Here is a 54329-nt window from a genome sequence, read left to right on the forward strand (position 1 = left end):
GCTTCGCCCCGCCCTTCGTCAGTCTCTTCCCCAACCAGAGCCGCGGCATCGAACGTCAGCTCGCCGACGGTGTCCGCGGGTTCATGCTGGACATCCACCAGACGCCGGACGGCGCGATCCTCTGCCACAACAGCTGCACCCTGGTCAGCAGACCCGTCGCGCTGTGGGTGGATCTCCAGCGGATCGTCGACTTCCTCCGCGCCCACCCCGGCCAGTTCGTCACCGTCTTCCTGGAGGACTACGTCGATCCCGGCGTCCTGCGCGCCGAACTCGCCCGCGTCCAAGGGTTGTCGGACGTGCTCTACCGGCCGGACCGCACCGGCGTCCGCGAGCACGGCTGGCCGTCCATGGGGCAGCTGGCCGCCGCCGGACAGCGGCTGCTGATCTTCACCGACCACGGCCGCGCCGCGGACGAGGCCGCCGGACTGACCCGGGACACCTTCGGCGTGATGTACCAGCGCGAGTGGACGGTCGAGAACCACTGGTCCATGGGCCCGGGCCTCGGCGCCTCCGACTGGTCCTGCTACAGCCGCTGGTACGACGCGGGCACCAACATCCCGCTGACCCGCACCGAGCCCGGCTTCCGCCCCCTGTTCGTCATGAACCACTTCCGGGACACCACGGTCGCCTCGACCGCGGGCACGGACAACTCCAAGCTCGCCGACCGCGCGGGCCGGTTCTGCCGGCCCGCGGCCCGCAAGAAGCCCAACTACCTCGCCGTGGACCGCTACGACCTGGGCGACCCGGCGGCCGCCGTCGCCTCCCTGAACACCTACACGTATCCGTGACCACCTCGCCGTACCCGCTCCGGGGCCCGTCCCGGAGCGGGAACTGGCGCATCCGGTGGTTTTACGTATAACCTCTCCGGTCAATCACACCTGCGAGAGGTCACGATGAGACGCGTTCCCCTGGTCACCCTCGTCGTCGACGACTACGACGAGGCGATCCGCTTCTACACCGGGGCGCTCGGTTTCCGGCTCGCCGAGGACTCGCCCCGGCCGGACGGCGGCCGCTGGGTCGTCGTCGAGCCGGACGCCGGCCACACCGGTGCCGCGCTGCTGCTCGCCCGCGCCAAGGGGGAGTCCCAGCGGGCCCGGGTGGGCGACCAGACCGGCGGGCGGGTGGGCTTCTTCCTGCACACCGACGACTTCGCCCGTGACCACGCGCGCATGACCGCCGCGGGCGTGACCTTCCTGGAGGAGCCGCGCCACGAGCCGTACGGCTCGGTCGCCGTCTTCCAGGACCTCTACGGCAACCGCTGGGACCTGCTCCAGCCCGCCGTCTGACCCCTCCACCGCTTCGAACCGCCAGCCCGAGGAAAGCCCGCCATGACTGCTACGCGCGTAGACACCGAGCTCGTCCGCCGCCTCCCCAAGGTCGTCCTGCACGACCACCTCGACGGCGGCCTGCGCCCCGCGACCGTCGTGGAACTGGCGGAGGCCATCGGCCACACCCTGCCCACCACCGACCCCGACGAGCTCGCCGCCTGGTACGTGGAGGCCGCCGACTCCGGCGACCTGGTCCGCTACATAGCCACCTTCGAGCACACCCTCGCCGTGATGCAGACCCGCGAGGGCCTGCTGCGCACCGCCGAGGAGTACGTGCTCGACCTGGCCGCCGACGGCGTGGTCTACGGGGAGGTGCGCTACGCGCCCGAGCTGAACACCAGGGGCGGGCTGACGATGCGCGAGGTGGTGGAGACCGTCCAGGAGGGTCTCGCCGCCGGCATGGCCAGGGCGGCCGCCGCCGGAACGCCCGTCCGGGTCGGCACCCTGCTCTGCGGCATGCGGATGTTCGACCGTGTCCGCGAGGCCTCCGGCCTCGCCGTCGCCTTCCGGGACGCCGGAGTCGTCGGCTTCGACATCGCGGGCGCCGAGGACGGCTTCCCGCCCGCCGACCACCTCGCCGCCTTCGAGTACCTGCGCCGGGAGAGCGTGCCCTTCACCATCCACGCCGGTGAGGCCCACGGCCTGCCCAGCATCCGCCAGGCGCTCCAGGTGTGCGGCGCCCAGCGCATCGGCCACGGCGTGCGCATCACCGAGGACATCCCCGACCTCACGGCGGGCAAGCTCGGCCGCCTCGCAGGCTGGGTCCGCGACCGCCGGATCGCGCTGGAGATGTGCCCCACCTCCAACCTTCAGACCGGAGCCGCCACGTCGATCGCCGAGCACCCGATCACCGCGCTGAAGGACCTCGGCTTCCGGGTCACCCTCAACACCGACAACCGTCTCGTCTCGGGCACCACCATGACCCGGGAGATGACCCTGCTGGCCGAGCAGGCCGGCTGGACGGCCGAGGACCTGCGCACGGTCACCGTCAACGCCGTGAAGAGCGCCTTCCTCCCGTTCGACGAGCGGAGCGCCCTCCTGCGGGACGTCGTCCTGCCCGGCTACGCGTCCGCGCTCCGGACCAGCCCGCCCGCGTAGGCGGCCTGTCCGACGTGCTGGAGATCGTCGGACAGGACGCTGACCAGCCGTACGCCCAGGGTGACCGGTGGATCCCAGCGCTCGTCCACGACGCGTTCCAGGTCGCCGGCGGCCAGCGCGCGCAGCGCCCCGAGGGTCTGCTCGTGCACCGCGTCGTGGTACCCGGTCAGCAGGGCGCCGTCGTCGACCCGCACCCGGGCGACCTCCGCCGGGGTGTGGCCGTACCCGGTGTCGTGGCGCGGCAGGCCGAGGTCCAGGCGCTTCTCCCACCCCTGGGAGAGCCACACCTGGTCCAGGCCGAAGGCGTCCGCGACATGGTCGTCCTGGATCCGGGTGAGGTGCCAGACCAGCCAGGCGACGGAGTTGGCGTCGGGGCCAGGCCGGGCCCCGAGGCCGTCGGGGCCGAGGCCCTCCACGGCGGCGTGGACCTCTTCCCGGACGCGGCCGAAGCCGTCGATGAGGATGTCCTTGGCAAGCATGGGTCCACCCTCGCGCATTCCGGCGCCTCACGCGCCCCCGTGGTCCAGCAGGGACATCAGGGCACGCGCCGCCGGACTGGTCGCCCGCGGCGACGGCACCAGGGCGACCGTCTCGTAGGCCGCCTCGCCGGTGTCCTTCAGCGGGAGCGCCGTGAGCGCCTCCCGCTTGTGCCGGAAGTGCCGCGGCACGACGGCGACCCCCAGGTTCTCGTCGACCAGGTCGAGCAGGCTGTGCACGTCGTTCACCTCCAGCGCCACCGTGCGCCGGACCCCCGCGGCGGCGAAGGCGGCGTCCGTGGCGCGGCGCGGACCCCAGTCCGGGTGGAAGTCGACGAACACCTCGCCGGCCAGGCCGGCCGGGGTGAGCGGCAGCCCGGCCCGCGCGAGCCGGTGCTCCGGATGGCACAGCACCGTCATCGGCTCGGCCGTCAGCGGCACCGACCGCAGCTGGTCCGGGTCCGCCTCCGTGCGGTAGGCGAAGGCCAGATCCAGCCGCCCCGCCGCGACCTCCTCCGCCAGCGCCGCCGACCCCCACTGCCGCAGCCGGATCTCCACGTCGGGGTGGAGCCGCCGGAACGCGGCGAGCAGCTCCGCCACGTTCACCCCGGCGATGCACTGCTCGGCGCCCACCGTCAGGGTGCCGCGCAGCACGCCCTGGACCGCGGCCACGGCCTCGTGCGCCGCCCGCACCTGAGCCAGGATCCGCTCGGCCTCCGCCAGCAGCGCCCGCCCCGCCTCGGTGAGGGTCACCCGGCGGGTCGTCCGCACGAACAGCGGCGTCTGCAGTTCGCGCTCGAGGGCGCGGATGGACGCGGACAGGCCCGACTGGGAGACCATCAGCCGTTCCGCCGCGCGGGTGAAGTGCTGGTCCTCGGCCACGGCGACGAAATGCTGGAGGTGACGCAGTTCCATGATTGAGAAGCGTATCCGCTGAATTCCATCGGATTCTTCTGTTGGACCACTGCCCGCAGGTCACGACAGAGTGGAAGGGCGGTTTCGACGGAACCGCCGAGACATGTGCCAACCCCTCAGGAGTCGTGTTGTACACCGCACACCCCGACCGTTACGCGGACATGCCCTACCGGCGCACCGGACGCAGCGGCCTGAAGCTCCCCGCGCTCTCGCTCGGCCTGTGGCACAACTTCGGTCCCGACCGCCCGGCCGAGACCCAGCGCGCCATCCTGCGCCGCGCCTTCGACCTGGGCGTCACCCACTTCGACCTCGCCAACAACTACGGGCCCCCGCCCGGTGCGGCCGAGTCGGCCCTCGGCGAGGCGCTGAGGTCGGACTTCGCGCGGTACCGCGACGAGCTGGTCATCTCCACCAAGGCCGGCTACCTGATGTGGCCCGGCCCGTACGGCGAATGGGGCTCGCGCAAGTACCTGCTCTCCTCGCTGGACCAGAGCCTGGGACGCATGGGCCTGGACCACGTCGACATCTTCTACTCGCACCGCTTCGACCCGGAGACGCCGCTCGAGGAGACGATGGGCGCCCTGCACTCGGCGGTCCAGCAGGGCAAGGCGCTGTACGTCGGTGTCTCCAACTACTCCGCGGAGCAGACCCGGGAGGCCGCCCGCATCCTCGGTGAGCTGGGCACCCCGCTGCTGATCAACCAGCCGCGCTACTCCCTGCTGGACCGCCGCCCGGAGGACGAGGGGCTGATGGACGCCCTGGACGAGCTCCGGGTCGGCTCCATCGCGTACTCCCCGCTGGAGCAGGGACTGCTGACCGCCCGCTACCTGGACGGCATCCCGGAGGACTCGCGGGCCGCGAGCGACAGCCCCTTCCTGAACACCGACGCCCTCACCGGGGAACTGGTGGGCCGGCTGCGCACGCTCAACGACATCGCCGCCTCCCGCGGTCAGAGCCTCGCGCAGATGGCGCTGTCCTGGGTGCTGCGCGGCGGCCGCCTCACCTCGGCGCTGGTCGGTGCGAGCAGCCCGCGGCAGCTGGAGGACAGCGTCGCCGCGACCCGGAACCTCGACTTCGACCAGGAGGAGCTGGACCGCATCGACGCGGCCGTCAAGCGGTAGCCGCCGCGGTCACGCCCCCTCGGGGAGCCGGTCCAGGAAGCCGTACACGGCCCGGACGCGGTGCCCGGAGCCGAGCGTGATCACGTCCGAGCCCGCGACGGGGGCGGAGCCGTCCGCGGTGTTCACCAGCTCCCACGAGAAGCGGGCGGTGTCGTGGTGGCCGTCGACCGTCCCGGCGAGCCGGAAGGCGAAGCCGGGGAACCGGTCGTGCGCCGCCGCGATCACCGCGGTGATCGCCTCGTGGCCGACGGCGTCGGCCAGCGGGTCGGTGTAACGGCCGTCCTCGGTCCAGGCGGCGGCGACCGCCCTGGCGCGCGCCTGCGCGTCCCCGGCGTTCCAGGCGTCGAAGTAGCGGGCGACGGCGGCGTCGTAGCGGTGCGCGGATGTGGTCATGAGGAATCCCCCTGGGAGATCGTGGCTGCCGGTCGGACACCGGGTCCCCGTCGCGGTGACCCGGTGGTCACACCCTGCCCGCGCGCCCGCCGGCGGTCGATTACCTCCGAGGTCATCCGGCACCCGCCGGACGCACCCGCACCGTTTCGGCCAGGGGCGGCCGTGAATATGCCAGGAGACTGGCCGGAAACACATGGTGACAGTGTTTCAGCGGTGAACATACTCGACAGCGAGAGCGCTTCACACCGCGCGACGGCGCCCTCACGCACAGCATGCGAGCCACGAGGCGGGCAGCCGGCCCGGCCCGGCGGGCGAGCGACGCAGCGGGGGAGGGAACGTGCACGACGAATTCCTGTGCCATGTCACCGCCTACGGGGTCTGCGACGGCCGCCGTATCGGAGTACCCCTGGGCACCTACCGGGCGCCCACCCTCGCCCTCGCCCTGTGGTGGCTGCGCGACCGCGCCCTCTGGATCGCCGAGCGCCTCGACCCGCGGCCCGACGCCGAGCACTTACCGGCGGGCGCGCTGATGCCGGTACCCGACGGCGTGCCCGACGTACCCGCCGTGCTGCGCGCCTGGTGCGGCGACGCCGCCCGGCAGGAGGCGGTGGCCGAGGAACTCGCCGCCGGCCGGATGGTGCGCGTCGCCACCGGCGACGACACCACCGAGTACGAACTGCTGGCCGAGTCCGTGGACGCCCTGCGCATGCAGCGCGCCGCCCGGACGCTCGGCGTCCCGGTCGCCTGACCGCGCACTTCGCGACGAACGCGGGCGTCACCGGGTCAGCCGCCCGGCCCCGCCGCGTCCCGCCGCCGCACCGCGCGCGCCAGCAGCGCCCCCGCGAAGCCGGTGACCAGGCCCCACAGCAGGGCCAGGCCCACGGCGCCCCACAGCCGCGGCCGCAGCAGCACCTGCCCGGAGAAGCCCTCGCCCAGACCGCCGATGCCGAGCACGGACAGGCCCAGCCGCGCGGTGATCCGGGCCATCAGACAGATCATCAGCACCGTCAGCGCCAGCGCCACCGCCATGCGCACGGCGTGCTGCCAGGCCCGGACCCGGGCGGGGGAGCACGCCGCCGTCGCGAACGCGGTGGCGAGCAGCAGCGCCGCGACCACCACGAGCAGCCACCACCACTTCCCGCCGTCGTGCTCGACGAGCGTGCCCAGGTTCAGCACGGAGACGTCCGGTGTGCGCAGCACCTCGTCCAGGACGTGCGGCATGGGCAGCCCGAAGGGCCCCTCCACCCTGCCGTCCCAGGTGGCGCCCAGTCCGACGGTCAGCGCCAGCCAGGCGATGTTGGGCAGCCCGAGCAGGATCACGGCGAACGTCTCAGCCGGGTGGCCCCGGGTGGCGGCGACGACCAGCGCGATCACTAGGCAGATGACGACCGCGGCCAGCAGCAGCCCCACCATCCCCCACGCCGCGGGACGCACCGCCGTCCGCAGCCGCAGCAGCCCGGACGGCAGCGGGGCGTCGCGGGACACCGCCAGCGACACCACCAGCACGCCCGCCAGCCAGAGCAGACCGATGAGGACGGTCGGGACCACGTTCGTGGAGAAGCCCACCACCGGGGTGAAGCCGAACAGGTCGCCCAGGTCGCCGAGCGGGCCGTCCCCGAGGGAGAGCTCGAACGTGTGCCGCGCGACCAGCGCCAGGCCGAGCACCGCGAGCAGCCACAGGGCGGCGATCCGGGCGGTCCACCCGGCCAGTTCCGGCGCCCCGGCGCCGTCCCGGTGACGCAGCGGGCGCAGGAATCCCCCGCCGAGGACCAGCGCCCCGGCGAGGGTGACCGACAACGGGATGACCGTCAGACCGCCCTCCGTGCCGGCCAGGCCCCCGGCGTCCCCCGAGAGCTCGACCGTGCCGCCGACGGCGGTGACCACGGCCGCCGCGACCACCGGGGGGAAGGACCCCTCCGGGAGGTCCGTGGCACCGGCCGCCCACAGCCCCAGCGCGGCCACCGCGCCCATCGTGATCAGCGTGCCGAGAACCGTGGCGAGGGCCGGGCCCCAGCCGTGACGGGCGATCGGACGGCCGGAATCAGTACGTGAGCTCACGTCAGCACGCTAAGCAGCCCCGGCCGCCCCCGCCCGCCGGGAGCCCCTAACCGGGACGTCCCTGGCCCGTCCGGATCACCAGGGCGTGGTCACCGAGGCCCAGCAGGCGGCCGGGCGGCAGTTCGCCGCGGGTCGTGAGGATCGCCTCGATGCGGGCGGTGACCGGATCGAACGCCGCGTCCAGCACCGTGCCCCGCTCCTCACCGCACTCGGTGAGCACCCTGCTCCCCACCAGATCCCGGTGCGGCGGGACCTCCGCGGGGCCGCCGGACGGGCGGGCGATCAGCATGTCCGGGCCGGCCGCGCCCAGCGCGTCCCAGGCCACCACCGCCTCCTTGCGGAGCCGTCCGCGCCGTATCCGCACATGGGTGACCTCCGCGGAGGACGCGTCGACCGTCAGGGCCCGCACCACCCCGACGCGGTCCGCGTCGCCCGGGGTCAGCACCGGCAGCCCCCGCACCCGCGAGAACAGCATCATCGGTCCGCGCCCCTCCCGCGCCCGTGGTGGACGCCGGCGCGGGCCACGAAGGCCGGCAGGTCGTCGGAGACGTACGTCGTCGCCTGCGCCGGGATCACCAGCCGCCGGCCGGAGACGCTCACGGCCTCGCCCCGCGGCACGTACACCTGGTGCCGCCGGTGCCGCGATCCGGGCACCAGTTCCCGGTGCGCGGCCAGCCGGAAGGCGACCAGCCGGCCGCTGGTGCCGCCCTCCACCAGCACATCGAGCACCGTGCCCACCAGGTCGCCGTCGTCGGTCAGCACCTGCGCCCCGAGCAGCCGCCCGCGCAGCGCGTCCCGGCGCGCCGCCGACAGGGGCAGGTCGCACAGGGCGCCCTCGTCGCGGACCATCACCGCGTGCCGGCCCAGACAGTGCACGGCGGGCCAGGGCAGGTCCCGCGGCACCGGGCCGGACAGCAGGGTCCGGCCGGTCAGGGTGAAGCTCGCGATCCGCCCGGCCGCGGTGTCGAAGACGGTGTCCTTGACATGGGCCACGGCGTCGCCGCCCAGCGTCACCACGGGCAGCGTCATCAGGCTCCGCACCGCCGTCAGCTCGTTCATCGCACACGCCCTTCCCGGTCCCGCGGGATCCCGCCACGACCGGGTTCCCCGTCCCGCGCAGGCGCACACGGATCAGGTGGACTGCGCCGCCGGAGTCGGGGTACCAGGACTGGTGCAGATTCGTCCGGCCGGTCCGGCTTCGCAGAGAGAAACGCATGATCTACCACCTGGACGGGGCAGTGATACCGACTGGTTTCGACGTGCCCGTGGAACCGCTGAGGCGGGCGGCACACTTCACCGGTGAGCCGGGATGCATCGCCGAGGCGCGGGCGTTCGCCACGCGCTTCCTCGAGCAGCTCAGGACCGAGTGGTGCGCCACGATCGACGAGCGCGTCGGCGGCGCCGTGCTGCTGGTGGTGAGCGAACTCGTCACCAACGCGGACCGGCACAGCGACGGGCCGTACATCCTGGAGCTGGAGGGCACGGACGCCTCGCTCACGGTGATGGTCTACGACAGCAGCGCTACCCTGCCCCGCGTCTTCCCCCGCAACCCGGAGCGGATCGGCCGGCACGGCCTGGAGATCGTCCGCGCGCTGGCGGGAGAGGTCACCGTGGAGCGCGTGCCGGTCGGCAAGCGCGTGCGCGCGGTCGTCCACCTCGACGCGCGCTGAGGGGCCGGCCGGTGTCCCGGCCGGCCCCTCAGCGGTGTACCCGGTCTGTCAGGCGCAGCCGAGCTCGCCCAGCATGCCCACCCGCAGACGGGCGATGATCCGCTTGATCAGGCGGGACACGTGCATCTGCGAGCAGCCGAGGCGCTCGCCGATCTCCGCCTGGGTGGCCTCCTCCACGAACCGCAGGTGGAGGATCTCCCGGTCGCGCGGGCTGAGCTCGGCCATCAGGGGGGCGAGCGAGTGGAAGTCCTCGACCAGCCGGAGCCCTTCCTCCTCCACGCCGATGAAGTCGGCGAGGACGGCCTCCCCGTACTCGGGACCGTCACCGGTGAGGGCCGCGTCCAGCGACGACGAGTTGTACCCGTTCGCGGCGATCTGCCCTTCGACGACCTGCTGCTCGGTGATGTTCATCAGCGTCGCGAGCTCGGCGACCGTGGGCTCCCGGTCCAGCCGGCTGGCCAGCTCCTCGCGTGCCTTGGCCAGCTCGACGCGGAGTTCCTGGAGCCGCCGGGGCACGTGCACCGCCCAGGTGGTGTCCCGGAAGAAGCGCTTGATCTCACCGACGATGTACGGCAGCGCGAAGGAGGTGAACTCGACCTCGCGGGCCAGCTCGAACCGGTCGATGGCCTTGATCAGACCGATCATGCCGGTCTGCACGACGTCGTCCATGTCGTCGCCGCGGCCGCGGAACCGTCCCGCCGCGAACCGCACGAGTGACATGTTCATCTCGATGAGGGTGTTGCGCGCGTACTGGTACTCGCGCGTGCCCTCCTCGAGCTCCGCCAGACGGCGGAAGAACTGCCGGGACAGCTCCCTGGCGTCGCGCGGCGCGACGGCACGCGGCTGCGCCACTTCCCGCAGGGCTCCGTCACCCGTCCCGGCCTCGGCGTGCTTGTCGGCAACCTGTGCCTGCGACCGGATCACGGCGGTCCTCATTACCTCTCCCCACGAACGTCACGGATCGGGCATGCACCCGAACCCTGCGAGTACCCAGGTCGCGCCAACCCATGCCCACCAGGTTCCGGAAATTTTCGGAACGCGGTGTGCACCGGTTGTCACCCGTACGTCCGATGGTACGGCGCGGCGGCAGCTGCAGCAGCCCGGCCGGCACCCGGCGCGCCCTTCACTCAGGGCGGAACGCCGCTCCCTTCCCTCCGGCGCCGGAATTCCTAGGCTGAGCGCGTGACCAGTCAAGCGCCGAACCACGCCCGCGTCATTTCCCTGCGACCCGGCACGCCCGCGCCGGCCCCCGAGCCCAGAGAGCCCCTGTGGCGCCACCTCGTCGGCGACGTGCTGCGCAGGGAGCGGCTCGCCCAGGAGCGGACGCTCAAGGACGTCGCCGACGAGGCCCGGATCTCTATGCCCTATCTCTCGGAGGTGGAGCGGGGCCGCAAGGAGGCCTCCTCGGAGGTCCTCGCGGCCGCCGCCCAGGCACTCGGTCTGGGTCTCGGGGACCTGCTGACCCGTGCCCACGGAGAACTGGTCCGCGTCACCGCCCGGCGTGCCGGACCCGCCCGCGGAGTGTCCGGCACCGCGCACGACGGACTGTGCCTGGCCGCCTGACACCCCTCATGTGCCCCGGCGCCTCACCCCCTCGCCAGGCGCCGGGCCAGCACCTCGTCGGCCAGCCCGTACGACACGGCCTCCCGGGCGGTGAACACCTTGTCGCGGTCCATGTCGGCCCGCAGGGTCGCCGGGTCGTGGTGGGTGTGCCGGGCCAGCACCTCCTCCACCTGGGAACGGATCCGAACCATCTCCCTGGCCCGCAGCGCCAGATCAGAGGCGGTGCCGCGCGTTCCGCCGGAGGCCGGCTGCCCGAGCAGCACCCGCGCGTGCTCCAGCACGAACCGCCGTCCCGGATCCCCGCCGGCCAGCAGCACGGCCGCCGTGGACGCCGCCTGGCCGACGCAGAACGTCGAGATCGGCGCCTGCACGAACGTCATCGTGTCGTAGATCGCCATGAGTGAGGTGAACGAGCCGCCGGGCGAGTTGATGTAGAGCGCGATCTCGCTCTCCGGGGCCGCCGACTCCAGGTGGAGGAGCTGCGCGATGACCACGTTGGCGACGCCGTCGTCGATCTCCGTCCCCAGGAAGACGATCCGCTCGGACAGCAGCCTGCTGAACACGTCGTAGGACCGCTCGCCCCGCGGGGTGCGCTCGACGACGTTCGGAATCGTGTACGTCCCCATCACCGCAGCCCCATCCTGGGCCGTGCGGCGGCCGGGCGGACGTCGTCGAGGGACTCCACCACCCGGTCCACCATCCCGTACTCCCTGGCCTGCTCCGCCGTGAACCAGCGGTCCCGGTCGCCGTCCCGGGAGATGGTCTCCGGGGTCTGCCCGGTGTGCTCGGCGGTGATCCGCTCGATGGTCCGCTTGGTGAAGTCCAGGCTCTCCGCCTGGATCTCGATGTCGGCGGTGGTGCCGCCGATGCCTCCCGACGGCTGGTGCATCATGACGCGCGCGTTCGGCAGGGCGTAACGCTTGCCGGGAGCGCCGACGCAGAGCAGGAACTGGCCCATGCTGGCCGCGAAGCCCATCGCCAGGGTGGCGACGTCGTTGGGGATCAGCCGCATCGTGTCGTAGATGGCCAGCCCGGCGTGGACCGAGCCGCCGGGGCTGTTGATGTACAGGCTGATGTCGGTGCGCGGGTCCTCGGCGGACAGGATCAGCAGCTGCGCGCACACCCGGTTGGCGGAGACCTCGTCGACCTGTGTGCCGAGCAGCACGATCCGCTGCGCGAGCAGCTGGGCGGCGAGATGGTCGTCGAACCGGTTCGGCGGGGTGTCGCCCTCCTCGGCCCGGGGCGTCAGGTCCGGCCGCGGGCCGGCGGTGAGTGGGGACATGGGCGCTCCTGGTGGTCGCTGGTCGGGAACGCGGCCCGGCGGCCGCGTCCCCTCCACCATCGACCGGCCGGCGGGACGGGCGGGGACGTCTCTGCCCGTGGCAGATTCGCCACGGGCAGAGCGGGCCGCTCCCCGCCTCCGTCCGGACCGGTGCGCCGCGCGCCGATGAGTTCCGCGGCGCGCGGCGGTCCACCCCATGACCGCGTTCCACGCCGAGGAGGTACTCATGACCACCGACGGATTCACCACGTGTCTCTGGTTCGACGACCAGGCCGAGGAGGCCGCGAACTTCTACGTCTCGCTCTTCAAGGACTCGGGCGTCACCCGGATCCTGCGCAACACCGAGTCCGCCCACGGCAGCACGGGCTCCGTCCTCACCGTGGAGTTCACGGCCAACGGCCAGAAGTTCGTCGCGCTGAACGGCGGGCCCGAGTTCAAGTTCAACGAGGCGGTCTCCTTCCAGATCGACTGCGCCGACCAGAAGGAGGTCGACCACTACTGGGAGGCGCTCGTCGAGGGCGGCGGCGAGCACGGCCCCTGCGGCTGGCTCAAGGACCGCTTCGGCGTGTCCTGGCAGGTCACCCCCGCGCGGCTGATCGAGCTGATCAGCGACCCGGACCAGCGGAAGGCGGACCGTGCCCTGAAGGCCATGCTGTCGATGGGCAAGCTCGACATCGCCGCGCTGGAGAAGGCGTACGCGGGGGAGTGACGGCGCGCACCCGCCCCGGCCGCCGCACCCGCCCCGGCCGCGCCGCCGCTCGGCGCGCGGTCCGTGGCGGTGGTGGCTAGCGTGGGGGACGGACCGTCCAACCGCCCGGAGAGGGTCGCAGCCATGGCCGTGCAGCCCGAGGGGTCCCCTTGCTGGGCCGACGCGATGTTCGCCGACGTCGAGGCGGCCAAGAGCTTCTACGGCGACGTCCTCGGCTGGACCTTCGCCGAGACGTCGGCCGAGTTCGGCGACTACACCCAGGCCTTCGTCGACGGCAGGGCGGTCGCGGCCGTCGTACCGCCGATGCCCGGCCAGGAGGGCACCTCGCAGTGGTGCCTGTACCTCGCGGCGGCGGACGCCGCCGCGACCGCCGCCCGGATCCGGGAGAACGGCGGCGAACTGCTGATGGAGCCGATGCGGGTGGGCGGCTTCGGCACCATGTGCCTGGCCCGCGACCCCGGCGGCGTCGTCTTCGGCCTCTGGCAGGCCGGCACCCACGAGGGTTTCGGGGTGACCGCCGAACCCGGCGCGTACTGCTGGGCGGAGGTCTTCACCCGGGAGCCGGAGAAGTCCGACGCGTTCTTCCCCGCCGTCTTCCCCTACCGCTCCAGGGAGCTCGAGGGCGAGATGGACTTCCGGGTCTACGACCTCGGGGAGCGCAGTGTGCTCGGCCGGATGCGGATGACGGACGACTTCCCGCCCGAGATGCCCCCGTACGTCAACGTCTACTTCTCCGTCGCGGACTGCGACGAGGCGGTCGCCCGCGCGACCGCGCGGGGCGGCGTCCTGCGCTTCGGGCCGATGGACACGCCCTTCGGCCGGTTCGCGGCGATCAGCGACCCGCAGGGCGCGAACTTCTCGGTGATCGACCTCGCCCGCACCACGGGCGAGCTGCCGAGGACGGCCGCTGCGGACTGAAGCGGGTCGGGCCGGCCCGCCCGGTCATGGCATGATCGGGCGCATGCGTGAACTCGTGGTGGCCGCGTGCGACGGGGCTTCGAAGGGAAACCCCGGACCCGCCGGCTGGGCCTGGGTGGTCGCCGACGCCTCCGGGACGCCGGTCCGCTGGGAAGCGGGCGCGCTCGGCACGGCGACCAACAACATCGCCGAACTCACCGCGCTGGAGCGCCTGCTGGCGGCGACCGACCCCGCCGTGCCGCTCGAGGTCCGGATGGACTCGCAGTACGCCATGAAGGCCGTCACCACCTGGCTCCCCGGCTGGAAGCGCAACGGCTGGCGCACCGCGGCGGGCAAGCCCGTCGCCAACCAGGAGCTCGTCGTCCGCATCGACGAACTCCTCCAGGGACGCCCGGTCGAGTTCCGCTACGTCCCCGCCCACCAGGTCGACGGCGACCGGCTCAACGACTTCGCCGACCGCGCGGCCAGCCGGGCTGCCACCGCCCAGCAGGACGCCGGCAGCGCACTCGGCTCGCCCGAACCGCCCCCGGCCCCGGACCGGCCGGCAGGCGGCCCGGCGAAGCGCGGCTCCGGCGGGAAGAAGACCCCCCGGCAGCGCGGCGGCGGCTCGGCGGCCCGCACCATCAAGGCGAAGTTCCCCGGCCGCTGCACCTGCGGACGCGGGTACGCGGCCGGCGAGTCCATCGCCAAGAACGACAAGGGCTGGGGCCACCCCGAGTGCCGGACGGCGCAGAGCGCCTGACCCGGCGGCCCTCCCGCCCGCGGACCGGCCGCGGCGGATGACAGACTGACGTCCATGGACGAGCGCACATTCGACAGGTCACGGCAGCACGCCTCCGTCATCGGTCTGGGCACCTGGCAACTCGGGGCGGACTGGGGCGACGTCGACGACAAGGAAGCCCTCGCGGTCCTGGAGACCGCCGCCGAGTCCGGCGTCACCTTCTTCGACACCGCGGACGTCTACGGCGACGGCCGCAGCGAGCAGACCATCGCGTCGTTCCTGAGCGGGCGGCCCGACCTGCACGTGATGGTCGCCACCAAGATGGGCCGCCGGGCGGAACAGATCCCGCAGAACTACGTCCTGGACAACTTCCGCGCCTGGAACGACCGTTCCCGGCGCAACCTGGGCGTCGACCGCATCGACCTGGTGCAGCTGCACTGCCCGCCGACCCCCGTCTACTCCACCGACGAGGTCTTCGACGCCCTCGACACCCTGGTCGAGGAGGAGCGCGTCGCCGCGTACGGGGTCAGCGTGGAGACCTGCGCGGAAGCGCTCACCGCGATCGCCCGGCCGAACGTGGCGAGCGTGCAGATCATCCTCAACCCGTTCCGCATGAAGCCGCTGCGCGAGGTGCTGCCGGCCGCCCGTGAGGCGGGCGTCGGGATCATCGCCCGCGTCCCGCTCGCCTCCGGGCTGCTGTCCGGCAAGTACACCAAGGACACCGTCTTCGCCGAGAACGACCACCGTACGTTCAACCGGCACGGCGAGTCGTTCGACCAGGGCGAGACCTTCTCCGGCGTGGACTACGCGACCGGTGTCGAGGCCGCGGCCGCGTTCGCCGCGCTCGCCCCCGAGGGATACACGCCGGCCCAGCTGGCCCTGCGCTGGATCGTCCAGCAGCCCGGCGTCACCACCGTCATCCCCGGCGCCCGCACGCCTGAACAGGCCCGCGCCAACGCGCAGGCCGCCCGGCTCCCGGAGCTCTCCGAGGCGACGCTCGCGGCCGTCCGGGACCTCTACGACCGGCGCGTCAGGGACCAGGTGGAGACCCGCTGGTAGCCGCCGCGGACGTCACGGCTCCAGGAGCAGCTGCCGTTCCTGCTCCTGGTCGCCGGAGGCGGCGCCCTCGTCGCGCGTCGTGAAGGACCGCGCGAGCGTGTCGCTCGCCCGCCGCACCGCCCAGGGGGTGCCCTGCACGGTGACGGTCACCGGCGCCGACAGCGGCCCCGCTTCCGTCTGCCCGGAGGCACTGTGCCCCTCTCCGGCGAACGTCGCCGTACGGACGGTCGCCTCCTCGCCGGAGGGGCGCCGGTCCGGCGCCCCGAACGTACCCTCCAGGGCCCGTACGACCGCGCGGGCGTCCTCGACGCCCCCGCCGCCGATCGTCACGGTGAGCTCGGTATCGGACATGCCTGCCACGACCTCCTCGTCCTCGCTGTGGTCGCCGTCCGTGTAACCGTGCCCCGCACCGCCAAACCGGCCGCGCCCGGAGAGGACTCCGCCGAACGGGGCACCCGTAGGGGAAGACGGAGCGATCGCACACCCGGGGAGGCACGGTGCCGCAGACGGAGCACGGCGCGAACAGGCGCAGAGGGCGCGACGAGACCGAGGAGGAGAGGGCGGACCGGATGTGGACCGACCTCATCCAGGAGGTCCGCGTCGCCCAGACGGGGGTGCAGATCCTCTTCGGCTTCCTGCTGACCGTCGTGTTCACCCCGAAGTACGCGGAGCTGTCCGACACGGACCAGACGATCTACATCGTCACCGTCGTGCTGGGCGCCTGCGCGACCGGCGCGCTCATCGGTCCTGTCTCGCTGCACCGTCTCGTCTCCGGACGGCGCATCAAGGCGCAGGCCGTGCGGTGGGCCTCCCGGCTCACCCTGCTGGGCCTGCTGCTGCTGCTCGCCACCACCAGCGCCGCGCTGCTGCTGATACTGCGGGTGGCCACCCACGACGGGTTCGTCCCGTACCTGGTGGCCGGAGTGGTCGCCTGGTTCCTGCTGTGCTGGTTCGGCCTGCCGCTGTGGACCCGGCACCGGCACACCGTGAAGTGACGGGCGCCGGGGCTCAGTTCCCGGTGAGCACGTCCGCGAGGAAGTCGTCCAGGCCGACCTCCTCACGGCCCGGCGGGACCACCCGCCGGGTCTCCCGCAGGAAGTCGCCGACGGTCTCGGCCCAGGCGAACACCACCGCGTGGTGCCGGCCGCCGTCGGCGTGCGCCTCACCGAGGAACTCCATCCGCAGCTCCCGCTGCACCCCGCGGGACTCCGGCCGCAGCCGGACGTCCCCGATCCCCACCGGGCCGGTGAGGCCCTCGGTGACCATCTCCCGGTCCAGCTGCCAGCGGGCGAGGACCCGGCCGTCATGGCTGAAGACCACGGTGACGGCGAACGGGTCGGACGGGTCGTAACTCAGGTGGGCGAGCACGGGGAAGCGCTCCGTGTCGCCCGCCTGGAGTTCCACCACCAGGGTCTTGTGCACGAACGAGTTCACGAGAGGGCCTCCGGGACGTACCGACGTAGAGCCCTCTAGTACCCCGCATCCGCACAAGATGCTCAGCCTGACGGGTGAATCGCGGCCCGCGCGGGGCGGCGCCGGGGTCAGCCGAAGGCGTCCCGCAGCGCCGGCAGCAGCGTCTTCTCCGACCAGTCCAGGTACGGCGGCTGCGACGCGCCGCCGATCTGCACGAGGGCGACCTCGGTGAAGCCGGCCTCCGCGTAGGGGCGGACCGCCTCGACGAAGTCCGCCGGGTCGCTGCCGCACGGGATCGACCCGGCGACGTCGTCGGGCCGCACGAACTGGGTCGCCGCCGCGAAGGAGTCCGGGTGCGGCAGTTCCGAGTTGACCTTCCAGCCGCTGCCGAACCAGCGGAACTGGGAGTGCGCGCGCTCCACGGCGGCGTCCCGGTCGGGGTCGTAGCAGACCGGCAGCTGTCCCACCCGCGGTTTGCCCTGCCCGCCGTGCCGGTCGAAGGCGTCGAGCAGCTCCGCCTTCGGCTCCGTGGCGATCACCAGGTCGGCGAGCCGGCCCGCGAGGGCGCAGGACCGCTTCCCGGAGACCGCGACGCCGATCGGCGGCGGCTCGTCCGGAACGTCCCACAGCCGGGCCGACTCCACGTCGAAGTGCGTGCCCCGGTGGTTCACGTGCCCGCCCGCGAACAGCGCACGGATGATCTCCACCGCCTCCTCGAGCATCTCGTGCCGCACGTCCACCGACGGCCAGCCGCCGCCCACCACGTGCTCGTTGAGGTTCTCGCCGGAGCCCAGCCCCAGCCGGAACCGGCCCTCCGACAGCAGCTGCACCGTCGCCGCCTTCTGCGCCACCACCGCCGGGTGGTAGCGGAACGTCGGGCAGGTCACGTACGTCATCAGCGGAATGCGCGAGGTGGCCTGGGCGGCGGCGCCGAGCACGCTCCAGGCGTACGGCGCGTGGCCCTGGGACGCCAGCCAGGGGAAGTAGTGGTCCGAGGTCACCGAGAAGTCGAAGCCCGCCTCCTCGGCCCGCACCACATGGCCGACCAGCTCACGGGGCCCGGCCTGCTCGGTCATCATCGTGTATCCGATTCGCACCATGAGGGCCGGGTCCCCCCGCCGCGGCCCGGAAAACGATGGATCACCCGGGGGCGCCCCGGGCAGGATGCCCGCATGACCGCTGACCCGCTCCCCGTCTCCGGCCCCGCCGCCCAGGGCGTCGACGCCGCCGGAGTCGAGGCATTCCTCGACGCGCTCGAAGCCGCCCCGGACATCGAGCCGCACAGCCTGATGATCCTGCGCCACGGCCATCTCGTGGCGTCCGGCTGGTGGGCGCCGTACACCGCCGGGCGCCCGCACCTGCTGTACTCGCTGAGCAAGAGCTTCACGGCCACCGCCGCGGCGCTCGCCGAGGCCGGGGGACTGCTCGACTTCGACGCGCCGGTGCTGTCGTACTTCCCGGAGTTCGAGGCGGACATCACCGACCCGCGCAGCCGCGCGATGCTGGTCCGGCACGTGGCGTCGATGGCCAGCGGCCACGAGCGGGAGACCGTCGACGAGGCGTTCGGCACCGACCCCGCCGAACCCGTGCGCGGCTTCCTGCTCCAGCCGCCGCACCGCGATCCGGGCACCGTGTTCGCGTACAACCAGCCGTGCACGTACACGCTCGCCGCCATCGTGCAGCGGGTCACCGGGCAGTCGCTCACCGACTGGCTGCGGCCCCGCCTCTTCGACCCGCTGGGCGTCGGCGAGACGCTGTGGCAGCACGACCGCACCGGCCGTGACCTGGGCTTCAGCGGACTGCACGCCGCCACCGACGCCGTCGCCCGGCTCGGCCAGCTCTACCTGGACGACGGGATGTGGCGGGGCGAGCGGCTGCTGCCCGAGGGCTGGGCCGCCCGTGCCTCCCGCCCGCGCATACCGACCGCCGGGGCGATGGGGGAGGACGACCGGCAGGACTGGGACCGCGGCTACGGCTACCAGTTCTGGCTGTCCCGGCACGGATTCCGCGGCGACGGGGCGTACGGGCAGTTCTGCCTGGTGCTGCCCGGGCAGGACGCGGTGATCGCGGCGACGACGGCCACCGACCGGATGCAGGAGTACCTCGACCTGGTCTGGCGGCATCTCCTGCCCGCCTTCCGCCCCGCGCCGCTGCCCGGCCGGGAGGCCGCGGACGCCGCCCTGCGCGACCGCCTCGAACGGCTGGAACTGCCGGCCGCCGAGGGCGGTCCCGTGCCGCCGGAGCGGGCGCGGGACTGGACCGGCGCCGTGTTCACCCCGTACGGCGGGAGCTGCGAGGACCAGCCGGGGCTGACCGCCGCCGAGGTCACCGGGGACGACGACGGCGGCTGGACGCTGCACCTCACGGACGCCGGACGCCGGCTCGGCATCCCGCTCGGCGGCAAGGGATGGACCGTCACGGAGCGGCCCGTCCCGGTCGCCGTGAGCGGTGGCTGGACCGACGGCGGCACCCTCGCCGTGGACGTGGTGTTCCTGGAGACACCGCACCGGCTGCGGGTCACCTGTTCCCTCACCGACCGGACCTTCACCGCCCGCTGGGGGACCCGCCCGCTGAACGCGCGGCCCCTGACCGGGATGTGCGCCCCGCGCGGCTCAGCCCGGGCCAGGCCGGAAGGTCCGCAGGAGGACGCCTAACGCCTCCCGGCCGCCGGGCTCCTCCCAGCCGGCGGCCGGGGTGGTCCAGCGCAGCGAGAAGCCGCGCCCGCCGCCCAGCAGGAACCCGCGGCCGAAGGTGCGCACCCGGTCCCCGCCGGCGACGGCGTACCACTCCATGTCGGCGGCCTCGCGCCCCTGGTACGTCACCGCCCGGATCCCGCCGATCCGCCGGTAGCCGCCGGACCGCTGCAGGCCCGGCTCCACGGTGTCCCGCCACACGGCCACCGCGTCCGTCCCCACCCGCTCGCTGTAGGTGACGGCCAGCGTGCGCGGATCCCCGCCGGCGCCGAAGGTGACGCGGTAGGCCGGGCCGGGGGTGCGCGAGGTGTCCAGCCGCTCCCACCCCTCGGGCAGCGCGACGGAGAAGCCCTCGGGCGCGTGGTACGTCCGGTAGCCGGGCGGGAGACCCTCCGGGTCCGACGGGGACGGCGAGGGGGCGGGCGTCGCCGCGGCGGACGGCGGGGCCGTGCCCGGTCCGCCCGGCTCGTCCGGCGCCCCGCCCGTCGCCCCGGTACCTGTCGAGGCGGACGCGGGGGGCGCGCCCGCGGCGGACTCGCCGCCGGCGCCCGGCAGTCCCCGGGTCGCGGCGAGCACGGCGACCGCCACCGTGACGACGGCCAGCGCGGTGCCGAGGAGCATCGACCGCCCGCGCCGCTCCCGGACCGCGCGTCCCACCGCGCCGGTGTGCGCGCGGCGCGGCCAAGGTCTCGCCGCCGGGGCCGGTGCGACCGCCGGTTCCTCGCGCAGGACCCGGGTGAGCACCTCGCGGACCACGTGGCGGGTCAGCCGCTCCCGCGGGTCCTTGCGCAGCAGTCCCTGCACGAGCCGGGCGAGCGGTCCCGCCCGCACCGGGGTGGGCAGCGGCAGCCGGTCCACGCCCTTCAGCGTCGCCCCGGGGCTGCCCCGGTCGCGGAAGGGCGGACGTCCCTCCAGCATGGTGTAGAGGATCGCGCCCAGCGCCCACAGGTCCGCGGCGGGACCGATCCGCTCGTCCCGGGCCTGCTCCGGGGACGCGAACGACGGCGCCGTGAGCCGGGGCGCCGCGGTGCCGCCGGCCAGTCCGTATCCGGTGACGACGACCGGGCCGCTCTCGCGCAGGAACACCTGGCCGGGGCTGAGCTCGCCGTGCGTGATCGCCTCCGAGTGGGCGGCGTCCAGGACGTCGAGCAGCTCCAGCGCGACGCGCGCGGCCCGCACCGGGGTGAACGCGCCCCGCGCGGCGAGGACCTCGTCGAGCGGGGCGCCGTCGATCCGGGCGGTGACGGTCCACAGGAACCCGCCCTCGTCGACGGCGTCGACGACCGTGGCGGTCCGGCCGGGGCACAGCCGCTCCAGGTTCTCGGTCGTCCGCAGGACGCGGGACGGAGCGCGGCGCGCGGCGTCGGCGGGGTCCCGCGGGAGGCCGATCCGGGTGACCAGGCAGGGGCGGCCGGTCCTCAGGTCGTCGGCGTACCAGCGGACGCGGTTGGTCTCGCGGTGCGTGATCCCGACCAGCCGGTACCGCCCGGCGACCGGCTGGTCCGTGGAGACGTGCGCCCTGCCCATGGCCATGCCCAGTGGTACGGGGCAGCGGGTGGGCCGCGTTCAACGGGACGGGCACCGATTCCCGGCGGTGCGCGCGGCGCGGGCGCTCAGCGCAGTGCGAAGTGGTCCGTCCAGGCCATCATGTCGCCCGTGGTGGCGTTGCCCCCGCACACCACCAGCCCGAGCCGGGCCCCCTCACCGACCCGCTCCAGCACCCGCCGCGCGGCGGGCAGCAGACAGCCCGCGGCCGGCTCCGCCCACACCTTCGCGTGGTCCGCGAGGTCGAGCGAGCCGCGTACCGCCTCCCGGTCCGGCACCACCAGCACCTCGGTGACCAGCTCCGACACATGCGCGTACGTCAGCGGGGAGACGGCCGGGGCGCTGAGCGTGGAGACGATCGACGTCAGCTCCACCGGCACCGGGCCGCCCGCCGCCAGCGCCTCGGACATCGCCTGCGCGCCCTCGGTCTCCACGCCCCAGATCCGCACCCCGGGCCGCAGCGCGCGCAGCGCCGCCGCCACTCCCGCGATGAGTCCGCCGCCCCCGATGCTCACCAGCACGTCGGTGAGGTCACCGGCGTCCGCGGCGAACTCCAGCCCCACGGTGCCCTGACCGGCGATCACCACGGGGTCGTCGAAGGGGTGGACCAGGGTGAGCCCTTCCTGCTGCAGCCGGGTCATGAGCGCGAACGCGCCGTCCATGCCGTCGGTCAGCCGCACCGACGCCCCGGCGGACTCCGCGATCTCCACGGCCCGCACGGGCGCCGAACGCGGCATGACCACCGTGGCCTTCACGTCCAGGGCCGCGGCCATGACCGCGAGGGCGATCCCGTGGTTGCCGCCGCTCACCGCCACGACCCCGGCGGCCCGCTCGGCCTCGGTCAGCGACAGCAGCTTCGCCGCCGCGCCGCGCACCTTGAACGAACCGGTGCGCTGGAGCAGCTCCAGCTTCGTGGTGACCGGCGCCCCGAGCAGCGCCGACAGCCCGGGGCTCGGCACGGTCGGGGTCCGCACCACGTGTCCGGCGATCCGCTCGGCCGCGGTCTCGATGTCGGTGATCCCGATCACGACTGCCACCCTCTCCGGCGCGGGGGCATGATCCGCGCCGCAACCACCCTGACCCGCGGGGCGGCGCAGGTCAAGATCGTTCAGCTGTCCGCAGCCGTGGCCGGCCGTACCGTGTGCCGGCTGGAGAACAGGTCACCCTTCATGGGGGCATCCTCGCCCGGACTCGCCCCGTCCGCCAGGGCCGTGCCGGAGGGGAACCGGGTCGGCGGGGGTCAGGCGCCGAAGAGCTGGGTCCAGTACGTGCCCGCCCGGCCGCCGCCCGCGAAGCCGACCCCGATGTGGGTGAAGTCCGCCTTGAGGATGTTGGCGCGGTGACCGGGGCTGTTCAGCCACCCCTCCACGACCTCGGCGGCCGAGCGCTGTCCGCAGGCGATGTTCTCGCCGATCGTCCGCCGTGTGGAGCCCGCGGCGGCGGCCCGGTCCCAGGGCCTGCTGCCGTCGGGCGCGGTGTGCGCGTAGAAGTCGCGGGCGACCATGTCGGCGCTGTGCGCCTGCGCGGCCGCGGCCAGACGGGGGTCGGGGGACAGGGGCGCCAGCCCGGCGCCGGCGCGTGCCCGGTTGGTGAGGCCGACGACCTCGCGGGCGGTGCGGTCCAGACCGTCCGGGGTGAGCGGACTGGCCCACAGCGCCGTCCAGTAGGTGCCGCCGGACCCGTCACCGCAGGAGCCGACGGCGGCGTGGCGGAACGCCGGGTCGCGGACGGTGCGGCGCCCGGCGTCGTGGCGCAGGCAGTACTCCACGAGTTCGGCGGTGGTGCGGGGCCCGGAGACCAGATGCTCCCCGACGGCGAGATAGGGGTATCCGGCGGCGACGACGCGCTGGTGGACGGAGACGCCGTCCACGCCCTCGACGCCGAGACGGCCGCCGCGGGCCATCGAGCCGGCGTGCTCACGCGCCGCCGCGGCCAGCCGCGCGTCGTGCGTCACGGGAGGCGAACCGGCCGCCGAGCGGGCGGAGTTCACCAGTCCGAGGAAGCCGTCCGCGGTGGCCGGGGCGGAGGCCGGGCGCGGCGGGGCGGCAGGCGCCGCCGTGCGGGGAGCGGCGGGTGCCGTCCTTCTGGAGACGGTCTCCTCGTCCTCCACGTCCACGCCGAAGTCCCGGGCGAGACCGGCCAGTCCGTCGGCATATCCCTGGCCCAGGGCGCGCAGTTTCCAGCCCTCCCCGCGCCGGTAGATCTCCGCGAGGAGCAGGACGGCCTCCCGCCGGGCCCGCGGCGGGGAAAACCGGGCGAGCGGGCGCCCGCCGGCGTCGGCCAGGTGGAGCACGGGGGCGGGGAGTGCGCTCAGCGGGGTGCCGGGGTCGGCGGCGGTGACGGCCACGGTGAGCCGGGTGGCCCCGGCGCGCAGCGCGGCCGGGTCGACGGTCAGCGTGTCCCCGTCCAGTCCGGCGCCGGGCGCGGAAGGCTGGTTGTAGAACACGAAGTCGGCGTCGTCGCGCACCTTCCCGCCGTCGTCCGTGACCAGCGCGGACACGTCGAAGGGGCCGGGTACCCGGACGGTCACGCTGCCGCGCGGAAGGGCCAGATTGCCGCCGGGAACCAACTCCTGCATCACGCCGCCCTCTTGTCGTCGGACACGGACCGGTGGGGGGTGTCCGGACAACGACGAGCGGCGGCCCCGGGTTCCCGGCGCGTTCCTCAGCGGCGCAGCGAGGCCGCCCAGTCCGACGGCACCCGCCCGGCGGGGCCGGGGGCCGGCTGGTCGGCCGGGTGGCCGGTGGGCGGGGCGAGGTCGGGGCCGGACTCGTACAGCTCGTTGGTGGCGTAGTTCCAGAACCAGTCCTCGCCCGGCTCGTAGCTGCGGACCACCGGGTGCCCGCTGGAGCGGTAGTGCGCCGTGGCGTGCTGTCCGGGCGAGCTGTCGCAGCAGCCGACGTGGCCGCACAGCGCGCAGCGCCGCAGATGGAACCACCAGCCGCCGGTGGCGTCGCAGTCGGCGCAGCCCGCGCCGCTCGGCGGGACGCTCGGGTCGATGGCGTGCTCGCTGGTCATACGGGCTCCTCGGTGGTCTCGTCGGGAGGCGCGGCGGTGAGGGGGAGCAGCACCTGGAAGCGGGTGTCGCCCGGCTCGGACTCGAACCGGAGGCTCCCGTGGTGCTTGTTGACCACGATCCGCCAGGAGATGTCCAGGCCCAGGCCGGTGCCCTCGCCCACCGGCTTGGTGGTGAAGAACGGGTCGAAGACCCGGTCGCGGACCTCGGGCGGGATGCCCGTGCCGGTGTCGCCGAACTCCACCAGCAGCCGGTCGTGGTCGCGTGCCGTGCGCACGGTCAGCGTGCCCTCCGCGCCCGTGCCGTTCATCGCGGCGACCGCGTTGTCGATCAGATTGGTCCACACCTGGTTGAGCTCGGCCGGGTACGCGGGGATCCGCGGCAGCGTGCGGTCGTACTCCTTGACCACCCTGATCCGCTGCCCGAACTTCCCCGACAGCATCAGCAGGGTGCTGTCGAGGAGTTCGTGCACGTCGGCGACCTGGAAGGGGGCGCGGTCGAGCTGCGAGTACTGCTTGGCGGCGTCGACGAGGTGCGAGACGCGGCTCGTGGAGTCCTCGATCTCGTCCATGAGCAGTTCCGTCTCGACCGTGTAGCTGAGCCAGCCGACCGCCGACGGGAGCGTCGCCTCGTCCACGGCGGCGGCGACCTGGTCCAGCCAGTCCCTGTCCAGTCCGGCCTGCACGAACGTCGGCGCGATCCGCCAGCCGTCGGGGATGCCGTGGTCGTCCAGCCAGTCGCAGAGCGCGTCCTCCCGGTCCGACGCCTCCAGCGGGCTGAGCACGGGCGCCTTCGCGACCCGTTCGGCCGTCCGCTCCTGGATATCGATCAGGTTGGCCAGGGTCTCGCGGTCGTAGGTGCCCGCGGAGATGATGCGCAGCTTGTGCCGCATCCTGCCGACACGCTCGCGCAGGGCCGCGGTCGCCCGCACGGCCGCGGCGGCGGGGTTGTTCAGCTCGTGGGTCAGCCCGGCCGACAGCGAGCCCAGCGCCAGCAGCCGTTCCCGCTGGCCGATGGCGCGCTGGGTGCTCTTCGAACCGAAGAACAGCCCCTCCAGGAGGTGCACCGCCATCGGGAACCACTCCCGCATGATGCTCGCGAAGGTGTCCGCGGGCAGCACGAAGAACCGGGACGGCGCGGTCACGCGCAGCGAGTTGTTGTAGACCTGCCGCACCCGGTCCCCGAGGTACGCCTGCATGGCGCCCGCGTACACCCCGCGCCGGGAGGTGCGGCTGACCTCCACGTCGTCCCCGCCGACCCGGCGGGACAGCACGACGGTGCCCTCCAGCAGGACGTAGAAGCAGCCGGCGGGATCGCCCTCGGCGTAGACCGGGCCGGGGTCGAACCCCTCCACCCGTCCCTCCGCGCAGAGCCGGCCGAGCTGCTCCGCGGTGAGCTTCTCGAACAGGAACAGGGCGCCGATCTCCTGCGGGCTGCACGGCATCGGCCGGCCGCTCACGACTGCTCCAGATACCGGTGGACGAGCATCACGGCCATGGCTCCCTCTCCGACGGCGGACGCGACCCGCTTGGCGGACTCCGCGCGGGCGTCGCCCGCGACGAACACCCCGGGCACGTTGGTCTCCAGGTGGTACGGCGGCCGGTCCAGCTCCCAGTCCGCCGGTGGCCGCCCGTCGGGGGTGAGGTCGGGCCCGGCGAGGATGAACCCGCGTTCGTCCCGCAGCACCGTGCCGTCCAGCCAGTCGGTCAGCGGGGCGGCGCCGATGAACACGAACAGCCACTGCGCGTCGACCAGTTCGGTCTGCCCGCTGTCCGTGTCGCGCAGCGTCAGCCGTTCCAGGTGGCCGTCGCCGTGGGCGCTCTCGACGACCGTGCCGCACCGCACCGAGATGTTCGGCGCCTCGTCGATCTGCTGGATCAGGTAGTACGACATCGACGCCGACAGGTCGGGGCCGCGCACCAGCAGCGTCACCGACTTGGCGCCCCGGGCCAGGTACATCGCCGCCTGCCCGGCCGAGTTGGCGCCGCCGACGATGTACACGTCGTGGCCCCGGCAGGCGGACGCCTCCGTCAGCGCGGACCCGTAGTACACGCCGCAGCCGCCCAGCTCGTCGCAGCCCGGCGCCGCCAGCTGCCGGTAGGAGACGCCGGTCGCCAGGATCACGCTGTGCGCGGCCACCGCCGACCCGTCGGAGAACCGCACGACCCGGGCGGGTCCGCTGACCTCCAGCCCCGTCACCTCGCGCGCGGTGAGGATCTCGGCGCCGAACCGGGTGGCCTGGCGCCGCGCCCGGTCGGTGAGCTGCGCCCCCGACACCCCGTCGGGGAAGCCGAGGTAGTTCTCGATCCTGGAGGACTGGCCGGCCTGCCCGCCGGTCGCGGACCGCTCCACCAGCACGGTCCGCAGCCCTTCCGAGGCCCCGTACACCGCCGCGCCGAGCCCCGCCGGGCCGCCGCCGATCACCACCAGGTCGTAGAAGTCCGCCTCCGGCGTCGTCGCGAGGCCCACCCGGGCGGCGAGGTCCACGGCCTCCGGCTCCACCAGCGGCGTCCCGTCGGGGGTGATCACCACCGGCAGCCGCATCCCGTCCTGTCCCGCGGCGGCCAGCAGCCGCCGGCCCTCCGGCTCGTCGGAGGAGTACCAGCGGTAGGGCACCTGGTTGCGGGCCAGGAACTCCCGTACGTCCGAGGAGCGCGCCGACCAGCGGTGCCCGATCACCTTGGTGCTCGGCACCGGCCGGTGGTCGCTGCGCCGCCACGCCTCGAGGAGATCGTCCAGCACCGGGTAGAGCTTCTCCTCCGGCGGGTCCCACGGCTTGAGGAGGTAGTGGTCCAGGTCGACGACGTTGATCGCGTCGATCGCCGCGCCCGTGTCCGCGTACGCGGTCAGCAGCACCCGCCGCGCCCCCGGGTGGACGTCGAGGGCCTGTTCCAGGAACTCGATGCCGTTCATCCCCGGCATCCGGTAGTCGGCGAGGATCACCGCCACCAGGTCGCCGCGCAGCTTCAGTTCGCGCAGCGCGTCCAGCGCGGACTCGCCGGACTCCGCGCGCACGATCCGGTACGACGCCCCGTAGCGCCGTCGCAGGTCCCGGGCCACGGCGCGCGAGACGCCCGGGTCGTCGTCCACGGTCATGATGACGGTCCGCGCCGGTTCGGCGGCCTGTGTCATGCGTCCCCCACGTCGAGCGGTCGGGTCCCCGGAACGGAGGGCCCCGGCCCCGCCGCGGCCACCGCACCGGCCCTGCCCATCGTATGTTCGACTGCGCCGGAGCGCCCGGGGATGAGTGAGCCGGCCCCCTGGGGCCGCCGGGCCGGCCCGCCCGTCCCCACCCGCGCCGGACCCGTGATCGCGGCGTAGGGAAGACTGGCCCCACGCGAAGCGGACACGACACCTGGAGGAACCGCATGACGCGCCCGATCACGGCAGGGATCGACGGAACCGGGGAGAGCCTCGCCGCGCTGGCCTGGGCCGCGCGGGAGGCGGTCCGCCGGGGACTGCCGCTCCGTGTGGTGCACGCCTGGCGCTTCGAGGCGCACGACGCGGTGGACACCGGTGACCGGGCCACCCAGGAGCAGTGGGTCCGCTCCTCGGTGGAGGAGGCGGTCCGCGCCGTCGCCGGACGCCACCCCGGGCTCGCCGTGACGACGGACGTCCTGGAGGGCGACGCCGTGGAGACGCTGACCGGCGCCGCCGCGGACGCGGAGATGCTGGTGCTCGGCTCGCGCGGGCACGGGCGGATCGTGGGCTTCCTGGTCGGTTCGGTCGGCCAGCAGGTGATCGTCGGCGCCGAGCGGCCCGTGGTGTTCGTACGGGCCGGGGACCAGGCGTCGAACGAGGTGGCCGGGCACGAGATCGTGGTCGGCCAGCAGGGCGAACCGGAGGACAGCGCCGCCGCGCTCGGCCTCGCCTTCGAGACCGCGTCCCGGCGCGGGGCGGCCGTGCGCGCCGTACGGGCCTGGACCCTGCCGCCGGTGTTCGCCTACAGCCCCGCCTCGCTCCAGCTGCTCGACGAGGCCGGCGGCCTGGAGCCGTACGAGCGGAAGGCGCTGGCGGCGGCCCTCGCGCCGTGGCGGGAGCGCTACCCGGACGTGCGGGTGATCGAGCACGTGGAGATGGGCAGCGCCGGTCAGGTGCTGCTGTCGGTGGCGGGCACCGCCCAGCTGATGGTCGTCGGCCGCCGCGCCCGCCGCACCGCGGTCGGCGGCCGGATCGGCTCGGTGGCCTACGGCGTCCTGCACCACGCGGACTGCCCGGTCGCGGTGGTGCCCCCGGCCTGACGCCGGCGGCTCACTCGGCCGTCGGCTGGAGCGTCTCCCGCGCCTTCGGGAGGATGTTGCGGATGTAGTCCTCGACGGCCGTGCCGAGACCGATGTCGTGCTGGGCCCGTTCGGACAGGTACCAGCGGTGCTCCAGCAGCTCGTGGTAGATCTCCGCGGCGTCCATCGGACCGCGCAGCTCCGGCGGCACGGACCGCACGGTGGGCCGGAACACCTCCCGCACCCAGCGGTGCGCGAGGACCTCCGGCCGGGCGCCGAGGGGATCGCCCGGGGCGTAGTCGTCCTGGGTGGCCATCCAGCTCTCCAGGTCGTTCAGCAGCCGCCGGGCCTGGTTCTCCTCGGCGTCGAGTCCGGTCAGCCGCAGCAGCTGCCGCTGGTGGTGACCGGCGTCCACGACCTTGGGCACGAAGGTGACCGCGTCGCCGTTGGAGGCGTGCTCGATCTGCATCTCGGCCACGTCGAAACCGAGGTCGTTGAGCCGCCGGATGCGCCGCTCGATGTACTGGTACTTGCCCGCCGGGTAGACGGAGGTGCGGGTCAGCTCCTCCCACAGGCCGCGGTAGCGGGCGCAGATCTCGGTGCCGAACTCGATCGGGTCGACGGAGGGGTGCAGCGCCCCGGACGCCTCCAGGTCGAGCAGCTCCCCGCTGATGTTGACGCGCGCGAGGTCGAGGTCGTAGTCGCGCTGGCCGGTGCTCAGTTCAGGGTGCAGGTCCCCGGTCTCGGCGTCCACCAGATAGGCGGCGTACGCGCCGGCGTCGCGCCGGAAGAGCGTGTTGGACAGCGAGCAGTCGCCCCAGGCGAACCCGGCCAGGTGCAGCCGCACCAGCAGCACGGCGAGCGCGTCCATCAGCCGGTGCATGGTCGCGGGGCGCAGCGTCGTCTCGAACATCGACCGGTACGGCATGGAGCCGCCGAGGTGCCGGGTGACCAGGACGCTCTCCAGCGGCTCCCCGGCGGTGTCGGAGCGGCCCGTGACCACGGCGAGCGGGTCCACCGCCGGGATGCCGATCCGGTCCAGGTCGCGCAGCAGCTCGTACTCGCGCAGCGCCGGCCGCTGGGCGAGCTCCTTCACCGCGATCACCTCGTCGCCGGCGCGGGCGTAGCGCACCACGTGCCGGGAGATGCCGCGCGGCAGCGGCACCAGGTACTCCTCCGGCCACTCCTCCAGCGGCAGGTGCCACGGCAGTTCCAACAGGAGCGCGGGGTGCTCCGGGTTGGTGGCGTTGATCTGCAGTGCCATGGCGGAGGTGTCCTCGTCTCGTGGGTGATCGTCGTCTCACCCTATTGCGCGCGCTCCCGGGCCAGCAGGGCGGCGTCCCGCACCGGCCCCCTGTGCAGCGGGCCGTGCCCGGGCAGCAGCAGGTCGCCGTCGAGCGTGGCCAGGACGTCGAGGGAGGCGACGGCGGTGGCCCGCTCGTGGTGGAACATGTCCGTCAGCATCTGCGGTCCCGCGGTCCGCGAGGTGGGATGGCCGCTGACCAGGGCGTCGCCCGACACCACCACCCCCTTGCCGGGGAGGTGGAAGGCGCAGTGCCCGGCGGTGTGGCCGGGCGTGTGCACCGGCACGGGACGGCCGGGCAGGTCGAGCGGGCCCGGCGCGGGGAACGGCCGGGGCGCGGTGACCGCCACGTCCGCCGTCCCGCCGGAGCGCAGGACGTGCGCGGCCCAGGGCAGCACGCCGGGCCGCCACCCGTTGCGCAGCACCTGCCCGACCGTCACCTGGTGCAGGAAGTCCCGCCGGGCGTGGGGGACTTCCGCCTCGTGGGCGTACACGGGCGTGCCGTGGGCGGCGCTGAGGTGCTCGGCGGAGCCCAGGTGGTCGCTGTGCGCGTGGGTGACCAGTACGGCCGTCACCGCCTCCGGGGCGCTGCCCACCTCGGCCAGGGAGGCGAGCAGTCCCGCGCGGTCGCCGGGGTAGCCGGTGTCGATGAGGGTGACGGCGTCCCCCTCGGTGAGGATCACCCAGTTGGTGTTCGTGCCGTGCACCAGGTAGGTGCCGTCCGCGACGTGCCGCACCGTTGCTCGCATGACCGTCCAGAGTGCCCGTGGTCCGTGTCCGACGCGTGACAGGAAAGCAGACCGGGGCGCCGCGCGGGGACGGTGGGGCGGCCGCCCGCGCGTCGCCCGGCCCCCGGTGCGGTCCGGAGGGGAGGTTCCGGCGGGTCAGTTCACGCCGTGCGGGCGGAACTGGACGCTGATGCGCGGTCCGGCGGCCCGGGTGCTCTTGGGGACGGCGTGCTCCCAGGTGCGCTGGCAGGAGCCGCCCATGACGATCAGGTCGCCGTGCCCCAGCGGCCGCCGCACGCAGTCCCCGCCGCCCACCGGGCGCAGCAGCAGATCGCGGGGCGCGCCCACGGAGAGGATGGCGACCATCGTGTCCTCGCGCGCGCCCCGGCCGATCCGGTCGCCGTGCCAGGCGACGCTGTCCCGGCCGTCGCGGTAGTAGCACAGCCCGGCCGTGGCGAACGGCTCGCCCAGTTCGCCGGCGTAGTGCCCGCTGAGCGCCTCGCGCGCCTCGGTCAGCACCGGGTGCGGCAGCGGTTCCCCGGAGCGGTAGTACGACAGCAGCCGGGGCACGTCCACGACCTGGTCGTACATCTGGCGCCGCTCGGCCCGCCACGGCACCTCGGCGGCCAGCAGTTCGAAGAGCGCGCCGGACCCGCCGAGCCATCCCGGCAGGACGTCGATCCAGGCGCCCCGCCCCAGCTCGGTGCGGCGCAGCCCGTCGAGCGGGCCGAGCCGGGGCTGGTCCGTCTGGTCGAAGAGCGAGCCCTGAAGAGCGGGGGAGTGGCGCGTGGTCATGCCGCCAGCGTACTCCTATATCGAATGTGTGTTCTATGTCGAGCCGGGGTTCCCCGCTCCCGGGTCTTCCGATACACCGGTGTATCGGATACGTTCCCGTATCGAACGGAGGAGCGGTCATGGCGGTGGGCGGTACCGCGGGACGCGTCACCAGGCGCCGCCGGCGCACGCGCGCCAACCTGCTCGACGCGGCGTTCTCCGTGTTCGCCGCCAAGGGCTTCGGCCGTGTCTCGATCGAGGAGATCTGCGAGGCCGCCGGCTACACCAGGGGCGCCTTCTACTCCAACTTCACCGGCCTCGACGAGCTGTTCTTCGCCCTCTACGCGGAGCGCGCCGAGCTGATCGCGGAACAGGTCGCCGGCGCCCTCGCCCTGGACGGCCCCGATCTCGACGTCACCGCCGCCGTGGACCGCGTCACCGACGTGCTGCTGCTCGACCGCGACTGGCTGCTGGTGAAGACCGACTTCCTGGTGCACGCCGCCCGCGACCCCGAGGTGGCGCGCGCCCTGCTGGAGCACCGGGCGCGGCTGCGGCGGGCCGTCGCGGACCGGCTGGCCCGCGCCCGCGGCCGTACCGTGCTGCCCGCCGTCCTCGGCGGTGCCGAGGGCGCCGCGCACGCCGTGGTCGCCGCCTACGACGGTGTCACCACCCAACTGCTGCTGGACCGGGACGTCGCGCACGCCCGGGCCTGGCTGAAGCAACTGCTGACCGCGCTGCTCACCGGATGAAGGAAGGGATGGTCGCCATGGACGCCGACGTCATCGTCGTCGGAGCGGGACTCGCGGGCCTCGTCGCGGCCCACGAGCTGACCAGCAGGGGCCGCAGGGTCGCCCTGGTCGACCAGGAGAACGCCGCCAACCTCGGAGGCCAGGCCTTCTGGTCCTTCGGCGGGCTGTTCCTCGTCGGCTCCCCGGAACAGCGGCGCCTGGGCATCAAGGACTCCTTCGACCTCGCCTGGAACGACTGGCGGGGCAGCGCGGGATTCGACCGGCTCGACGACGAGGACAGCTGGGCGGTGCGCTGGGCGCGGGCCTACGTCGAGTGGGCGGCGGGGGAGAAGCGCTCCTGGCTGGACGGCCACGGCATCACGTTCCTGCCCACCGTCGGCTGGGCCGAGCGCGGCGACCTGCGCGCGGACGGCCACGGCAACACCGTGCCCCGCTTCCACATCGCCTGGGGCACCGGAACCGGCGTCGTCGAGCCCTTCGTCCACCGTGCCCGGCAGGCCGCGCGCGACGGACTGCTCACCTTCCACCACCGCCACCGGGTCGACGAACTGGTCGTGGAGGGGGGCACCGCGCGCGGGGTGCGCGGCACCGTCCTGGCCGAGGACCACGCGCCGCGCGGCGTCGCCTCCAGCCGCGAGACGATCGGCGAGTTCGCACTCACCGCCCAGGCCGTGATCGTCACCAGCGGCGGCATCGGCGCCGACCACGACATCGTCCGCCGGTACTGGCCGAAGCGGCTGGGCACCCCGCCCCGCGAGATGGTCACCGGAGTCCCGGCCTACGTCGACGGGCGGATGCTCGACATCAGCGCCCGCGCCGGCGCGCGCCTGGTCAACCGGGACCGCATGTGGCACTACACCGAGGGACTGCGCAACTGGGACCCGGTCTGGCCCGGACACGGCATCCGGATCCTGCCCGGACCGTCCTCGATGTGGTTCGACGCCCTCGGCCGCCGGCTGCCCGACCCGTGCCTGCCCGGCTACGACACCCTCGGCACGCTCAGGCACCTGCGCACCACCGAGGACCTCGCCGCACACGACCACTCCTGGTTCGTCCTCACCCGGCGGATCATCGAGAAGGAGTTCGCCCTGTCGGGCTCCGAGCAGAACCCCGACATCACCGCCAAGGACCGGGCCGGCTTCCTGCGCACCCGTGTGCTCGGCAAGGGCGCCCCCGGACCGGTGGACGCCTTCCTGCGCAACGGCGCCGACTTCGTGACCGCGCCGACCGTCGAGCAGCTCGTCGAGAAGATGAACGGACTCACCGACGAACCCCTGCTCGACGCGGCCGTGGTCCGCCGTCAGATCGAGGCCCGCGACCTGCAGATGGCCAACGCCTACAGCAAGGACGCCCAGGTGCAGGGCATCCGCAACGCGCGCCGCTACATCGGCGACCGCCTCGGCCGGGTCGCCACCCCGCACCGCATCCTCGACCCCGCCGCCGGCCCGCTGATCGGCGTCAAGTTGCACACCCTCACCCGCAAGACCCTGGGCGGCATCCAGACCGACCTGGAGTCCCGGGCGCTGGGCGCCGACGGCCGGCCCGTCGAGGGGCTGTACGCGGCCGGCGAGGTGGCGGGCTTCGGCGGCGGCGGCGTCCACGGCTACAACGCCCTGGAGGGCACCTTCCTCGGCGGCTGCCTGTTCTCGGGCCGGGCGGCGGGACGGGCGGCGGCCGCGCAGACGGCGTAGGCCGTGCCCGGTCAGCCGTCCAGGAGGCGGGCCAGCACCTCCGCGTGACTGGTCTCCGGGCTCTTGGACGCGGTCAGCAGGGTCACCGGACCCTTCCCGGCGAGTCCGCGCACGTGTTCCAGGAGTTCGGCGGCCTCGGGTGCGGCGAGTTCCGCCTCGTAGCGCTCGCGGAACTCCTCGTACGGCCGGTCGTCCGCGTGGTACCAGCGGCGCAGTTCGGTGGACGGGGTCAGCGCCTTGGGCCACTCGTCCACCCGCGCCGCGTCCTTCGCCAGACCCCGCGGCCACAACCGGTCGACCAGGACCCGGACGCCGTCGTCCGGCTCCGGCGGTTCGTAGACGCGGCGCACACGCACGCTCATGGTCGGCCCCCTTCCGGCGGTGTCCCGAGCGTACTGCGCGGCACCGGGCCGGGCGCGGCGGGCGTGCGTCCGGTCAGCCGGACGAACGCCGTGCGGCGATGCGGCGCTTGAGCGCGCGCCGTTCCGTCTCGCTCGTGCCTCCCCAGACCCCGACGGACTGCCCGGTGTCCAGCGCCCATTCCAGGCACTGTTCGCGCACCGGGCAGCGCCGGCACACGGCCTTCGCCTGTTCCGTCTGCATCAGGGCCGGCCCTGAGGTGCCGATCGGGAAGAAGAGGTCGGGGTCCTCGGTCCTGCAGGCCGCACGCCCGCGCCAGTTGTCCATCGGAAATCACCTGCGATCGGTGGGGACAGGGACAGGCACCCTTCCGGGTGCCTCCCTTCGGGTCACCCGCCGCCGCGCGGTGAAACAGCCGGAACCGCTCCGGCCGTCACTGCTCGCGCAGCCCCCACGGCGAGCCGTAGGCGGTCAGCAGATCCAGGAACGGCCCCGCGGGGAACGCCTCCGGGCCGAGTACGCCCGTGCCCGACCAGGCGCCGCCGGCGAGCAACTCCAGGGCGACGACGGGGTTGACGGCCGTCTGCCACACCACGGCCTGGCAGCCGTACTCGGCCATGGACCACTGGTTGTCGACCACGTGGTACAGGTACACCTCGCGCGGCGCCCCGTCCTTGACGCCCCGCACCCAGGTGCCGGCGCAGGTCTTGCCGTGCATCCGGTCGCCGAGCGTCGCCGGGTCGGGCAGGCAGGCGGCGACCACGTCACGCGGGGAGACCCGCACCGGGCCGTCCGGGCCGGGCACGGTCACCGGCGCGGTGCCGTCCAGACCCAGCAGGCGCAGCGTCCTGAGGGTGTCGATGAACTCGCGCCCCAGACCGTACTTGAAGGTCACCCGCCGGGCGCCGACCCAGCGGGGCACCAGCAGCACCTCCTCGTGCTCGACGTTCACGCACTCCACCGGGCCGATGCCCTCGGGGAAGTCGAACACCTCCGGCTCGCTGAACGGCTCGGTGGTGAACCAGCCGCGGTCCTTCTCGTAGACGACCGGCGGGTTGAGGCACTCCTCGATGGTGGTCCAGATGCTGAACGAGGGCGCGAAGTCGTAGCCGTCCACCGTGAGGTTCGCGCCGTCACGGACGCCGATCTCCTCGATCTCGTCGAAGAGTTCGTCGGCGGCGTACCGGGCGAACACGTCCGACAGACCCGGTTCCACGCCCATCCCGACCAGGGCCAGCGCACCGGCCTCCGCCCACTCCCCGGCCCGCGCGAACTGCTCGTCGCCGAGCTTCACCCCGCACTCCTCGTACGGCCGCTCCGCGTGCGGGCGGGACAGGGACATCGCCATGTCGACATAGGTGGCACCGGCGCGGCGCGCGGCGCGGAACAGCGGCATCACGAACCGGGGATCGGTGGCGTTGAGCAGCACGTCGCAGCCGTGCAGGGCGAGCAGCTCCGTCACCCCGTCCTCGTCGCCGGCGTCCACGCGCTCGGCGCGGAACCGGTCGCCGTCCGCGCCGAGCGCGGCGACCGCCGCCCCGGCCCGGGCCGGGTCGTGGTCGGCCACCACCATCCGGTCGAAGAACGGCCGCCGGGCCGCGATCCGGGTCACGGCGGTGCCCACCCCACCGGCTCCCACGAGCAGTACGCGCATGACGGGACACTCCCTTTTCTCACAGGCATGGATCTCGGACGTGTGCGGGGCCCCCGCGCAGATGCTCCGCCGCCCTCCGGCATAAGGTCAATGGCGTTGGCATAAGACCGGTGGGAGGAGCGGCGGTGCCGAAACACGTGGTGCCCGAGGAGCGGCGGCGGCGCCGCAGACCGACGAGGAGCGGCCGGATCCTGTCCGAGACGCTGATCGTCGAGACCGCGCTGCGGCTGCTGCGCGAGCACGGCGGAGCCGGCCTGACCGCCCGCCGCCTCGGCCTCGCCCTGGACTGCGACCCCAGCACCCTCTACCGCTACTTCCGCGGCATGGACGAGCTGACCCTCGCCATCGGCGACGCGCTGATCGGCCAGGCGCTGCGCGGCTGGCGCCCCACCGGACAGTGGCGCGCCGACCTGCGGGCCGTCGGACTGCGGATCCACGCGGCCTATCTGGCGCACCCGCAGGCCGCGGTCCTCACGGCGAGCCGGGTCTCCGGCCGGGCCAACGAACTGGCGGCGGACGAAGCGGTGCTGGACGTGCTGCGCGGGGCGGGCTTCCCGCTTTCCGAGACGGTCCGGATCTACCACGCGTTCATCGACACCACGCTGGCCTTCGCCGCACTCGACGCAGCGACCCTGGCCCTGCCCGGAGCCGCGCGCCGTGCCGACGAGGAGATGTGGCGCTCGACGTACGCCCGCCTCCCCGCCGCCACCCACCCCCGCATCGCCGAGGCCGCGCCGCTGCTGGCCACCCGCATGGTGACCAGCGCCTACCCGACGGCCCTCGACATGCTCCTGGAGAGCGCCGGGAACGGCCCGGCTAGCCGCGCAGCGCCTCCGCCGCCGCCCGCGTGACCGCGGCGGACACCGCCGCCAGGGCGGGGGAGTCCAGCTTCCACTGCTGCCAGTAAAGGGACACGTCGACCTCGCGGTCCGGGGCGAACACCGTGAGCCGCCCGTCCCGCAGCAGGGGGTCCGCCTGGGCCTCGGGCACCATGCCCCAGCCCAGGCCCGCGGCGACCGCCTCGACGAAGCCCTCCGAGGTCGGCACGTAGTGACGCAGCGCGCTCGCCCCGGAGCGCCCGCCGGTGAGCCGGCGCACGAAGCCGTCCTGGAAGTCGTCCCGCCGGTCGAACACCACCACGGGCGCCCGCCGCAGCGCCTGCGCCGGCGGCCCCGCGAGATGGCGTGCCGCGAACTCCGGGGCCGCGACCGGGAGATAGCGCATCCGCCCCAGATGCCGCACGGAGCAGCCCGGCACCGGGTCCGGCGACGAGGTCACCGCCGCCATCACCGTCCCCTCGCGCAGCAGGGCGGCCGTGTGGGACTCGTCCTCCCGGCGCAGCTCGAAGCAGAGCCGGGACGCGGCCGGCAGCCGGGTGAGCGCCCCCAGGAACCAGGTCGCCAGGGAGTCCGCGTTGACCGCCACCGACACCCGCGTCGGCTCCCCGGCCCCGCTGAGCCCCAGCTCGGCGTGCGCGTCGCGTTCCAGCCGGGCCACCTGGCGGGCCAGCCGCACCAGCACCTCGCCGGACTCGGTCGGCAGCACCGGCTTGGTGCGCAGCAGCAGCACCCGCCCCGTGCGCTGTTCCAGCGCCTTCACCCGCTGGCTCACCGCCGACGGCGTCACGTGCAGCGCGGCGGCCGCCGCGTCGAACGTCCCCTCGTCCACCACCGCGAGGAGGGTCCGTACCTGGTCCAGGGGGAGGTCGCTCATCACGAGAGCTAAGGGTACGTAAGAATCCTTAGCTGTACTGCATGCCCGTACCGGCCTTAGCGTCCTCCGCATGACCACCGCCCTGACCACCGCCGCCGCCGGATTCGGCACCGGCCTCTCCCTCATCGTCGCCATCGGCGCCCAGAACGCCTTCGTCCTGCGCCAGGGCGTCCGCCGCGACGCCGTCCTCGCCGTCGTCGGCATCTGCGCCCTGTCCGACGCGGCCCTCATCGCCCTCGGCGTGGCAGGCGTCGGCGCGGTGGTCGTGGCGTGGCCCGGTGCGCTGACGGCGGTCGGCTGGATCGGCGGCGCGTTCCTGCTCTGCTACGGCGCGCTGGCCGCCCGCCGGGTGTTCCGGCCGGCCGCCTCGGGGCTGCGGACGGAGGGCGAGGCGGCGGGCTCGCGCCGCCGGGCCGTCCTCACCTGCCTGGCGATGACCTGGCTCAACCCGCACGTCTACCTCGACACGGTGTTCCTGCTCGGCTCGGTCGCGGCCGACCACGGTCCGCTGCGCTGGACCTTCGGACTCGGCGCGGTGCTGGCCAGTGTCTGCTGGTTCGCGGCGCTCGGCTTCGGCGCCCGCCTGCTGAGCCGCTTCCTGGCCCGCCCCACCGCCTGGCGCGTTCTGGACGCGCTCGTCGCCTGCACCATGATCGTCCTCGGACTCACGCTGGTCGCCGGAGCCTGACACCGGGGGGCCGGGCGGCCGCGGCGGGTGCGATAGTGAACCCCGGCCAGAAAGATGTAATCACCAACCAGGACGGTCGTGGACACCAGCGAGAGCAGCACCGCATCCCCGGCGAAGGAACCGCGGCCCGGCACGCCCCCGCGGCGCGGATGGCGCCGCTGGGCCATGGACACCCGGCCCCTGCGCCGCCCCGCCTACCGCCGGCTGTGGTCCTCCACCGTCGTCACGGCGGTCGGCAGCCAGCTCACCGCCGTCGCGGTGCCCAAGCAGATCTACGACATCACCGGCTCCTCCGCCTGGGTGGGCGCCGCGAGCCTCGCCGGGCTGCTTCCCCTGATCGTCTTCGCGCTGTGGGGCGGGGCGATCGCCGACAGCATGGACCGCCGCAAGCTGCTGCTGGTCACCAACGGCGGCATCGCCGTCACCTCGCTGCTGTTCTGGATACAGGCCGCCACCGGCCTGGAGTCGGTGGCCGTGCTGATGGTCCTGCTCGCGCTGCAGCAGGCGTTCTGGGGACTGAACGCGCCCGCCCGCAGCGCCTCCATCGCCCGTCTGGTGCCGGCGGACGAACTGCCCGCCGCCAACGCCCTCGGCTCCACCGTGATGCAGACCGGCCAGATCGCCGGACCGCTGCTCGCCGGGGCGCTCATCCCCGTCGTCGGCCTGCCCGAGCTGTACCTCATCGACGCCCTGGCGCTGTGCGTCACGGTGTGGGCGGTGTACCGGCTGCCCGCCCTGCCGCCGCTGACGGCCGCGAAGGCCGGCAGCGCGGGCCTGCGCGGGATCCTGGAGGGCTTCCGCTACATCTCCGGGCACGCCGTACTGCTGCTGTCGTTCCTCGCCGACATCGTCGCCATGGTCCTCGGCATGCCCCGCGCGCTGTTCCCGCAGCTCGCCGCCGAGACCTTCGCCGCGCCGTACGGGGAGGGGTACGCGCTGGGGCTGCTGTTCGCCGCGATCCCGCTCGGCGCGGTGGCGGGCGGCCTGTTCTCCGGCACGTTCTCCCGGGCCCGCCGGCACGGATGGATGGTCATCGGGGCGGTGGTCGTCTGGGGCTTGGCCATCACCGGGTTCGGGTTCAGCGGCAGCCTGTGGCTCGCGGTGGTCTTCCTCGCCCTGGCGGGGGTCGCCGACATGGTCTCCATGGTGTTCCGCGGGGCGATCCTGCTGTCCGCCGCGACCGACGAGATGCGCGGGAGGATGCAGGGCGTCTTCACCGTCGTCGTGGCCGGCGGCCCCCGGCTGGCCGACGTGCTGCACGGCACCGCGGGCTCCGCCCTCGGCCCGCGCACGGCCGTGGCGGGCGGCGGGATCCTGGTCGTGGTGGTGATGCTGGGCCTGGCCGCCGCGGTGCCGGCGCTGCGCCGCTACCGGGTGTGAGCCCCGGCGCGGTCCCGGCTAGAACATCGTGCGCCGGTGCAGCGCGTACTGCTCCCTCAGCTGGCCGCGGGTCATCTCCAGCCGGTGGGCGAGCACCTCGGCGACACTGCGCACCAGGGTCAGCCCGAGCGCCGGGTCCGTCTCGCACAGCCGGAGCACGGCCGCCGATTCGAACTCGTAGGCCCGCACCGGGCTGAAGGCCACGGCGCCGAAGTCCCACCGGTACGGCGGGAACAGCCAGGACCAGCCCAGCAGATCGCCCGCGCCGAGCCCGGCGACCGTGACCCGTCGCAGGTCGTCCACCTGCTGGTCCAGCGAGACCGCCCCGGAGCGGATCACCCAGAAGCGGTCGGCGGCCCCGCCCGACTCGAAGATACGGGCGTCCTCGGGGAAGGACACCTCCCGCGCCAGCGCCATCAGGCGTTCCCGCTGAGGAGGGGGGAGTGCGGTGAGGAGTTTGATCGCTTTGGTCATGGCGCGCCTCGCCGGGCAATCGGTTCCGGTGCTTTCCCTATGCCCCATTTGAGCCGCTGCCGCCGTTCGGGGCACCTCGGCGGACGGGAGATTTCCGGTCACCGCTCCCCGGTTCCGTGTCCGGGCATGAAAAAGCCCTGGCTGGACGGGGGAAGCCAGCCAGGGCCGTAAGCGGTGATGTCCGGAGGACGGGCGTCGACTCCGTCACCACGTATGAGTGAACGATAAACCATTTTGCCGGTCCCCCGTTAACCGGGGCGCGTGACCTCTTTCACTCCCCGCACCCCTTTCACACCCCCGCGGCACCCTCCCCGACGACCCTGACGGTGTCCAGGGCGGGATCCGCCGGATCCGGCAGGTACATGCCCGCAGCCAGCCCGGTCCGCAGATACCGGAGCACGGGCTCGGTGAGCCGTTCGCCCGGCAGGACGGCGGGGATCCCGGGCGGATACGGCGTGATCATCTCGGCGGCGACCCGCCCCGCCGCCGCGCTCACCGGCACGTCCTCCGTGGGGCCGAAGAACGCGTCCCGCGGCTGCACCGCCTGCGTCATCCGCAGCTCGCCCGGCGCGGGCACCGCCACGCCCGGCCCCCGGGGCAGGCTCCGCGCCGCACGCGCCAGCTCCCGCAGCGCCGACAGCAGCTCGCCGGCCGTCTCCCGGTCGTCGCCGTGGGTGAGCTGCGCGCCGATACGGCGGTGGTCGGCCAGATGCGCGTCGATGCTCCGGTGCTCACGCAGCCAGTCGGCCGCCCGGTAGCCGGTGATGCCGAGACCCGCGACGTCGATGACGCACGGCAGCGGATCGAAGTCGTCCGCCAGCCCGGGACCGCAGAAGTCGTCGCGGTCGTTGACGTGCATCCCGTCGATCTCCTCGATCGCGGCACGGACCTCGGCGGCGAGCGCCAGCGTGGACTCCATCAGCTCCTTGCCGCGCAGCGCCATCTGCCGCCGCCAGCCGTCCAGCCCCGCGAAGATCAGCACCGACGGGCTGGTCGTCCCCAGCAGGTCGGCCCGCATGCCCAGCAGCGCCGGCGTCACCAGATCGCCGCGCAGATGGAAGACCGAGCCCTGCTCGAGACCGCTGCCCATCTTGTGGATGCTGGTCACACAGATGTCGGCGCCCGCGTCCATCGCCCAGGACGGCAGGTCGGGGTGGAAGGGCAGGTGAGCGCCCCACGCCTCGTCCACGACCAGCGGCCGCGAGCGGCGGTGGCACACCTCGGCGATCTCCCGCAGCGACGCACTGGCGCCGTACGGCGTCGGACTGGTCACCAGCGCTCCGCGCGCGTCGGGGTGGGCGTCGAAGGCCCGGTCGAACTCCTCGGCCGACGGCGGGTGCGCGAGGTGCCGTACGGCGTCCCACCGGGGCTCCACCCACACCGGCTCGATCCCGGACAGGATCAGCCCCGCCACCACGGACTTGTGCGCGTCCCGCCCGATCAGCAGCTTCTCGTGCGGCCCGGCGACCGACAGCATCGCCGCCTTGACCGACAGGGAGCTTCCGCACGTGCTGAAGAAGGTGTGCTCGGCGTGGACCGCGTCGGCCAGCAGCTCCTGTGCCTGTTGCAGCACCCTGCCCCGGGTGAGCCGATCGTCCAGCCCGCCGGTGGCCAGCACGTCGCCGAGGAACACGGAGTCCCCGAGCACCTCCCGCACCGCCGGATCGGCTCCGCGGGCCTGTTTGTGCCCCGGCGGGGTGAAGCCCAGCCGTCCGTGGCGGTGATACCGCTCCAGCGCTTCCAGAACCGGTGCCCGGCTGTGATCGACCGTCATGCGCCACCGGGTGCCCGGCAGCGGCCCCCGCCAATCCGCGCGCGCCGGTCAGCTCTGGGCCGGGCGCCGGCCGGGGGTCAGTATCTCGTCGAGTACACGCAGCACCACTCCGTACGCCACCCCGCGCACCTCGGCGTCGCGCACCGCGCCGGGATCGTCGCCGTCCGCCCGCCGGAGCTCGTCGCGCCGGGCCCGCCAGGTCCGTTCCTCCTGTGCCGCGCAGGCCCGCGCCCGCTGGATCCGCCGCAGCAGTTCGTCCGAGTCCACCACATCGGTCATACGGTTCGCGTACCCCCGTGCGCCGTTCGGATGGCAGGCGTTCAGGAAACGGTCCGGAGGTTTGCGGTCACCGGGACAGGTGAGCCGAAAAGGGAGGTCCGAGGCATTCCGCACCGACCCTTCGTCACCGATCAGGGAGCCACGATGTGTGAGGAGTACACGACCGAACCCCTCGGCGGACCCGGCACGCGCCGGGCCGTGCCGTCCCGCCCGTGCCGGCCGGCCGACGTGCGCGAGGCCGTCGCGCGCGCGGTGTCCGAACGCTGCCGGACCACCAGCACCCCCTGTGACACCGAGGCACTGGCGGACGCCCTGCTGGTCGCCTCCGAACTCACCACCAACGCGCTGCTGCACGGCGGCGGCGTCACCGACTTCCAGGTCGACGTCAGCGGTCCCGGAGTGCGGCTGTCGGTCAGCGACCGCAGCGACCGGCTGCCCGTCGTCGTCCCGCGGACCGACCGGCAGGGCCGCAGCCGTCAGGGCGGTCACGGCTGGCCCATCGTGTGCCGGCTCTCCCGTGACGTGCGGGTGTCCGACCTCCCCGCCGGCGGCAAGTGCATCACCGCCCTGGTGCCCCTGCCCTGAGCTGCGCAGACCCGCTCCCGCCAGATTCCCCGCAATGCGGAGTTTGTTCCTCCGAAGGCAGGGCAATCGGAGGGTCGTGCTTCGGACCGGAGGCGCGCCGGCGGGACGGCTCGTCCGCTGCGGCCCCTCCGGGCATCCCGGTGGCGACCGTCCCGCGGTAGATCCCCCAAACCACCGTTCGGGAGCGAACCGCATGCTCATTGACACGCCCAGCCATCGCCCCTCCGACACGACGGCCGCCGCACCCCGCCGGCGCCACGACGACGCCCCCGACACCGCCGCCCTCTTCACCCGGATGGCGGAGCTCCAGGACGGCCCCGAGCGGGACGCCGTCCGGGACGAGCTGGTCACCGCGTGGCTGCCCATGGCCCACCGCATAGCCGGCCGGTTCCGCGACCGCGGCGAGGCCGTCGAGGACCTGCGCCAGGTGGCGGCACTCGGGCTGGTGAAGGCCATCGACCGCTTCGACCCGAGCCGCGGCGCCTTCGAGAGCTACGCCGTCCCCACCATCACCGGCGAGGTCAAGCGGCACTTCCGCGACCGGATGTGGGCCCTGCGGGTGCCCCGCCGGGTGCAGGAACTGCGCAACAAGGTGCGGGTGGCACGGCGTGAGCTGACCCAGAGCCCCGGCAGCCCCGAGCCGTCCGTGGCGGCCATCGCCGCCCACACCGGACTGACCGAGGACGAGGTCGGCGCCGGGATGGAGGCGCTGGAGAGCTTCAGCACCCTGTCCCTGGACGCCGAACTGTCGTCCGACGACGACGGCTACAGCCTCGCGGACACGCTGGGCGCCTCCGACTCCTCGTACGACGTCGTGGTCGACCGCGAGTCCGCCAAGGAGGGACTGCGCCGGCTGCCCGAGCGCGAACGCGCCATCCTCTACATGCGCTTCTTCGAGGACATGACCCAGAGCCGCATCGCCGACCAGCTGGGCATCTCCCAGATGCATGTCTCCCGCCTCATCAGCCGCAGCTGCGCGCGGGTGCGCGCCGATGTGATGGGGCAGCGAGGCGGCCGCCGGGGCACCGGAGGGCGGTCGGCAACGACGTGAGAGGCCGGCGCGCCCTCGGCCGTATGACCCGCCGTGTGCGGGGAACCCGAAGCCGATGAGCGAATCCGAGATTCCCCCGGAAGGCCGGCCCGTGGACGTCTACCTCGACCTCCTGCGGGTGCGGATGGACACCGAGGACTACCGGCTTCTGCTCCGAGTGGTGGAGCCGGTCCTCGAGGCGATCGAGGAACACCGAATGTCCGGCATGGACCTCGCCCTGGAGGACGCCGACGAGGAACTCCCCCAGGAGGTCCGTGACGAGGCCGCCCTGGTCATCGCCACCGCCGTCACCGGGCGGATGGACAACGAGGTGGTGGAGCTGGAGGTCGACGAGACCGGTCCGGTCCGGGTGGTCACCGACGCGGCCACCGCCGCCGACCCCTCCCGGCTGGGCGAGATCGCCGACTACATCAGGGACCGCCACCGCCAGAACGAGGAACTGCGCGGCATCGCCGAGGCCAGCGGCCTCCCCACCGACTTCTGATCCCCGTCAGGTCCCGCCCGGCGCCCACCGGGCGGGGCCTGCCCCGACCGGCCGCCCGGCCCGGACACCGTGTCGTGTCCGGGTTGGGCGGCCGGTCGTCGTCGGCGGGCCTGCGGTGCCGGGCCGCGCCGTGATGTGCGCGCCTGGGCCAGGCCATCGTGCGGGGGACCTCATGGCCGCCTTCGCCGGGGCGGGGCCCCTTCGCCGGCACCGGGGCCCTGACGCCGGCCCCGCCCGGCCTTCCGGGGAGGGCCGGTCACCGCGGTGCGGCGGGAATCACCGGTCCGCGGCCGGAGCGGCCGGGGCGGCCGGTCACCGGTCCGGGGAGCGGACCGGGACGCGGAGCGGGCGGGCGAGGCCGACCACGGCCTCGTCCAGGCGTTCCAGATGGCGCAGCACCCGGTCGGTGATGCGCCCGTACCTGCCGGTGCCGCCGTCGCCGCCCAGGAGGGACGCGATGCTCGGACCGGTGTCCACCGCCGCCGTGACCTCCTCGTCCGCCACGCGGTCCGCGATCGTCACGATGTTGCGCACCGTGCGCCCCGCCGCCCCGCGCAGCCGGGGGTCCGCCGCGATCGACGGATGCGTCGGCAGCAGCTCCGCCGTCGCCGCCAGCGAGCGCGCGTGGTACGCGCAGGTCTCCAGCAGCGCCACCACGTACCGCGCGGTGGTGCGCCGGGCCCGCAGCGGGGTCACCGGATGCGTCAGCGGCTGGGTGGCGGAGCGCAGATCGCCCAGCGCCTGGTCCAGCGCCCGCGCCTTGTCCAGCAGATCGCCGGCGGGGCCGCCGCTGAGCTGCCCCACGGCGGCCTCGGTGACCTCCGCCAGCCGCTCCAGCACGGTGACCAGCAGTTCACTGGTGCGCCGGTCGGTGCGCACCGGCAGCACCAGCGCCGCCGCGAACACCCCGCAGGCCGCGCCCAGCGCCGTCTCCTCCACCCGCAGCACCAGCACCTCCCAGCTGTAGGTGTGCAGCAGGGTGTAGAGCAGCCCGAGCATCGCCGTCACGAAGAACGACATCAGCGTGTAGGACAGCGGCGCGGTGTAGAACATCGCGAAGATCAGCAGCAGCACCAGGGCGAACGCCGTCCAGGTGTGCCGGCCCACCAGGGCGGCCAGCAGGATGCCGGCCACGACGCCGAACACCGTGCCCAGCAGCCGGCGGTAGCCCTTCACCAGGATCTCGCCGGTCGACGCCGTGTTGATGAAGACGATCCAGCAGGTCAGCACCGCCCAGTACCAGCGGTTGGTGGACAGCAGCTCGCCCCCGACGATGGCCAGCGCCGACCCCACGGAGACCTGTACGGCGGCACGAGTGGTGGGCCGTCGCAACCCCTTGGGCTGCTCCGCGGCCTCCGCCTCCTCGCCGGCGTCGATGGCGGCGTCCTCCGCCTCCAGCTCCTCCCGGGAACGGGCGGTCGCCGGGCTGTCGTCCGACTCGTCCTGCGGCCCCTCCAGCGCGACACGCAGCCCCATCACGGCGCGGGCGGTCTCGCCGATGCCCCGGAACACGTCCCGCACGGCCGGGGAGGCGGGCGGCAGGTTCTCCTCGTCGCGGTAGCCGAGCAGCCGGTTGCGCAGCTGGGCCACGGCCGTCCCGCCGGTCCCGGTGCGCACCACCAGCGCCCGCAGCGCGAGCAGATCCCGGCGCAGCAGGGCGGTGGCGTCGTCGGGGCCGGGCAGCCGGCCCACCTCGGGGGCGGGGGCGCCGGGCAGATGCAGGGTGAGGGTGTCCGCCCGCTGCGCGCTGCGGGCGGACAGCAGCAGCAGCCCGAGCCGCTCGGCGGCGATCTCCGCGTCCGCGATCCGGCGCTGCACCAGCCGCGCCGTCGACTCGTCCGGCGTGCCCTCCTCCAGCCGGGACTGGATCATCAGGGCCGTCTCGTGCAGCCGGGCGTTGCCCTCCCGCACGTCGGCCAGCGCCTTGTCCGCGTCCTCCGGCCCGGCGTCCAGCAGCGCCAGATGCGCCGAGACGAGCTGGGCCAGCCGCGCCCGGAAGGCCTGGCGCAGCCGCTGGAGCAGACCGGCGGGGGTCACCGGGACCACGGCGAACCGGACCAGCGCGCTGCACGCGAACGCGACGGTCAGCGCTGCCCACAGCCCCGGCAGGGTGCCGGTCGAGGCTCCGACGAACAGGGACAGGAAGTAGACCTGGAAGCCGATCAGCCCGAGCGCGGTCCCCCGGTCGCCGAACCGGCGGCCGTAGACCGCGCAGAAGATGAGGACGACGAAGAAGAGGTCCCCGACCACGACCCGCTCGCTGAGCACCGCGCCCAGCGACACGGACACCAGCGCGACCGGCAGCCCGACGGCCAGGGTGACGGCCTGGGCGCCGCGCTGTCTCTCCCGGATGGCGAAGGTGGACACCATCGCCGACATCGCGCCCGCCACCATATGGGTGACGTCGAACCCGGCCGCGGCGAGCACGGCCAGCGTCAGCGCCACCGCGCCCACCGTCCGCAGCCCCGCCGTCAGCCGCAGCAGGCCGGGGTCGGACGCCGCCAGACGGTCCCGCAGTCCTCCCCGCACCGAGCGTCCCGCCGCCTTCACTCCGCCGCACTCTCTCCCGTCGCGCACGCACTCCCGCACCCCGGCCACGCGGGGCGCGTCCCGCCTTCCGCCCCCGGGATCACCGTGCCGCCCGGCCCGCTTCCCCGACGTGCGCCCGTACCTGCTCCGGCGTCAGGTAGGCGTCCAGGTACTCGAAGTCCCGCAGGCTGCCCGGCCTGTGCGCCTGGAACCCGGTGCGCACGAAATCGTCGCCTGCGACGGCGTTCAGCAGCCAGTTGGTCATCACCCGCGTCTTGGCGACACCGGTGCGCAGCGCCGACCAGTGGTAGCCGCGGGCCACCGCCTGGGCGGGCACGCCGTGCAGTTCGATGCCGAGCGGCTTGGACACCGCGTCCTTGCCGCCGAGGTCCACCACGAGTCCGAGGTCCCGGTGGACGTACTGCCGCGTCGGCAGGCCCCGCAGGGTCGCGATGACGTTCTCCGCGACGTGCCTGCCCTGCCGCAGGGCGTGCTGCGCGGTCGGCGGGCACACCGCGCCGTCCCCCTTGGCCACGTCGGGCACCGCGGCCGAGTCGCCCAGCGCGAACACCCCGTCGTGGCCCGGCAGGCACATGTCCGCGTTGACGGCGAGCCGCCCGCGGACGGTCTCCGCGCCGAGCGTGCCGATGAGCGGGCTGGCGACGACCCCGGCGGTCCAGATCAGGGTGCGGGTGGGCACCACCCGGCCGTCGGTGAAGGTGACCTCCTCGGCGCCCGCCTTGGCGATGGAGACGCCCAGCGAGATCTCGATGCCGCGCCGGGTCAGGATCTGCTGCGCGCTGCGCCCGAGGTTCTCTCCCAGCTCGGGCATCAGCTTGGGCGCGATGTCGATGAGGTGCCACTTGATCAGGCCCGGGTCCAGGCGCGGATAACGCTTGACGGCGGCGTGCGTCAGCCGCTGCAGACAGGCCGCGGTCTCGGTGCCCGCGTAACCGCCGCCGACCACCACGAACTGCAGCCGCGAGGCCCGTTCCGCCGGATCGTGGCTGGCGTCGGCGATGTCGAGCTGCGAGATGACGTGGTCACGGAGGTAGGCGGCCTCGGCGAGCGACTTCAGGCCGAACGCGTGGTCGGTCAGCCCCGGGATGTCGAAGGTGCGGGTGACGCTGCCGGGGGCCAGCACGATGTAGTCGTACGGCTCGTCGACGACCTCGCCGTCGATGGTGCGGATGACACAGACCTTCGCCCGCAGGTCCACGCCGATGGCCCCGCCCGGGATGATCCGGGTGCGGTACCGCTCGCTGCGGCGCAGCGAGAGCGCGACCGACTGCGGGGTCAGCACTCCGGAGGCCACCTGGGGGAGCAGGGGCAGGTAGAGCTGGTAGGAGAACGGAGTCACCAGCGTGAGGTCGGCCTCGTCGGGGGCGAGCCTGCGCTCCAGCCGGCGCACGCACTCCACGCCGGCGAAACCGGCGCCCACCACGAGGATCCTGGGTCGTGTCACGGTGTCCATCCCTTTCCGCGGGCGGTCTGCCTCGGACATCACGTCTGACGCGTGCCCCTGTTCAGCACCACGATGCCCGTACCGCCGCGGGAACGCACCGGGAAGCGGTCACGGACCGTGCACGTGACAGAGCAGCAGGCAGACGTCGTCGTCGCGTTCGGAGTCGCTCAGCAGCGGGCGGAGCATGCGGTCCGCGGTGTCGTCCAGGCGCGTGTCCAGGTCCTCCGGTCCGAAGGAGCCGAGGACCGACGCGAGCCGCTCGATGCCGGGGTCGATGCCCTCGGCGCGCCGCTCTACCAGCCCGTCCGTGTAGAGCGCGAGCGTTGAACCGGGCGTCAGCCGCTCGGTGTGGTCCGCGATCTGCTGCCTCAGCGGTATGCCGAGCATGGCGCCCGGCTTGGCGTCCAGGACGCGCACCCGCCCGTCGGGCAGCCGCAGCACCGGCGGCGGATGACCGGCGGCGGCCCACGTCAGGGTGTCCTCGTCCGGGTGGAACCGCGCGATGACGGCAGTGGCGAACAGGTCGGGCTGCAGATGGTTCAGGAAGCCGTGCAGCCGGGTCAGCAGCTCGCCGGGGCTGCCGCCGTCGACGGCGTAGGCTCGCAGCGCGGTACGCAGCTGGCTCATCATCACCGCCGCGTGCAGCCCGTGCCCGGTCACGTCGCCGATGACGGTGATCAGACCGCCGTCCCGCTGCCGGAAGGCGTCGTACCAGTCGCCGCCGATGTTCAGGCCGTGCGTGGCGGGCAGGTAGCGGGCGGCCAGGCCGAGCCCGGGCGTCGTCGGCAGATCGGTCAGCAGGGCACGCTGCAGGGTCTCGGCGATGTCCCGGTTGTGCTCGAAGCGGCGGGCGTTGTCGATGGCGATACCGGCCCGCCGGGCCAGCTCCATCAGCATCACGGCGTCGTCCGGGTCCCAGCGGTCGCCGGGCGGCGACAGGGTGAGCACGCCCAGGGGCGTACGGCGCGTCAGCAGCGGGACGCACAGCAGGGGCCGGTCGGGGTCCAGCGCCGAGGCGGGCTGGTCCTCCACACCCGGCAGCCCGCCGGGGTGGCCTGCGGCGTACTGGGGACGGCCGGTGCGGGCCGCGCGGACGGCCGCCCGCGGATGGGACGTGGACCCGTACCGGTCGTCCTCCGAGTCGAACAGCCAAACGTCGACGTGGTGGGCGTACCGCGGCACCAGCAGCTCCGGCAGCCGGCGCACGATCTCGTCGTGGTTCAGCGAGGCGTTCAGCACGGCGCTCGTGTCCGCGAGGAACGTCAGCCTGCGGCGGGCGTCCTCCGCCTCGGTGCGCGCCAGGCGCTCGGCCGCGAACGCCTCCTCCTGCGCGCGCCCGGCCGCGTCCAGCTCGGCGTGCAGCGCCAGGACGCCCTGGTTGGTCTGGTGCAGCTCGTCCCGGTGGAAGGCGACCAGCCGCTCCTGCTCGGCGAGCCTGTCCAGCACCACGGACGTGTCCTCGTCCGCGCCCAGCAACGCCTCGGAGAGGTCGGCCGGGTCCCCCGTCACCTCGGTGGTGTCGTCCTCCCGCCCCGGCTCTGGGCAGGGGACGGACACCGTCCACGGGCCGCGGTCGGCGGCCGCCTCGCCGGGGGAGGGCGTGACCACGGCGCGCAGCGTCCGGGCCTCGCCGGGGGAGCCGGGGACGTCCACGGTGAGGACCCAGCCGCCCCCCTTGGTGAGGCACCGCCGCAGCCGGTCGCTGAGGGCCGCGGCCAGCCGGGCGCGTTCGACCGCGGGCACCCCGTGCGACGTGGCCAGCCGGGCCACGGCTATACGGGCGCGTGCCGCGTCGGTGACGGTACGGACCTGCCAGTTGTGCGTCATGGGCCGTCCTGCGGAACCGGCGCCAGCACGGCCACGGCGGTGTCGTCCCGCACCGGGCGCGCGGAACTGCCGGCGTCCCGGATCGCCACGGCGGCCGTCACGGCCGGATCGGCCGACGGCACCCCCGTGTCCGGGGCCGGGTTCCAGCGGCTGGGCAGTCCGTCCGTGTGCAGAATCAGCAGGCTCTCCCCGGTCCAGGCGACGTCGTCCTCGCGCACGGTGCGCGGCTGGTGCACCCCCACGATGCCGGGCCGCGACAGCAGCGACCGCCACCGGCCGCCCTCACGCAGCCTGGCCGACACGTTGCCGACCCCGGCGAAGCGCAGCCGGCCGGCCCACAGGTCGAGCTGCGCGACGGCCACGGCCGCGCCCCGGGTACCGGTGAGCGCTCCGTGGACGGCCTCCAGCGCCGCGGCGGGCGGCAGGCCGGGCCGGCGGTGCAGGGCCTCGGCCGCGGCGGTCGAGGCCCTCGCGGCCTCCCTGCCGTGGCCCAGCCCGTCCGCCAGCATCAGGGTCAGACGGTCGCCCGATCTGACCCAGGCCCAGGCGTCCCCGGAGAACTCGGCCCCGGCGTAGGGGATGTTGACCCCGCCGGCGCGCACACCGGCGGGGTCGGGCGCGGTGTCGCCGTGCGGTCCGCCGGTGCCCACGCGGGCCACCGCGACGGTGCCTCGGCCGGGCACGCTGTGCAGCCGGAAGTCGTCGGCCAGACGCCGGCAGGTGCCCAGACCCGCGCCGAGGGACCGGGCGGTGGTGAAACCGTCCCGCAGCGCGCCGTCGACGTCGGCGATCCCCGGACCGTGGTCGATCGTGGTGATCTGCACCACCCGGCCCGTGATGCCCTCGCCGAGCCGCGGCGGGTCCACGACGTCGATCAGCACCTCACCGGCCTGCGCGTGCTTGAGCAGGTTGGTGGCGAGCTCCGTCGCCACCAGCGACGCGGCGGAGGTGCGGGACTCGTCCAGCTCCGCCAGGGCCGCCGCCTCCTCCGCCGCGACCCGGACGTCGCGCACGCGGGTCGAGTCCTGCACCGGCACGTCCCAGACGCGCGGCATCACGCCTCCCCGGGGTGACCCGGGCGGCGGCCCACCCAGGACGTCACGCGCACCGTGGTGCCCGAGCCGGGAGCGCTCTCGACCTCGAAATCATGCACCAGACGCCGGGCGCCGCCGAGCCCCATCCCCAGACCGTCCCCGGAGGTGTAGCCGTCGCTGAGCGCCCGGTCCAGGTCCGGGATGCCCGGCCCGGAGTCGCTGAAGGTCAGCCGCAGGCCGCTCACGCCGTCGGCGGTGACATGGCTCACCTCCACCTCACCTCCTCCGCCGTGCACCAGCGTGTTCCGCGCCAGCTCGCTGGCGGCGGTCAGCACCTTCGTCTGGTCGACCAGTCCGAAGCCGAGCTGCGCGGCGGCCTGGCGCACGTGCTGGCGCACCCACACCAGGTCCATGTCCGACCGGATGGGCAGGCGGGCCTCGACGCCCGCTGCAGTGGGCATCACGGACTCTCCTGGCGGAGGCCGCCGGAGCGGGACGGGACGGCGGGCCGCGTCAGGAGTTCCAGCGCGGCCTCGGTGTTCAGCGCGGTCCGCATGCCCGGCAGCGTGAGACCCAGCTCCACGAGGGTGATCGCGACCGCGGGCCGCATCCCGGCCAGCACGGTCCGGGCCGCCAGCAGCTCGGACTGGGCCGCGATCTCGGCCAGCACGCGTCCGAGGAAGGAGTCGACGACCTCCACCCCGGAGATGTCGATGACCACGCCCGTGACCCTGCTGGTCGCGATGCTCTCGGACAGGTCCTGCTGCAACTGCTGTGCCGTGGTGTCGTACAGGTCCCCCTGAAGGGTGACCAGCAGGACCTCGCCCAGCCGGAGGACCGGCACATGTCCCGCGACCGGGCGGGAGAACTGCTCGCTCACCGGCGGCCCGCACCGTCGGGAGCCGCGTTCACGATGTTCGCCCCCAGCTCGTGCAGGCAGTGCCCCAGCGCGTCGGCGAGCGACGCCCGGGTCTTCACCGTGCCGAGGTCCAGACCCAGGTGCACGATGGTCTGCGCGATCGCCGGACGGATGCCGGACACCACGCACTCCGCACCCATCAGCCGGGCCGCGGCGACCGTCTTCATCAGGTGCTGCGCCACCAGCGAGTCGACCGTCGGCACACCGGTGATGTCGAGGATCGCGAACCGGGCCTGCTGGTCGACCACCGCGTTCAGCAGGGTCTCCATGACCACCTGGCTGCGGGCGCTGTCCAGCGTCCCGATCAGCGGGACCGCCACGATGCCGTCCCAGAGCTTGATCACCGGGGTGGCCACCTCCAGCAGCTGCAGGCGCTGCCGGTCGATGAGCGCCTGCCCCTCGCTGAGCGCCGCCTGCATGGCCACCAGGCGCAGCGTGCCCATGAGGACGCCGAGCGCGGACGCGCACTCCCGCGTCCGCTCCGGCGGGGCCTCGCCCATGTCGGCGACCAGCAGGTTCTCCATGGGCGGCCACAGCGCGGCCAGCTCGCTCGACACCTGCGTGGTGGACAGCCCCGCGCGGGAGCGGGCCGCCCCCATCCGCGCCAACTGCTCGCGCAGGCCCGAGAAGCCGGCGGCGTCCGGGTCCTCGACCCGTCCGGCGTCGGCGACCTCGGCCAGCGCGTCCACGACCACCTTCCCCGCCTCCACGGCCTCGTCGCGCGAGACGGTGAACACCGTGCGGAACAGGGGCTCGTCCGCCCACCGCTGGGCGATCTGCTCACGTCGGCGGCGCAGGAAGTCCCTGACCTCGACCGTCGGGGTTCCGCCCGCTTCGTGCTCCGGCACGTGTTCTTCTCCTCGTGATCATGGTGTCGACCCGTGCGCGCCCCGGACATCCGGAAGCGCGTACGGTTTCGGCCGCCCGGTCACTCTAATCATCCGTCGCGACCGCGGACGTCCGGCCCGGGAAGTCCGCTCAGTCCTCCAGCGGCACCTCGGGGGAGCGGTCCACGCGCTCCAGCGCCTCCTCGGCGCTCTCCGAGACGGGCACGGTTATGCTCACGCCGGTCAGGTCCAGGATGCGGCGCACCGCGGGCGTGGGGGAGATGATGTGCACGCTCCCCGGCAGGTCACGTGCCTCCTGGTAGACGCGCAGGATGATGTTCATGCCGGACGAGTCCATGAAGGGCACCGCCGACAGGTCCAGCAGGAAGTGACGGCGGCCGTGATGGAGCTGGTTCGCCAGGTGGTGCTGGAACTCGGTCGCCGTGTCGACGTCCAAGTGCCCCTCCACCGTGAGCAGTGCCACGTCCTCACGCGGCAGGGTCACCTCGACGGACAACGGGTCCTGGGCAATGGGCACGAGTACCTCCAACAAAAATGATCAAGCTCTTGGTCGCGCAGCCGCGCGTACCCGCTAATCGCCCTGTCATGCCTCCGAGGGTCTCCCCGGTGGCGTACGGCACTCATCCGACCCGCAGCCCCACGATGCAGGTGTCGTCGTCCGTGTCCGACTTGCTGTACGTGAGCAGCCGGTCCAGCCGCTGGTCGAGCGTGCCGGGGGCGGTGGCGGCGCTGGTGAGCAGCCCGGTCAGGGACTCCTCCAGGCTACGGTCCCGGCGCTCGATCAGACCGTCCGTGTACATCAGCAGATTGTCCTCGGCGGCCAGCTGCACCTCCGACTCCTCGTAGACGGCCTCCGGCACGGCGCCCAGCAGCAGTCCGCGCACCAGCGGCAGCGGAGCGGCCTCCCGGCCCCGCACCAGCACCGGCGGCAGATGCCCCGCCCGTGCCCAGCGCAGTGTGCGCGCGACCGGGTCGTACAGACCGCAGACCGCGGTGGCGGTGATGCCGCCCGTCAGATGGTGCGCCACGATGTTCAGCCACGACAGCAGCTGCCCGGGACCCGCCCCGGTGACGGCCAGCCCGCGCAGCGCGTTGCGCAGCACGACCATGCTGGTCGCGGCCTCTATGCCGTGACCGGCGACGTCGCCCACGCACACCAGCACCAGCCGGGACGGCAGCACCACGGCGTCGTACCAGTCACCGCCGACCAGCTGCTCGGCCTCCGCGGGCCGGTAGCGGACGGCCACGTCGAGGCCGGGCACCTGCAGCGGCGCCTGGGTGGGCGGCATGATGGCCCGCTGCAGCTGCAGCGCCAGCCGGTCGCGTTCGCTGGCGTGCTGCTCGGTGTGGGCCAGCTGGTCGCGGGTGGCCGCCAGCGCCACCTCGGTCCAGTGCTGGGCCGAGATGTCCTGGTAGGCGCCCCGCGTGGTGAGCAGCCGCCCGTCGGTGTCCAGGACCGGCTCCGCGACCACCCGGATGTGCCGGGTCACCCCGTCCGGCCGCTGCAGCCGGAAGGCGGCCGAGGCCGGCCGGAGGTGGTGCAGCAGCGTGCGCAGGAAGCGCCCGATGGTGACTGCGTCGTCCGGATGGGCGTGCGCGGGCAGTTCCTCCAGCGGCACCGGCAGGCTGGACGGCGAACGCCCGTACAGGTCGAACAGCTGCCCGTTCCAGGTGATCTCACCGGTCAGCAGGTTCTCCTCGAAGCCGCCGATCCGGCCGAGCCGCTGGGCGTGCTGGAGCAGGCTCGCCAGGCGGGCCGTCTCGTCCTCGATCCGCCAGATGAACAGGATGCCGGAGCCGTGCCGGCTGACGCTTATGTCGG

Annotated in this window: 59 protein-coding genes (2 of these 59 cut by a window edge); 22 read left to right on the forward strand and 37 right to left on the reverse strand. The window is 73.9% G+C overall.

Going from position 1 to position 54329, the window contains the following annotated elements; translation table 11 throughout:
• From CNQ36_RS32025 to CNQ36_RS32035, 3 genes are all read left to right on the forward strand, one after another.
• Positions 1 to 788 carry the 3' portion of a PI-PLC domain-containing protein gene (locus tag CNQ36_RS32025; protein ID WP_121549118.1) on the forward strand. Its footprint begins 601 nt before the window's first position, so the window shows 788 of its 1389 coding nt (coding positions 602–1389); its start codon lies beyond the left edge, outside the window; the stop codon is at positions 786 to 788.
• 105 nt (positions 789 to 893) lie between these two features.
• Positions 894 to 1286 (forward strand): VOC family protein, encoded by a 393-nt coding sequence (locus CNQ36_RS32030; RefSeq protein WP_121549120.1) that lies wholly within the window; start codon positions 894 to 896, stop codon positions 1284 to 1286.
• A gap of 42 nt (positions 1287 to 1328) precedes the next feature.
• Positions 1329 to 2426 (forward strand): adenosine deaminase, encoded by a 1098-nt coding sequence (locus tag CNQ36_RS32035; RefSeq protein ID WP_121549122.1) that lies wholly within the window; start codon positions 1329 to 1331, stop codon positions 2424 to 2426.
• Here CNQ36_RS32035 and CNQ36_RS32040 read toward each other — a convergent pair.
• Together CNQ36_RS32040 and CNQ36_RS32045 are read right to left on the reverse strand one after the other, a co-directional pair.
• On the reverse strand, positions 2390 to 2905 hold the full coding sequence (locus CNQ36_RS32040; RefSeq protein ID WP_121549124.1) for a mycothiol transferase: 516 nt from the start codon (positions 2903 to 2905) through the stop codon (positions 2390 to 2392). The two genes, CNQ36_RS32035 and CNQ36_RS32040, sit on opposite strands and share 37 nt — an antisense overlap.
• A 27-nt stretch (positions 2906 to 2932) precedes the next feature.
• On the reverse strand, positions 2933 to 3817 hold the full coding sequence (locus tag CNQ36_RS32045) for a LysR family transcriptional regulator (RefSeq protein ID WP_121549126.1): 885 nt from the start codon (positions 3815 to 3817) through the stop codon (positions 2933 to 2935).
• Between the two features lie 128 nt (positions 3818 to 3945).
• Between CNQ36_RS32045 and mgrA the strand changes: the two genes are divergently transcribed.
• The gene (mgrA, locus tag CNQ36_RS32050; protein WP_121549128.1) at positions 3946 to 4938 is read left to right on the forward strand and encodes an L-glyceraldehyde 3-phosphate reductase; all 993 of its coding nucleotides are present in this window, start codon (positions 3946 to 3948) and stop codon (positions 4936 to 4938) included.
• Between the two features lie 9 nt (positions 4939 to 4947).
• Here mgrA and CNQ36_RS32055 read toward each other — a convergent pair whose 3' ends face one another.
• On the reverse strand, positions 4948 to 5331 hold the full coding sequence (locus CNQ36_RS32055) for a nuclear transport factor 2 family protein (protein WP_121549130.1): 384 nt from the start codon (positions 5329 to 5331) through the stop codon (positions 4948 to 4950).
• Between the two features lie 337 nt (positions 5332 to 5668).
• On the opposite strand from CNQ36_RS32055, the gene CNQ36_RS32060 reads away from it, so the two are divergent.
• The gene (locus tag CNQ36_RS32060) at positions 5669 to 6079 is read left to right on the forward strand and encodes a hypothetical protein (RefSeq protein ID WP_004921964.1); all 411 of its coding nucleotides are present in this window, start codon (positions 5669 to 5671) and stop codon (positions 6077 to 6079) included.
• Between the two features lie 35 nt (positions 6080 to 6114).
• On the opposite strand, the gene CNQ36_RS32065 is transcribed toward CNQ36_RS32060, so the two are convergent.
• The 3 genes from CNQ36_RS32065 to CNQ36_RS32075 are packed head-to-tail and all read right to left on the reverse strand — an operon-like array spanning position 6115 to position 8448.
• On the reverse strand, positions 6115 to 7389 hold the full coding sequence (locus CNQ36_RS32065; RefSeq protein WP_121549132.1) for a streptophobe family protein: 1275 nt from the start codon (positions 7387 to 7389) through the stop codon (positions 6115 to 6117).
• A gap of 46 nt (positions 7390 to 7435) precedes the next feature.
• A complete protein-coding gene (locus CNQ36_RS32070) occupies positions 7436 to 7867 on the reverse strand; it encodes a PRC-barrel domain containing protein (protein ID WP_163013456.1) in 432 nt (143 codons plus the stop codon).
• A complete protein-coding gene (locus CNQ36_RS32075; protein WP_004921955.1) occupies positions 7864 to 8448 on the reverse strand; it encodes a PRC-barrel domain-containing protein in 585 nt (194 codons plus the stop codon). The genes CNQ36_RS32070 and CNQ36_RS32075 overlap by 4 nt, the downstream gene beginning before the upstream one ends.
• 155 nt (positions 8449 to 8603) lie before the next feature.
• On the opposite strand from CNQ36_RS32075, the gene CNQ36_RS32080 reads away from it, so the two are divergent.
• Positions 8604 to 9059 carry an ATP-binding protein gene (locus CNQ36_RS32080; protein WP_004921953.1) on the forward strand — a complete coding sequence of 152 codons (456 nt, stop codon included), beginning with the start codon at positions 8604 to 8606 and terminating at the stop codon, positions 9057 to 9059.
• Between the two features lie 48 nt (positions 9060 to 9107).
• Here the strand turns inward: CNQ36_RS32080 and CNQ36_RS32085 are convergent, their stop codons facing one another.
• Entirely contained in the window at positions 9108 to 9995 is an 888-nt protein-coding gene (locus tag CNQ36_RS32085; protein WP_121549134.1) for a SigB/SigF/SigG family RNA polymerase sigma factor, read from the reverse strand.
• 246 nt (positions 9996 to 10241) lie between these two features.
• Here CNQ36_RS32085 and CNQ36_RS32090 point away from each other — a divergent pair, with 246 nt between their 5' ends.
• Positions 10242 to 10622 carry a helix-turn-helix domain-containing protein gene (locus CNQ36_RS32090; protein WP_121549136.1) on the forward strand — a complete coding sequence of 127 codons (381 nt, stop codon included), beginning with the start codon at positions 10242 to 10244 and terminating at the stop codon, positions 10620 to 10622.
• A 23-nt stretch (positions 10623 to 10645) separates the two neighbouring features.
• Here CNQ36_RS32090 and CNQ36_RS32095 read toward each other — a convergent pair whose 3' ends face one another.
• On the reverse strand, positions 10646 to 11248 hold the full coding sequence (locus CNQ36_RS32095) for a ClpP family protease (protein ID WP_004921943.1): 603 nt from the start codon (positions 11246 to 11248) through the stop codon (positions 10646 to 10648).
• Complete coding sequence (locus CNQ36_RS32100; protein ID WP_004921940.1) at positions 11248 to 11904, reverse strand: ATP-dependent Clp protease proteolytic subunit; 657 nt, start codon at positions 11902 to 11904, stop codon at positions 11248 to 11250. The genes CNQ36_RS32095 and CNQ36_RS32100 overlap by 1 nt, the downstream gene beginning before the upstream one ends.
• Before the next feature lie 226 nt (positions 11905 to 12130).
• Between CNQ36_RS32100 and CNQ36_RS32105 the strand changes: the two genes are divergently transcribed.
• The 4 genes from CNQ36_RS32105 (at position 12131) to CNQ36_RS32120 (ending at position 15311) form a co-directional block, all read left to right on the forward strand.
• Entirely contained in the window at positions 12131 to 12613 is a 483-nt protein-coding gene (locus tag CNQ36_RS32105) for a VOC family protein (protein WP_004921939.1), read from the forward strand.
• A gap of 123 nt (positions 12614 to 12736) precedes the next feature.
• Positions 12737 to 13531 carry a VOC family protein gene (locus CNQ36_RS32110; RefSeq protein ID WP_121549138.1) on the forward strand — a complete coding sequence of 265 codons (795 nt, stop codon included), beginning with the start codon at positions 12737 to 12739 and terminating at the stop codon, positions 13529 to 13531.
• Positions 13532 to 13574: 43 nt separating this feature from the next.
• The gene (locus tag CNQ36_RS32115) at positions 13575 to 14273 is read left to right on the forward strand and encodes a ribonuclease H family protein (protein WP_240659569.1); all 699 of its coding nucleotides are present in this window, start codon (positions 13575 to 13577) and stop codon (positions 14271 to 14273) included.
• Positions 14274 to 14327: 54 nt separating this feature from the next.
• Complete coding sequence (locus tag CNQ36_RS32120) at positions 14328 to 15311, forward strand: aldo/keto reductase (RefSeq protein WP_121549142.1); 984 nt, start codon at positions 14328 to 14330, stop codon at positions 15309 to 15311.
• Between the two features lie 12 nt (positions 15312 to 15323).
• Here the strand turns inward: CNQ36_RS32120 and CNQ36_RS32125 are convergent, their stop codons facing one another.
• Entirely contained in the window at positions 15324 to 15662 is a 339-nt protein-coding gene (locus tag CNQ36_RS32125) for a hypothetical protein (protein WP_121549144.1), read from the reverse strand.
• A 218-nt stretch (positions 15663 to 15880) separates the two neighbouring features.
• On the opposite strand from CNQ36_RS32125, the gene CNQ36_RS32130 reads away from it, so the two are divergent.
• Positions 15881 to 16306: a DUF6328 family protein gene (locus tag CNQ36_RS32130; protein WP_420857181.1), complete on the forward strand. Its 426-nt coding sequence runs from the start codon at positions 15881 to 15883 to the stop codon at positions 16304 to 16306.
• A gap of 13 nt (positions 16307 to 16319) precedes the next feature.
• Here the strand turns inward: CNQ36_RS32130 and CNQ36_RS32135 are convergent, their stop codons facing one another.
• A complete protein-coding gene (locus CNQ36_RS32135) occupies positions 16320 to 16745 on the reverse strand; it encodes an SsgA family sporulation/cell division regulator (protein WP_121549147.1) in 426 nt (141 codons plus the stop codon).
• A gap of 107 nt (positions 16746 to 16852) precedes the next feature.
• Complete coding sequence (locus CNQ36_RS32140; protein ID WP_121549149.1) at positions 16853 to 17824, reverse strand: LLM class F420-dependent oxidoreductase; 972 nt, start codon at positions 17822 to 17824, stop codon at positions 16853 to 16855.
• A gap of 72 nt (positions 17825 to 17896) precedes the next feature.
• Between CNQ36_RS32140 and CNQ36_RS32145 the strand changes: the two genes are divergently transcribed.
• Positions 17897 to 19378 carry a serine hydrolase domain-containing protein gene (locus CNQ36_RS32145; RefSeq protein WP_121549151.1) on the forward strand — a complete coding sequence of 494 codons (1482 nt, stop codon included), beginning with the start codon at positions 17897 to 17899 and terminating at the stop codon, positions 19376 to 19378.
• Here the strand turns inward: CNQ36_RS32145 and CNQ36_RS32150 are convergent.
• From CNQ36_RS32150 to CNQ36_RS32175, 6 genes are all read right to left on the reverse strand, one after another.
• Positions 19337 to 20944 (reverse strand): serine/threonine-protein kinase, encoded by a 1608-nt coding sequence (locus tag CNQ36_RS32150; RefSeq protein ID WP_206278605.1) that lies wholly within the window; start codon positions 20942 to 20944, stop codon positions 19337 to 19339. The genes CNQ36_RS32145 and CNQ36_RS32150 overlap by 42 nt on opposite strands.
• Before the next feature lie 86 nt (positions 20945 to 21030).
• A complete protein-coding gene (locus CNQ36_RS32155; protein WP_121549155.1) occupies positions 21031 to 21990 on the reverse strand; it encodes a threonine/serine dehydratase family protein in 960 nt (319 codons plus the stop codon).
• A gap of 212 nt (positions 21991 to 22202) precedes the next feature.
• Positions 22203 to 23540, reverse strand: coding sequence for a CAP domain-containing protein (locus CNQ36_RS32160; protein WP_121549157.1), 1338 nt, complete (start codon positions 23538 to 23540; stop codon positions 22203 to 22205).
• 86 nt (positions 23541 to 23626) lie between these two features.
• Complete coding sequence (locus CNQ36_RS32165; RefSeq protein ID WP_004921919.1) at positions 23627 to 23980, reverse strand: UBP-type zinc finger domain-containing protein; 354 nt, start codon at positions 23978 to 23980, stop codon at positions 23627 to 23629.
• Complete coding sequence (locus CNQ36_RS32170; protein ID WP_121549159.1) at positions 23977 to 25437, reverse strand: ATP-binding protein; 1461 nt, start codon at positions 25435 to 25437, stop codon at positions 23977 to 23979. Before CNQ36_RS32170 ends, CNQ36_RS32165 begins: the two co-directional genes overlap by 4 nt.
• Positions 25434 to 27110, reverse strand: a complete 1677-nt coding sequence (locus tag CNQ36_RS32175; RefSeq protein WP_121549161.1) for an NAD(P)/FAD-dependent oxidoreductase — start codon at positions 27108 to 27110, stop codon at positions 25434 to 25436. Before CNQ36_RS32175 ends, CNQ36_RS32170 begins: the two co-directional genes overlap by 4 nt.
• A gap of 236 nt (positions 27111 to 27346) precedes the next feature.
• Here CNQ36_RS32175 and CNQ36_RS32180 point away from each other — a divergent pair, with 236 nt between their 5' ends.
• Complete coding sequence (locus tag CNQ36_RS32180) at positions 27347 to 28219, forward strand: universal stress protein (RefSeq protein ID WP_004921906.1); 873 nt, start codon at positions 27347 to 27349, stop codon at positions 28217 to 28219.
• Between the two features lie 10 nt (positions 28220 to 28229).
• Here the strand turns inward: CNQ36_RS32180 and CNQ36_RS32185 are convergent, their stop codons facing one another.
• The 3 genes from CNQ36_RS32185 to CNQ36_RS32195 all read right to left on the reverse strand — a co-directional run bounded on the left by CNQ36_RS32185 (position 28230) and on the right by CNQ36_RS32195 (position 31024).
• Entirely contained in the window at positions 28230 to 29462 is a 1233-nt protein-coding gene (locus tag CNQ36_RS32185) for a DUF4032 domain-containing protein (protein ID WP_121549163.1), read from the reverse strand.
• A 41-nt stretch (positions 29463 to 29503) separates the two neighbouring features.
• Complete coding sequence (locus CNQ36_RS32190; protein WP_004921900.1) at positions 29504 to 30250, reverse strand: MBL fold metallo-hydrolase; 747 nt, start codon at positions 30248 to 30250, stop codon at positions 29504 to 29506.
• A gap of 135 nt (positions 30251 to 30385) precedes the next feature.
• Positions 30386 to 31024 carry an alpha-ketoglutarate-dependent dioxygenase AlkB gene (locus CNQ36_RS32195; protein WP_121549165.1) on the reverse strand — a complete coding sequence of 213 codons (639 nt, stop codon included), beginning with the start codon at positions 31022 to 31024 and terminating at the stop codon, positions 30386 to 30388.
• 119 nt (positions 31025 to 31143) lie between these two features.
• On the opposite strand from CNQ36_RS32195, the gene CNQ36_RS32200 reads away from it, so the two are divergent.
• Together CNQ36_RS32200 and CNQ36_RS32205 are read left to right on the forward strand one after the other, a co-directional pair.
• Positions 31144 to 31752, forward strand: coding sequence for a TetR/AcrR family transcriptional regulator (locus tag CNQ36_RS32200; RefSeq protein WP_121549167.1), 609 nt, complete (start codon positions 31144 to 31146; stop codon positions 31750 to 31752).
• Positions 31753 to 31769: 17 nt separating this feature from the next.
• Positions 31770 to 33443 (forward strand): FAD-binding dehydrogenase, encoded by a 1674-nt coding sequence (locus tag CNQ36_RS32205; RefSeq protein ID WP_121549641.1) that lies wholly within the window; start codon positions 31770 to 31772, stop codon positions 33441 to 33443.
• A gap of 11 nt (positions 33444 to 33454) precedes the next feature.
• Here the strand turns inward: CNQ36_RS32205 and CNQ36_RS32210 are convergent, their stop codons facing one another.
• The 3 genes from CNQ36_RS32210 to CNQ36_RS32220 form a co-directional block, all read right to left on the reverse strand.
• The gene (locus tag CNQ36_RS32210) at positions 33455 to 33805 is read right to left on the reverse strand and encodes a DUF488 domain-containing protein (RefSeq protein WP_121549169.1); all 351 of its coding nucleotides are present in this window, start codon (positions 33803 to 33805) and stop codon (positions 33455 to 33457) included.
• A 73-nt stretch (positions 33806 to 33878) separates the two neighbouring features.
• Entirely contained in the window at positions 33879 to 34130 is a 252-nt protein-coding gene (locus tag CNQ36_RS32215; RefSeq protein WP_121549171.1) for a WhiB family transcriptional regulator, read from the reverse strand.
• Positions 34131 to 34236: 106 nt separating this feature from the next.
• Positions 34237 to 35457 (reverse strand): saccharopine dehydrogenase family protein, encoded by a 1221-nt coding sequence (locus CNQ36_RS32220; protein ID WP_121549173.1) that lies wholly within the window; start codon positions 35455 to 35457, stop codon positions 34237 to 34239.
• A gap of 125 nt (positions 35458 to 35582) precedes the next feature.
• Here CNQ36_RS32220 and CNQ36_RS32225 point away from each other — a divergent pair, with 125 nt between their 5' ends.
• On the forward strand, positions 35583 to 36308 hold the full coding sequence (locus CNQ36_RS32225) for a TetR/AcrR family transcriptional regulator (RefSeq protein ID WP_121549175.1): 726 nt from the start codon (positions 35583 to 35585) through the stop codon (positions 36306 to 36308).
• Here the strand turns inward: CNQ36_RS32225 and CNQ36_RS32230 are convergent.
• Positions 36274 to 37170 carry a LysR family transcriptional regulator ArgP gene (locus CNQ36_RS32230; RefSeq protein ID WP_121549177.1) on the reverse strand — a complete coding sequence of 299 codons (897 nt, stop codon included), beginning with the start codon at positions 37168 to 37170 and terminating at the stop codon, positions 36274 to 36276. The genes CNQ36_RS32225 and CNQ36_RS32230 overlap by 35 nt on opposite strands.
• Before the next feature lie 70 nt (positions 37171 to 37240).
• On the opposite strand from CNQ36_RS32230, the gene CNQ36_RS32235 reads away from it, so the two are divergent.
• Entirely contained in the window at positions 37241 to 37858 is a 618-nt protein-coding gene (locus CNQ36_RS32235) for a LysE/ArgO family amino acid transporter (RefSeq protein ID WP_121549179.1), read from the forward strand.
• 78 nt (positions 37859 to 37936) lie between these two features.
• Complete coding sequence (locus tag CNQ36_RS32240; RefSeq protein WP_121549181.1) at positions 37937 to 39238, forward strand: MFS transporter; 1302 nt, start codon at positions 37937 to 37939, stop codon at positions 39236 to 39238.
• Positions 39239 to 39256: 18 nt separating this feature from the next.
• Here CNQ36_RS32240 and CNQ36_RS32245 read toward each other — a convergent pair whose 3' ends face one another.
• From CNQ36_RS32245 to CNQ36_RS32255, 3 genes are all read right to left on the reverse strand, one after another.
• Positions 39257 to 39712 (reverse strand): cyclic nucleotide-binding domain-containing protein, encoded by a 456-nt coding sequence (locus tag CNQ36_RS32245; protein WP_004921874.1) that lies wholly within the window; start codon positions 39710 to 39712, stop codon positions 39257 to 39259.
• A gap of 289 nt (positions 39713 to 40001) precedes the next feature.
• On the reverse strand, positions 40002 to 41486 hold the full coding sequence (locus tag CNQ36_RS32250; RefSeq protein WP_121549183.1) for an aminotransferase class I/II-fold pyridoxal phosphate-dependent enzyme: 1485 nt from the start codon (positions 41484 to 41486) through the stop codon (positions 40002 to 40004).
• A gap of 48 nt (positions 41487 to 41534) precedes the next feature.
• Entirely contained in the window at positions 41535 to 41765 is a 231-nt protein-coding gene (locus CNQ36_RS32255) for a hypothetical protein (RefSeq protein ID WP_040905391.1), read from the reverse strand.
• Between the two features lie 144 nt (positions 41766 to 41909).
• Here CNQ36_RS32255 and CNQ36_RS32260 point away from each other — a divergent pair, with 144 nt between their 5' ends.
• The 3 genes from CNQ36_RS32260 (at position 41910) to CNQ36_RS32270 (ending at position 43885) form a co-directional block, all read left to right on the forward strand.
• A complete protein-coding gene (locus CNQ36_RS32260) occupies positions 41910 to 42350 on the forward strand; it encodes an ATP-binding protein (RefSeq protein ID WP_004921868.1) in 441 nt (146 codons plus the stop codon).
• Positions 42351 to 42543: 193 nt separating this feature from the next.
• Entirely contained in the window at positions 42544 to 43401 is an 858-nt protein-coding gene (locus tag CNQ36_RS32265; protein ID WP_121549185.1) for a SigB/SigF/SigG family RNA polymerase sigma factor, read from the forward strand.
• A gap of 55 nt (positions 43402 to 43456) precedes the next feature.
• A complete protein-coding gene (locus CNQ36_RS32270; RefSeq protein ID WP_004921864.1) occupies positions 43457 to 43885 on the forward strand; it encodes a hypothetical protein in 429 nt (142 codons plus the stop codon).
• 312 nt (positions 43886 to 44197) lie between these two features.
• On the opposite strand, the gene CNQ36_RS32275 is transcribed toward CNQ36_RS32270, so the two are convergent.
• The 9 genes from CNQ36_RS32275 to CNQ36_RS32315 form a co-directional block, all read right to left on the reverse strand.
• On the reverse strand, positions 44198 to 46435 hold the full coding sequence (locus tag CNQ36_RS32275) for an FUSC family protein (RefSeq protein WP_121549187.1): 2238 nt from the start codon (positions 46433 to 46435) through the stop codon (positions 44198 to 44200).
• 79 nt (positions 46436 to 46514) lie between these two features.
• Entirely contained in the window at positions 46515 to 47888 is a 1374-nt protein-coding gene (locus CNQ36_RS32280) for an NAD(P)/FAD-dependent oxidoreductase (protein ID WP_163013457.1), read from the reverse strand.
• 99 nt (positions 47889 to 47987) lie between these two features.
• Positions 47988 to 49706 (reverse strand): PP2C family protein-serine/threonine phosphatase, encoded by a 1719-nt coding sequence (locus CNQ36_RS32285; RefSeq protein ID WP_121549189.1) that lies wholly within the window; start codon positions 49704 to 49706, stop codon positions 47988 to 47990.
• The gene (locus tag CNQ36_RS32290) at positions 49703 to 50761 is read right to left on the reverse strand and encodes an ATP-binding SpoIIE family protein phosphatase (protein WP_121549191.1); all 1059 of its coding nucleotides are present in this window, start codon (positions 50759 to 50761) and stop codon (positions 49703 to 49705) included. Before CNQ36_RS32290 ends, CNQ36_RS32285 begins: the two co-directional genes overlap by 4 nt.
• Positions 50761 to 51201: an anti-sigma regulatory factor gene (locus CNQ36_RS32295; RefSeq protein WP_121549193.1), complete on the reverse strand. Its 441-nt coding sequence runs from the start codon at positions 51199 to 51201 to the stop codon at positions 50761 to 50763. The genes CNQ36_RS32290 and CNQ36_RS32295 overlap by 1 nt, the downstream gene beginning before the upstream one ends.
• On the reverse strand, positions 51201 to 51620 hold the full coding sequence (locus CNQ36_RS32300) for an STAS domain-containing protein (protein WP_121549194.1): 420 nt from the start codon (positions 51618 to 51620) through the stop codon (positions 51201 to 51203). The genes CNQ36_RS32295 and CNQ36_RS32300 overlap by 1 nt, the downstream gene beginning before the upstream one ends.
• Positions 51617 to 52507, reverse strand: coding sequence for an STAS domain-containing protein (locus CNQ36_RS32305; RefSeq protein ID WP_121549195.1), 891 nt, complete (start codon positions 52505 to 52507; stop codon positions 51617 to 51619). Before CNQ36_RS32305 ends, CNQ36_RS32300 begins: the two co-directional genes overlap by 4 nt.
• A gap of 130 nt (positions 52508 to 52637) precedes the next feature.
• Positions 52638 to 53024, reverse strand: coding sequence for an STAS domain-containing protein (locus CNQ36_RS32310; RefSeq protein ID WP_121549642.1), 387 nt, complete (start codon positions 53022 to 53024; stop codon positions 52638 to 52640).
• A gap of 103 nt (positions 53025 to 53127) precedes the next feature.
• Positions 53128 to 54329, reverse strand: partial view of a SpoIIE family protein phosphatase gene (locus tag CNQ36_RS32315; RefSeq protein WP_121549197.1) — the final stretch only. 1213 nt of this gene lie beyond the right edge of the window; only the last 1202 of its 2415 coding nucleotides appear in the window; its start codon lies off the right edge, out of view; its stop codon occupies positions 53128 to 53130.

This window comes from Streptomyces fungicidicus (assembly GCF_003665435.1).
GTDB classification, from domain to species: domain Bacteria; phylum Actinomycetota; class Actinomycetes; order Streptomycetales; family Streptomycetaceae; genus Streptomyces; species Streptomyces fungicidicus.

Bases quoted from the DNA above. Each gene is read 5' to 3' on its own strand.
- CNQ36_RS32030 (WP_121549120.1), top strand. From the start codon at position 894: ATGAGACGCGTTCCCCTGGTCACCCTCGTCGTCGACGACTACGACGAG.
- CNQ36_RS32035 (WP_121549122.1), top strand. From the start codon at position 1,329: ATGACTGCTACGCGCGTAGACACCGAGCTCGTCCGCCGCCTCCCCAAG.
- CNQ36_RS32040 (WP_121549124.1), bottom strand. From the start codon at position 2,905: ATGCTTGCCAAGGACATCCTCATCGACGGCTTCGGCCGCGTCCGGGAA.
- CNQ36_RS32045 (WP_121549126.1), bottom strand. From the start codon at position 3,817: ATGGAACTGCGTCACCTCCAGCATTTCGTCGCCGTGGCCGAGGACCAG.
- CNQ36_RS32055 (WP_121549130.1), bottom strand. From the start codon at position 5,331: ATGACCACATCCGCGCACCGCTACGACGCCGCCGTCGCCCGCTACTTC.
- CNQ36_RS32070 (WP_163013456.1), bottom strand. From the start codon at position 7,867: ATGATGCTGTTCTCGCGGGTGCGGGGGCTGCCGGTGCTGACCCCGGGC.
- CNQ36_RS32075 (WP_004921955.1), bottom strand. From the start codon at position 8,448: ATGAACGAGCTGACGGCGGTGCGGAGCCTGATGACGCTGCCCGTGGTG.
- CNQ36_RS32080 (WP_004921953.1), top strand. From the start codon at position 8,604: ATGATCTACCACCTGGACGGGGCAGTGATACCGACTGGTTTCGACGTG.
- CNQ36_RS32085 (WP_121549134.1), bottom strand. From the start codon at position 9,995: ATGAGGACCGCCGTGATCCGGTCGCAGGCACAGGTTGCCGACAAGCAC.
- CNQ36_RS32095 (WP_004921943.1), bottom strand. From the start codon at position 11,248: ATGGGGACGTACACGATTCCGAACGTCGTCGAGCGCACCCCGCGGGGC.
- CNQ36_RS32100 (WP_004921940.1), bottom strand. From the start codon at position 11,904: ATGTCCCCACTCACCGCCGGCCCGCGGCCGGACCTGACGCCCCGGGCC.
- CNQ36_RS32105 (WP_004921939.1), top strand. From the start codon at position 12,131: ATGACCACCGACGGATTCACCACGTGTCTCTGGTTCGACGACCAGGCC.
- CNQ36_RS32110 (WP_121549138.1), top strand. From the start codon at position 12,737: ATGGCCGTGCAGCCCGAGGGGTCCCCTTGCTGGGCCGACGCGATGTTC.
- CNQ36_RS32115 (WP_240659569.1), top strand. From the start codon at position 13,575: ATGCGTGAACTCGTGGTGGCCGCGTGCGACGGGGCTTCGAAGGGAAAC.
- CNQ36_RS32120 (WP_121549142.1), top strand. From the start codon at position 14,328: ATGGACGAGCGCACATTCGACAGGTCACGGCAGCACGCCTCCGTCATC.
- CNQ36_RS32125 (WP_121549144.1), bottom strand. From the start codon at position 15,662: ATGTCCGATACCGAGCTCACCGTGACGATCGGCGGCGGGGGCGTCGAG.
- CNQ36_RS32130 (WP_420857181.1), top strand. From the start codon at position 15,881: ATGTGGACCGACCTCATCCAGGAGGTCCGCGTCGCCCAGACGGGGGTG.
- CNQ36_RS32140 (WP_121549149.1), bottom strand. From the start codon at position 17,824: ATGGTGCGAATCGGATACACGATGATGACCGAGCAGGCCGGGCCCCGT.
- CNQ36_RS32145 (WP_121549151.1), top strand. From the start codon at position 17,897: ATGACCGCTGACCCGCTCCCCGTCTCCGGCCCCGCCGCCCAGGGCGTC.
- CNQ36_RS32150 (WP_206278605.1), bottom strand. From the start codon at position 20,944: ATGGGCAGGGCGCACGTCTCCACGGACCAGCCGGTCGCCGGGCGGTAC.
- CNQ36_RS32160 (WP_121549157.1), bottom strand. From the start codon at position 23,540: ATGCAGGAGTTGGTTCCCGGCGGCAATCTGGCCCTTCCGCGCGGCAGC.
- CNQ36_RS32165 (WP_004921919.1), bottom strand. From the start codon at position 23,980: ATGACCAGCGAGCACGCCATCGACCCGAGCGTCCCGCCGAGCGGCGCG.
- CNQ36_RS32175 (WP_121549161.1), bottom strand. From the start codon at position 27,110: ATGACACAGGCCGCCGAACCGGCGCGGACCGTCATCATGACCGTGGAC.
- CNQ36_RS32180 (WP_004921906.1), top strand. From the start codon at position 27,347: ATGACGCGCCCGATCACGGCAGGGATCGACGGAACCGGGGAGAGCCTC.
- CNQ36_RS32185 (WP_121549163.1), bottom strand. From the start codon at position 29,462: ATGGCACTGCAGATCAACGCCACCAACCCGGAGCACCCCGCGCTCCTG.
- CNQ36_RS32190 (WP_004921900.1), bottom strand. From the start codon at position 30,250: ATGCGAGCAACGGTGCGGCACGTCGCGGACGGCACCTACCTGGTGCAC.
- CNQ36_RS32195 (WP_121549165.1), bottom strand. From the start codon at position 31,024: ATGACCACGCGCCACTCCCCCGCTCTTCAGGGCTCGCTCTTCGACCAG.
- CNQ36_RS32200 (WP_121549167.1), top strand. From the start codon at position 31,144: ATGGCGGTGGGCGGTACCGCGGGACGCGTCACCAGGCGCCGCCGGCGC.
- CNQ36_RS32205 (WP_121549641.1), top strand. From the start codon at position 31,770: ATGGACGCCGACGTCATCGTCGTCGGAGCGGGACTCGCGGGCCTCGTC.
- CNQ36_RS32210 (WP_121549169.1), bottom strand. From the start codon at position 33,805: ATGAGCGTGCGTGTGCGCCGCGTCTACGAACCGCCGGAGCCGGACGAC.
- CNQ36_RS32215 (WP_121549171.1), bottom strand. From the start codon at position 34,130: ATGGACAACTGGCGCGGGCGTGCGGCCTGCAGGACCGAGGACCCCGAC.
- CNQ36_RS32220 (WP_121549173.1), bottom strand. From the start codon at position 35,457: ATGCGCGTACTGCTCGTGGGAGCCGGTGGGGTGGGCACCGCCGTGACC.
- CNQ36_RS32230 (WP_121549177.1), bottom strand. From the start codon at position 37,170: ATGAGCGACCTCCCCCTGGACCAGGTACGGACCCTCCTCGCGGTGGTG.
- CNQ36_RS32235 (WP_121549179.1), top strand. From the start codon at position 37,241: ATGACCACCGCCCTGACCACCGCCGCCGCCGGATTCGGCACCGGCCTC.
- CNQ36_RS32245 (WP_004921874.1), bottom strand. From the start codon at position 39,712: ATGACCAAAGCGATCAAACTCCTCACCGCACTCCCCCCTCCTCAGCGG.
- CNQ36_RS32250 (WP_121549183.1), bottom strand. From the start codon at position 41,486: ATGACGGTCGATCACAGCCGGGCACCGGTTCTGGAAGCGCTGGAGCGG.
- CNQ36_RS32255 (WP_040905391.1), bottom strand. From the start codon at position 41,765: ATGACCGATGTGGTGGACTCGGACGAACTGCTGCGGCGGATCCAGCGG.
- CNQ36_RS32260 (WP_004921868.1), top strand. From the start codon at position 41,910: ATGTGTGAGGAGTACACGACCGAACCCCTCGGCGGACCCGGCACGCGC.
- CNQ36_RS32265 (WP_121549185.1), top strand. From the start codon at position 42,544: ATGCTCATTGACACGCCCAGCCATCGCCCCTCCGACACGACGGCCGCC.
- CNQ36_RS32270 (WP_004921864.1), top strand. From the start codon at position 43,457: ATGAGCGAATCCGAGATTCCCCCGGAAGGCCGGCCCGTGGACGTCTAC.
- CNQ36_RS32280 (WP_163013457.1), bottom strand. From the start codon at position 47,888: ATGGACACCGTGACACGACCCAGGATCCTCGTGGTGGGCGCCGGTTTC.
- CNQ36_RS32285 (WP_121549189.1), bottom strand. From the start codon at position 49,706: ATGACGCACAACTGGCAGGTCCGTACCGTCACCGACGCGGCACGCGCC.
- CNQ36_RS32290 (WP_121549191.1), bottom strand. From the start codon at position 50,761: ATGCCGCGCGTCTGGGACGTGCCGGTGCAGGACTCGACCCGCGTGCGC.
- CNQ36_RS32295 (WP_121549193.1), bottom strand. From the start codon at position 51,201: ATGCCCACTGCAGCGGGCGTCGAGGCCCGCCTGCCCATCCGGTCGGAC.